Genomic DNA, 57,671 nt, shown 5'->3' with positions numbered 1-57,671 from the left:
AAGAAATTAGAATTGTTTTATTCGATTTAATATGTTTTTGATTTTCTGTAATTGATGAATAAGCAGTATATTTGCACACTTTAAAATAAGTTTACATGTCATTATCACAAATTCTTACACCTTCTATACAAAAAGCAATACAAGCATTATTTGATGTTACTGTTGAGAAAATCGAATTTCAAACCACCCGAAAGGAGTTTGAAGGCGACATCACAATGGTGATTTTTCCTTTATTGAAAGTAATTAAGAGTAATCCTGTTGAACTGGGGAATAAAATTGGAAATTATCTGGTAGAGAATGTTTCCGAAGTAGCACGCTTTAATGTGGTTTCGGGATTTTTGAATATTGTTATTGCAGACAGTTATTATTTGAATTTCTTTAATGAAATAAAAGACAACACCAAGTTCGGATATGTAACACCAAGTCCGGAAGATAAAGCAATCATGGTCGAATATTCTTCGCCAAATACTAATAAACCTTTACACTTAGGTCACGTACGTAACAACTTGTTAGGGTATTCTGTAGCTGAAATTATAAAAGCATCGGGAAAAAAAGTGTACAAAACACAAATTATCAACGATCGTGGAATTCATATTTGTAAATCGATGCTGGCCTGGCAGAAGTTTGGTAATGGTGAAACTCCGGAAAGTTCAAATCTAAAAGGAGATAAATTAGTAGGTAAATACTATGTTGAGTTTGATAAAGCTTACAAAGCAGAGATTTCTCAACTAATGGAAACCGGAAAAACAGAGGAAGAGGCAAAAAAACAGTCTCCAATCATTATTGAGGCACAAGAGATGCTTAAAAAATGGGAGTCAGGAGATGAAGAGGTAATTTCTCTTTGGAAAATGATGAACCAATGGGTTTATGATGGTTTTGCTACTACTTATACTAATCTGGGTGTTAATTTCGATAGATACTACTACGAGAGCAATACTTATCTGTTAGGAAAAGATGTCGTTCAGGTAGGTCTGGACAAAGGCGTTTTTGAAAAAGATCCTGATGGTTCAGTTTGGATTGATCTTACCGATGAAGGTTTGGATCGTAAAATTGTTTTGCGTTCGGACGGAACTGCTGTGTATATGACACAGGATATCGGGACAGCCATTCAGCGTGTTAAAGATATGCCGGATGTTGGCGGAATGGTATATACAGTAGGTAACGAACAGGATTATCACTTTAAAGTCCTGTTTCTGATTTTGAAAAAACTTGGTTTTGACTGGGCTTCAAGCTTGTATCATTTGTCATACGGAATGGTTGATTTGCCTTCAGGGAAAATGAAAAGCCGTGAAGGAACAGTGGTAGATGCCGATGATTTGATGCAGGATATGACCGATACAGCGAAACAAATATCTGAAGATTTAGGAAAACTGGACAGTTATTCAACCGAAGAAAAAGCCAAATTGTACCAAACCATTGGTCTTGGGGCATTGAAATATTATATCTTAAAAGTAGATCCAAAAAAACGTATTTTGTTTAATCCTGAAGAATCTGTTGATTTTGCTGGAAATACAGGGCCGTTTATTCAGTACACTTACGCCAGAATTCAATCGATAATCCGTAAAGCTGATTTTGATTTTTCGGCAAAGACAAATACAGAAGAATTACACGAGAAAGAAAAAGAGCTCGTAAAACAAATTGAACTTTTCCCGGAAGTAATTCAGAATGCGGCACACAATCATAGTCCGGCGCTGATTGCTAATTATACTTATGACTTGGTAAAAGAGTACAATTCTTTTTATCAGTCGGTACATATATTAGGAGAAGTAGATTTGACTAAAAAAGTATTCAGAGTGCAGCTTTCGCAAAAAGTAGCTGAGGTTATCAAAGCCGCTTTTAGTTTGCTGGGAATCGAAGTTCCGGAGCGCATGTAATTGCTGTACAAAAGATAAAATACAAAGAGTCGATAATTATAAATGTAATTATCGACTCTTTTTTTATGTCAATCCAAAATCACAAAGTCTATTGGTTTTCGAGGGTAGAAAAGGTGAGATTGCTAAAAAGTTGCAATCGGAGAGAATTGTATCTTATTAGAAAATATAAGGTAATTAATACGAAAAACAGGTAAAGGTTTTTGGGGCGAATTTTCGTGTGAAAAATACAATTTAACATTTGTAAATCTCGTTTTTATAGTTATGTTTACGGTAAGAAAATAATTTATAAAAAAAGTTTGTGAAATCACTAAATACAGGATGTTAGCTAAAAAAATCCTGTTAGAATAATAATCGAGGAAGCCGAAAATCGCAAGAGTAGGCAAATAAATTAACCAAAAAACAAATGATTAAAAATTCCTTTTTACTACTAGTGTTTCTAGTAGTGTGTTGTTCTGCAAACGCGCAGGATTTGATTTCTCCTTCTTATGGATTTTCTCACAGTAAAACTGCTTACATCACTTTGGCTGATGGTACCGAAATTAATGGTACTATTAAAGATATCGACAGAGACAAAGGTTTAATTGAGTTCATCAAATTACAAGATGGAGCTGGTAAAAAACACAAACTAAAACCGGAAGACATTAAATTCATGTACTTGCCACCAAGCGGATTGGATAACTTAGGGAAAAGACTAAATTTTCTTGAAGACTTTAAAAAATGGAATGACGATAAGTTAAACCAGGATTTCTTAAACCAAGGATATGCTTATTTTGAAACTGCTGATGTAAAAATCAAAAAGAAAAACAGCAAATTGTTAATGCAGTTGCTTAATCCTTCATTCAGTAAAGAATTTAAAGTATACTGTGATCCTTATGCAAAAGAAACGACTTCATTAGGAGTAGGAGGAGTTAAATTTATTGGGGGAGATGCAAAATCGTATTATGTTGCCAAAAAAGATTCTCCTGCATTTTTATTGAAGAAGAAAGATTATAAAAAAGAATTTGTGCCATTATGGGGAAGCTGTGAAAAAGTAATTGCTGCAAATCCGGAGCCTAAATGGACTGATTTAACGAAACATATTGTTTCTTATTCTGAGTGCGCAGAAGCTAACTAATATTTTATGTAAAAAAGTATAGTTTTTATACATGCAATGAAACAAAGGGCCGATAGTTATAAAACTATCGGCCCTTTTGTTTTTTTGTCGATTTTTATAATAGTATTGCCTAAAAATATAGTCAAAATACTGGATTTTAGTCATCTGGAAAAAAGTGAAAAAATAGTCCGGTATTTGCTTGTGTGTTATGAAATAATATATTAATTTTCCTACTTTAAAAAAAAGTATTGCAGGATTCTAATATCCTTATCTATAGACTCTAATATCACTTCGAGAGTTTTTTTTAAGCATTTCCGTGAGGATTATTCCAAAAATATCTATCATAAAGATTAAAGATACCAACCTTTTATTAGTTGATTTATGCTGTTTTGAATTAGTAAGCTAATGGCCTAGTTAAGTATAGAAGGTAGTAGACCGTTTGAATTCATTTTCAGACGGTTTTTTTTATGCATAAAAAAGCCGATAGTTTGTCGCTATCGGCTTTTAAAATATAAGTAGAAAAAGAAGTTCTTATTTTACAAATTTGTTGATGATTGCATCACTTTCTGCTTTTGTAGCAGTTGGTTTTAAATCAAATAAAAGAGAGTAAAGTGCTTTTCTGTCTACTTTAGCTTCTAAGTTTAAGTCCTGGTGTCTGTCAAAAAGAGTTTGCCATTTGTCACGAACGTTTTTCCAAAGAGCATTGTTTTCTTTCCACCATTTTTGAGCTGCGATACATTTAATATCCGGAACTTTAGTGTAAACGTCTAAACCTTTTTCCTGAGCTAACAGAACATCTTTTCCGCTGTCGTCACGTACCAATTTGTCATTGTCCTGCTCATGATTCCATCCTGTAGCTGTAATTTCGTGAATGTTTCTTCTTTTTAAAACATTATAGTCATTACGTTTCGTTTGCTCTCTTCTTGGAAGTGGTGCATCAGCAATGTTTGCCCAGTAGTTTTGTCCGTCTACGTGTACCCATGTAGAAGATCCTTCGTAACGTGGACTATCGTCTACCTGAAATACTTTTTGCGTCCATTGACCTTTTACCGCTTTTTTGTCCAGTTTTTTATATTTCCATGAAGTTCCTTTATTAAAGGTGTATAAGTCAGTGTTTTCATACAACCAGTCTTGTCTCCAGTGTTTGATGATCATATCGTCGCTGACTATTAATAAGTGTTGCATTACAATTTTGTTAGGAGTGTCTTCTAATAACTCTACCCATTCTAATGCAGATTCGTGTTTGGTTTCAGATGGTTTATAAGTTGCAGAATCTTTAGCGTATTGGAAAGTTTCTGCGAAATTAAACTTCACTTCGTAACAACCACACATAGATTTGATGGATTTGATGTCTTGTTGTTTTTTATCCTGACTGAAACCAAGGCTGCAAGCCAAAGCCATAACAGCTGAAAAATAGAGGCTTTTTGAAATCATAACGTAATATTTTGTTTTTAAATTTTCGCAAATATATGTATTTTATTTAGAACAAATAAAAATAATTAATACATTTGCGCCATTATTAAGATTGAATAAAAATAATGAAAATCAAATTTATCTTTTTTGCAGCTTTTCTTTTTTGTCAAATCTCCTTTGCACAAAAGAAAGATACCACGGCTGTAAATAAACTTTCTGAAGTGGTTGTTACCGGGCAGTTTGAGCCACAGTCTATAAAAAAATCAGTGTTTAATGTTCGTGTGATTTCTAATCAGGACATACAAAATTTAGCAGCAAATAACTTAGCAGACGTTTTAAATCAATACTTAAATATAACTGTTAGACCTAGTGGTACAACCGGACGCTCAACCGTTTCGTTATTTGGATTAGATGCGCAATACTTTAAAATTTTAGTTGATAATATACCATTAGTTAATGAAGCCGGTCTGGGGAACAATACAGATTTGTCTCAGATTAACCTAAGTGATGTGGATCATATTGAAATTGTAGAAGGTTCTATGGGAGTTAGCTACGGAGCCAATGCGGTAAGCGGAGTTCTTAATATTATAACTAAAAAATCATCTAAATATAAGTGGGATATTAATGCCGCAGTGCAAGAGGAGACCGTTGGAAAAGAATACGCTCTTTTTGATAAAGGACGTCATATTCAATCTTTACGTGTAGCGCATACTTTTAATGAGAACTGGTTTGTAAGTGTAGGAGCAAATAGAAATGATTTCCAAGGTTTTTTAAATGGTAAAAAGGGTAAGGATTACTTTCAAACTGATTTTATGCGAGGTTACAGTTGGCTACCAAAAGATCAGTTAAACGGAAACGCAATGTTATCGTATCGAAAAGACGATTTTCGATTCTTCTATAAATTTGAGTACTTAGATGAAGATGTAGATTTTTATAATAGTACTGTACAGTCTCTTTTTAATCCTGCTTTGGGATCCTATCGTGCTGCTGATGATAAAAGATATTTTACCAACAGGTACTTTCATAATTTAAATGCAACCGGATCGCTGTTCTCACAATTAACGTATAATGTTTCTGTTACACATCAGAAGCAACAGCGAGAAATAGAGAATTTCACGTATTATTTGTTTACTAAAACTGAAGGGGCGAACGAGAAGAAGAAAGATCAGTCGATGGAAGTTCTTTCTTCTACAGGGACATTAAATAATTTTTTCTCAGACAAAAGTATTGATTTGCAGGTGGGATATGAATTTGTAAACAATAAAGGATTCGCACTTGTTCAAAAAAAGAATAATGTGATTGAATCGGTTTATAAAACGATAGAGAACTATGATTTTTTTGTTTCTTCAGAAATTATGGCTACCGATCGGTTTTCTATAAAACCGGGATTGAGATTTTCGGCACAGTCTAAATTTAAAAATCAATATGCTTCTTCAGTTGCATTAAGATATTTGTTTGATAAAGGGGTTGAGTTGAGAGGATCGTATGGTAACGGTTTTAGAACTCCAAATTTTGAGGAATTGTATGTGAATCAAATTTTCGATGGGCACTTTTTTGCAGGAAATGAAAACTTGATTCCGGAAACAAGTACTTCTTATGAAACAAGTGTTAAAAAGTTTACTTCTTTTCCTTCAGGACTACAAATATCAAATACAATTGGGGGAAGCTACCTGGATGTTAACGATAGAATTGACATGGTATTTATAGGGAACAATCCAAATACCGGTACACCTGAAAATCAATACATCAATATTAGTAAATACAGAATGTGGAATTTTTCTACAACGAATCAGTTCAGATTAAATAGCTTGACGATTAATGTTGGAGCTGCATTGGTAGGAGTTTCGCAGCGATTAGACAATCAAAAAAATGTTTCAAACGATGATTTTCTCTATTCGTTTAATTTAAATGCAAGTGTGTCTTATAATATTCCAAAGTGGAAAACAATTATTTCGGGTTATTACAAATACAATGGAAAAACACAACAGTTTGAGGAAGGTGCGTCAGAATACGTGCTGTCTACTATCGCTGCCAGTAATTGGTTTGATGCATCAATCAGAAAGAATTTCTTCAAAGACAGATTTGAAGTAACGGTCGGAGCAAGAAACATTTTTAATGTAACCGATGTAAACCGAAGTAAAACAAGTGGAGGATCGGCACATGCAACATCTTCGAATTTAATGCTCGCATACGGACGTTCTTACTTTTTTAAATTAGCATATAATCTTAATTTTTAAATACTTAATACATAAATACAATGAAAAAACTTTTATTACTATCATTCGCTTTCTTATCACTTGCATCTTGCTCAAGTGACGACGATACTCCAGTTGAGATCCCAACTGTTGGGGCAACTTTACAGCCTACTGTTGGAGGTCCTAATCAGCCAAATCAGGTTTATCTTGACTTAAGTGCTGCAGAATTTAAAGCCGTAAACAGAGAATCATGGGATTTCGGATTCTCATCAGGTGATGATTTTAGAGTTGTTTTGAACGGATCGGTTAAAATGGCTGTTAAAAAATTAGCTACATCTGATATTACAGTATCTCAAACAATCGACACCAATGTTTCAGTTGGAGCTGGTGAGAACCCTTCATCAAACGGATATGTTGATAATCCAACCGGTGTTTTAGCTGGTGCAGGAGCAGGAGTAGGAACTGCTATTGCTGAAGTTTCTGCAACAGATGCAGACAATAAAGTATATTTAGTGAATCTTGGATTTAAAGTTTCAACAGCAGTGCCGGCAAAAGGTTCAGTTAGTGTTGATGGTGATTCAAGAGGATGGAAAAAAGTTAGAATCTTAAGAAACGGTAATGGATACAAAATTCAATACGCTGATTTAACTTCTGCTACATTTACAGAAAAAGTAATTGCAAAAGATGCTGATTTTAACTTTACATTTTTCAGTTTAGCGACAGGAAATACAGTTGCAGTTGAGCCGCAAAAAGCAAAATGGGACTTAAACTTTACAGTATTTACCAACTATTTTAATATGGGTAGCGGTGATGTGACTTACGGTTTTTCTGATTTTATCACAACGAATGCAAAATCAGGAACTCAGGTTTATCAGGTTTTAGTTACGGCTGATGTAACTTATGCAGCTTTTGCTAAAGCAAATGTAGTAGAATCAAATTTCACACTTTCAAAAACAGACCAGAGAGTTATTGGTTCTAACTGGAGAAGTGGTGGTGGACCAACTACTTTACCAAGCATAAGAGCAGATCGTTTTTATGTTGTGAAAGATGCAGCCGGAAATTATTATAAAGTTAAATTCCTGGCTATGACAAATGAAGCAGGAATTAGAGGTTATGTTACTTTAGAGTACGCAATTCTTAAATAATTTTAAAAAAATAAGAGCCACGAGGTATTAGTTTACTCGTGGTTTTTTTAAACCTATTAATTTGTTTTAACATGAAAAAAATTACTTTACTTTTTTTGTTTTTTATTACGCATTTAGTTTTCTGCCAAGGTAGTGTAAAGTATGATTCCAAAACAAAATCGATCGATGTCGCTTCTGGTGTTGAAGGTGAAGCAAGTATTCGGGTGAAATTCTATGGTAGTGCTGAGAGTGCTCCTATTGTTCTTGAAACGATGTCCTGTGGCAATACGGAAGGTCTTCAGATATTTAGCTATTCGAAAGGAAGTATAATGGATTACTATCAGAATGAAACAAACATTGTTTTTAAATTCAAAAGAACTGTAAGTTCTGATACTCGGGTTACTTATAAATTTTCAACTAATGGAAGTTGTTTTCAGGATGAAGCTGATATGATTAAAATTACAGTAAATTATAAGGCACAGGTTATAAATCCTCCAACTTCAAAGTTTGATAATCTGATTACCATTTTTCATAATTACAGAAACACCATAATTTCTGATTTGAATATTGATGAGGGAAGTATTGCGCCCGAAATTTCAGGCATTTTTATACCCTCGTCGCAATACGATTATGAATATGTATGGGAGAAAAAAAGTAGCAACGGAATTTGGGCACTTATGCCAGGAGAAGGATCTTATTCAATTTATCCAGGTTATCTTTCGGAGACAACTACATATAGGAGAGCTGTAAAGAAAAAAGGTAGTGCTGATAATATACCTATAAGTAACGAAGTAACCTTGACGGTTATTCCGGCACCACCTGCAAAAGAGATTACCAATAATGTTATTACCCTTTATAAGGATAATGTAATGTTGGGAGGGTATCGTATTTTGGGAAGTACACCAGTTGGAGGAATAGGTTATTTTAGATATGAATATTATGCTTACAACGAGTTTGAAGGGGAAGTCATAGGAGAAGTGCAAATGGTTGGTGCTGATATTGATTATTATCAACGTTCTATAGGTGGCTTGCCTCTTAAATTTTATAGAAAAGTTTATTCAAAAGATAAAGTTTCTTTTAGTAATACAGTCACAATTTTTCCAGTAGCAAGTTCTGCAAGAATGGCCACAATAAGTAATATTGAGACTGCTTCTTCTGATTTAACAGTTTACCCAAACCCAACAACTGAAGTTGTAAATTTTGCAACAAATTTCTCAACCAATAAAGAAATTGAAATAGTAGTTTATTCTGAAACAATACGAAACGAAAAATCAGTTTTTAGAGGAACGGTAACACCTAATCAGGTGGTAAGCTGGAACATTCCTTCAGGTTATGCAAAAGGAATTTATTTTTATAAAATTCTTTCAGGAAGTAAAGAGGTGAAAACGGGTAAAATTATAGTTCAATAAAGATGCAAAGAGTAAATTATGCTCAATACATTTTAAAATTTAGTTAATCATTAGCTTTGTTTTTTTATTTTTTTTTGATAAAGGGGTTGGATTCGTTCAGCCTCTTTTTTTTGTATTATTTTAATGTTAAAAAGAACCTAGAAATTAATTGTTTAATTCTATCTTTGCCCGTACTTTTTTATAAGGAATTAACAGGAATTTTGAAATGAAATTTTTAGTGAATCCTTTCTTCAAAATTATTATTACGAGTGAATACAAAATCTTATTTCTTTCAGTCTTTTGCCATTGTGGCGCTGGCATTTATAGCTTTCATCGGGTTTAAGCAAATCTTACCGGACAAGATCTTTTCGGATAGTAAAGTAGATTCTAAAAATGTACTAATCGATAGTCTGCTTTTAGAGTCAGTTGCAAATGATTCTCTGGGACAGGATGGAGACAGTCTGACCGAAGAGGAGAAAAATGAAATGAGAGAGAAGATTGTTTTCGATGCTTCGGAAGGAATCGAATTTCCGTCTGAAACTTTCGATAACTACAAAGGATACCAATACCTGATTTCTTTTTACGAAAAATTATACCAGCTGGAGAATAATCCGCAAGCCAAAGTGAGAATTGCCTATTATGGAGATTCCATGACCGATGGTGATTTAATTGTACAGGATGTTCGCGCCAATTACCAGGAACGTTTTGGCGGAAGCGGAGTTGGTTTTGTGTCGATCAATTCAGAATCTGCGGCATCACGTGGTTCGGTAAAATCTTCGGCTTCCAAAAACTGGAAAATGCAATCGTATCTGAACGTGAAACATCCAACAAGTCCATTTGGTGTAAACGGGCACGTGTTTTTTGCCAATGATAAATCAAATACTACCTGGGTTCAGTACGAAGCAGGTTTAAACAAACACGCAACAACTTTAGATAGTCCGACTTTATATTACGGCAGAGGATCTAAAAAAGGAAATGTGAATTTCATTATTGGAAAAGATACCTTGCGAAAAAGCCTTGTGCCGAATAATTTGATTAATACTTTAAAAGTAACTTCGGGAAGTATAAAAGGATTCAAAGCCAATTTTATTCATGCCGATTCCATTCCAATCTATGGATTTAATTTTGATAGCGGAAACGGGGTTCATGTAGACAACTTCTCGCAAAGAGGGAACTCAGGTTTGCCGATTTCTACCTTTAATGCGAATGTAATGCAAGGGTTTAATAACAGTTTAAAATACGATTTGGTTATTCTGCATTACGGAACCAACGTTTTAAATTACGGAACCAAAAATTATTCCTGGTACCAAAGAGGTATGACCAAAGCGGTGAATAAAATTAAAGAATCTTTTCCGGGAGTTTCGATCCTGATCATTTCGACAGCCGATAAATCAACCAAATACGATTTAGAAATGAAAACTGATTCAGCCGTTGTTCCTTTAATGAGAGCGCAAAAAAGATATGCTCTTGAAACCGAATCGGGATTTGTGAATTTATACACCTTAATGGGAGGCGACGGATCAATGGTGAAATGGGTAGACGAATCTCCGGCCAGAGCCAATAAAGATTATACACACTTTAACCAGCGTGGGGCAAAAGCTATTGGTAAATTAGTATACGATCAATTGAACAAAGGTTACGAGCAATATAAAGTATTAAGAGTAAACAGAGAGGCTGATGCCAACAAACGGAAAGCAGCCAGGAAGACTAATACAGATTCCGTAGCGGTAAAAACAGATAGCGTAAATGAATAGATTAATTATCTTCTTTTGTTGTCTTTTTTTCTCAACAAACGATAAAACACCAAAGACAGATTCAATTCCAATTACAAAAAATATGATGCATAAAGCCGATACAGCCACTGTTGATTCTTTTTCAGGAGACAGGATTTATAACGCAGAAGTCTTAGTGCCGTTTTTTTTGAAATTGAAGTCGAACGAAAGTCAAAATAGTCAAAAAATCAATATGGTACATGTGGGAGATTCTCATATTCAGAGTGATTTAATGACTAATGAAATTAGAAAAAAACTACAGCAAAAGTTTGGTAATGGCGGCCGCGGGTTGGTTTTTCCGTATCAGCTGGCCAAAACAAACGGTTCTTATAACGAGCGGTTTCGTTCCAACAGAGGCTGGGAAAGTTATCGCAACATTCATCCTGTCAAAAATGTTCCTGTTGGTTTAAGCGGAATTGCACTTTGGAGAGACAATGGCGGATTTGCGGTTGAATTGAATGTTAAAGATGCGGCGTATAATTTCAATACCATCAAAATTATTACGCCTCAGAATCAGAACATGTTTGATTTGGCGATATCTTCTCAAACCAAAACGATTCAGTCGACAGAGCGAAAAGTAATCACACACAAGATCAAAAAAGGAGAAGCGATTTCTACAATTGCTGACAAATACGATGTTTCGGTAGCCGATATTAGAAAAGACAATCATCTGAAATCAAATAATATTCGGGCGGGAAGAACATTGAAAATCCGAACAAACGAAACTAAGCCCAGAAACATTACAAGTTCAGAATTTGTTCCTTTAAATCTCGAATCGGATGCGTTTACCCATTATTTCAATTCCGAAAAAACATTGAGCCGTATTTTTCTACTTCCAAATAAAGAAGCTTCAAAGTACGAATTGAGCGGAATCGTTTTAGAAAGAGATACACCGGGTTTACTTTACAGCAGTATTGGAGTAAATGGAGCCAAGTTTTCAGATTATAATAAATATCCTTTATTTTTTGAACAGTTAAAAGCATTGCATAGCGATCTTATAGTTCTTTCTTTAGGAACAAACGAAAGCTACGATCATATGGAAGCTTCCGCTTATATAAAGGAGTTGCGTGATTTTATAAAAAATGTAAAAGAACACAATAGTAAGGTTTCTATCCTTGTGATGACTCCGCCTCCTTCGTTACTCAAAGCAAGAAGACCTAATGTTTATATCCGCGATTACGCAAAAAGTATTATGGAAATAGCCAAAACAGATGGATTTGCAGTTTGGGATTTATACGATGAACTGGGAGGGATGGAAGGAATCCGTGGTTTAAAGTCCTCGGGATTAATAGGTCCGGATTGGGTTCATTATTCTAAAAAAGGATATGAAAAACAAGGAAATTTGTTTGCGGAAGCATTTTTAAAAGCATACGATAATTTTAAATTAAAGAATTAAGTTGATTACAATAGATAGCATAAATAATTGGTTCATTCAGAATTTTGGCGCGATTACTCCGGAGCAGGTTCAAAGCTGGTTTATATACAATCCTGAAGAAAAATTACTGTTTAATACCGGTTTGTTCCTCGGATTATTTCTGGTTTTTTATTTTGTGTATGCTTTTTTACGCAAAACATTTTATTTGAGATTAACATACGTGATCCTCTTTTCACTTTTCTTTTATTACAAGTCAAGTGGAATTTACTTTTTACTCTTGTTACTTTCGTCTGTTGTTGATTATGGCCTGAGTCAGATTATTTACAGAGAAGCAAAAGACAGTGTAAAGAAAATTTATTTAGTGATCAGTGTAATTCTGAATCTGGGATTGTTGGGGTATTTCAAATACATGAATTTCATGATTGTGACCTTTAACGATATGTTTCATGGGAATTACGAACTGCACGATATTTTTCTGCCGGTTGGAATCTCATTTTACACCTTCCAGTCGATGAGTTATATTATCGAAATCTATCGTGAAGAAATTAAACCAACCAAGAATTACATCGAATATTTGTTCTTCGTTTCGTTTTTCCCGCAGTTGGTGGCAGGACCAATCGTTAGAGCAAAGGATTTTTTACCTCAGATCTATCAAAAATTAAACCTGACCAGAGAAGATGTAAACAACGCTTTGTTTTTGATTATTGGCGGATTGATTAAGAAAACGGTAATTTCAAATTACATCTCTATAAACTTCGTCGATCGTGTTTTTGACACCCCGATGAATTATACTTCGTTCGAAAATTTAATGGCGTCTTACGGATATGCCATTCAGATTTACTGCGACTTCTCAGGATATTCGGATATGGCAATCGGGATCGCTTTGCTGTTAGGATTCAAACTTCCGGCCAACTTTAGAACACCTTATAAGTCAACTTCCATAACCGATTTCTGGAGAAGATGGCATATTTCACTATCCACATGGCTGAAAGACTTTTTGTATATCTCGATCGGTGGAAATCGTGAAGGAACATTTGCAGGGTTTTTATTCCCGAGTTTATTCTTCTTCGGATTATTGCTTTGGGGAATTTCAAACATAAATGAGAGTTTCATTCCACTAGGGATCGCAATTGGGGCATTGGTGCTTTTCTGCCTGACTTTTTTACTTTCCAAAAAGAGAAACCAAACACTGGTGACCAATTTCAATTTGTTTACCACGATGCTTTTAGGAGGATTGTGGCACGGAGCCGGAGCGCAGTTTATTGTTTGGGGAGCCTTACACGGATTGGCATTAGCTGTTCATAAAATTTTCATGGAATTCTTCCCTCCTAAAAAAGAAGGCAAAGGTTCCGGATTTTTATGGAAATTCTTTTCAATCGTCATTACGTTCCACTTTGTTGTTTTCTGTTGGATATTTTTCCGTGCCAGAGATTTTGAAACAGCCTTGCAGGTTATCAATAATATTGGTCAGTTAACTTTTGAGCCGGAACATTGGCAGGCAATCATAATAGGGTACAAAAATGTATTTTTATTGATGCTTTTCGGATACGTTTGGCATGTCTTACCGGAAGCTATTACTTCCAAAATGAAATTAGTTTTTGATAAAACACCTTTGATCGGAAAAGCAATTATTCTCGGATTTACGTATTGGATTGTCTATGCAACAGCAGTGGCGGGATCACAGCCGTTTATTTACTTCCAGTTTTAGATTTTTGAGGTTCAAAGAGGCAAAGTTACAAAGGCGCAAAGGTTTTATTCTTTGCGCCTTTTTTTTATAATAAAACAAGGTCTTAAGTTTTGCACGCAGATTAGGCGGATTTTTTTGCTTGGCCAAAAGATAGATTCGCCAAATCTGCTAAATCTGCGTGAAACAAAATACTTTTAATCTGTGGCTTCAATTTTTTTCTTTGCGATTTTTTGAACAAAATAAACATAGCGTACTTTGCGTAATACTTTGTGCACTTTGCGGTAAAATCAAAATTAAATGTGGTTAAATAAAAATTGCCTGAAATGCCTAATTAGATTATCTTTGCACTTCAAATAAAGAAAAAAGTATGTTTGATAATTTAAGTGATAAGTTAGATAAAGCCTTCCATATATTAAAAGGACACGGTAAAATTACAGAAGTAAACGTTGCCGATACTTTAAAAGAAGTTCGTCGTGCTTTACTTGATGCCGATGTTAACTTTAAAATTGCTAAAGATTTTACCACTAAAGTAAAAGAAAAAGCAATTGGTCAGGACGTTTTAACAACGCTTCAACCGGGACAATTACTGGTGAAGTTAGTAAAAGACGAACTTACCGAATTGATGGGTGGTGATGTTGCCGGTGTTAATCTTTCCGGAAATCCTTCAGTTATTTTAATGTCAGGACTTCAGGGGTCAGGAAAAACAACCTTCTCTGGGAAGCTGGCTAATTTCTTAAAGACAAAGAAAAACAAAAAACCACTTTTAGTAGCGTGTGATATCTACCGTCCTGCGGCGATCAATCAGTTACATGTTGTGGGAGATCAAATAGGTGTTGAGGTTTACTCAGAGCCTGAAAATAAAAATCCTGTTGAAATTGCTCAAAACGCAATCAAACATGCAAAAGCAAATGGTTATAACGTAGTAATTGTCGATACGGCCGGTCGTTTAGCAGTAGATCAGGAAATGATGGACGAAATTGCTCGTGTTCATAAAGCAATTCAGCCTCAGGAAACGTTGTTCGTTGTAGATTCTATGACAGGACAGGATGCTGTAAATACAGCAAAAGCCTTCAATGACATCCTGAATTTTGATGGTGTTATTTTAACAAAATTAGATGGTGATACACGTGGTGGAGCTGCAATTTCGATTAAATCGGTTGTAAACAAACCAATCAAATTTGTGGGTACAGGTGAGAAGATGGAAGCAATTGATGTTTTCTATCCGGATCGTATGGCCGAACGTATCTTAGGTATGGGTGACGTTGTGTCGCTTGTAGAAAGAGCGCAGGAGCAGTTTGATGAAGAAGAAGCCAGAAAACTTCAAAAGAAAATTGCTAAAAACGAATTTGGTTTCGACGACTTCCTTACACAAATTCAGCAAGTAAAGAAAATGGGTAACATGAAAGACCTGGTTGGAATGATACCTGGTGCTTCAAAAGCCATGAAAGACGTAGAGATAGAAGATGATGCTTTTAAACATATTGAGGCGATCATCCACTCGATGACGCCGATAGAAAGAAGTAAGCCTTCCATAATCGACGTGAAAAGAAAAGCCAGAATCGCTAAAGGTTCCGGAACCAAAGTCGAGCAGGTAAATCAGTTAATGAAGCAGTTTGACCAAATGAGTAAGATGATGAAGATGATGCAGGGTCCGGGCGGAAAAAATCTGATGAAGATGATGGGCGGAATGAAAGGAATGCCAGGCGGAATGCCGAGATAAAAATAAAAGTTTAAGGTTTAAAGTTTCAAGCGATATGCTGGAATTTTAGACCTTAAATTTTTTAATTAAATTGATATAAGAGAAACTTAACTTCTCACTTTTAACTTAGAACATTTAACTTTAAACAAAACAATGCAACTACTAGACGGTAAAAAAACAGCTGAAGACATTAAAAACGAAATTGCAGCCGAAGTTCAATCGATAAAAGATGCCGGAGGAAAAGTACCTCATTTGGCAGCAGTAATCGTTGGGACTGATGGAGCAAGCTTAACTTACGTAGGGAGTAAAGTAAGATCTTGCCAGCAAATTGGCTTTGACTCGACTTTGGTGAGTTTACCTGAAACAATTACAGAAACAGAACTGCTGGCAAAAATTAAAGAACTGAACGAAGACGATAATCTGGACGGATTTATTGTGCAGTTGCCTTTGCCAAAACACATCAGCGAACAAAAGATTCTAATGGCTATTGATCCTGACAAAGATGTTGATGGATTTCATCCTGCGAATTTTGGAAAAATGGCTTTAGAGATGGACAGCTTTATTCCTGCAACACCATTTGGAATCATGCAGTTGTTAGAGCGTTACAATATTGAAACTGCAGGAAAACATACTGTTGTTATTGGCAGAAGTCATATCGTGGGCCGACCAATGAGTCTTTTAATGAGCCGTAAAGGAAATCCGGGAGATTCTACAGTAACTCTAACGCATAGCAGAACCCAAAATATCGAGGAGTATACCAGAAGTGCTGATATTATTATCACAGCATTGGGAGTGCCAAATTACTTAAAAGCAGACATGGTGAAAGATGGAGTAGTGGTAATTGATGTTGGAATTACAAGAGTTGAAGATGCTTCACACCCAAAAGGATATGTAATTACAGGAGACGTTGATTTTGACGGAGTAAGTAAAAAATCATCATTTATTACACCGGTTCCTGGTGGAGTAGGGCCAATGACCATTGCGATGCTGCTTAAGAATACACTTTTGGCACGTAAAATGCGAAGCGCCGGGAAGTAAAAATAAATAAGAGAAAGTTTAAATTCCAAGTTCCAAATTCCAAGATTCAAATTGGGATTTGGGATTTGGATTTTTTTTTGTTTCACGAAGATACAAAGAGTTTGCACAAAGCTTCACAGAGCAATACAAAGATCTTCTTGTATCTCTGCGTCATCTCCGTGCATCTCTGCGAAATTTTACTAAAAATTAGCTTGTCAATTCAAATTAATATTTAACTTTGTACTTCAAAGTACTTTAATTATGAATCAGAAGCACCAAGAAGATTTAGCTCATATTCGTTCCATGATGGAGCGTTCTTCAAGATTTATATCGTTAAGCGGACTCTCAGGGGTATTTGCGGGCCTTTCGGCTTTGATTGGAGGACTATATGTTTACCAATTGTTTAAAGCAAACGGTCTCGAGTATTTTGGTGGAGATTATGGACAACAATATTCTGCTAATTTAGTTTCAGAGTTAGTGTTGACAGGTTTAATTATTTTGGCGGTAGCTTTTACGTTTGGTTTACTTTTTACTGTTCGAAAAAGCAGAAAGTATGATTTACCGATTTGGACATCGGCAACTAAAAACATGCTTTTTAATTTAACCATTCCATTATTGGCCGGAGGTATATTTTGTCTGGCACTAATTTATCATGAAGTTTATGGTTTAATTGCGCCGGCTACCTTAATTTTTTATGGACTAGCTTTGATAAACGCTGAAAAGTATACCTATTCGGATATTAAATATTTAGGCTTTTGCGAGTTAGTTTTAGGGTTTATTTCTCTTTTTTTAATTGGATACGGTTTGATTTTTTGGATCATTGGATTTGGTATTTTGCATATCTTGTACGGATTAATAATGTTCAAAAAATATAAATAATCCATTCGATGGGAATTATTGATAAATTAAATAAAGATTTTGAAAGCCGTGTCAGATTGGGTATTATGTCCATTTTGATGGTCAACGAGTGGGTGGATTTTACTGAGATGAAAAATCTGTTGAATATTACAGACGGAAATCTGGCAAGTCATTCCTCGGCTCTTGAAAAAGCGGAGTATATTGAAGTAAAAAAAGAATTTGTAGGCAAGAAACCTAAAACATCTTACCAGGTAACTCCCAGAGGACGTGCGGCTTTTAAAGAACACCTTTCTTTTCTCGAAAAATTAATGAAATCGTAGTAACTATATTTTTTTGCTTAATAACTTTGAAATACAAAGTACTTTTAAAATTTAATAACAAAAAAAACGCCATTATAGAATGGCAACAATCTATTTAACTTCTAATAATAAATTCAACAACAATGAAAAAACACCAAGTTATCCCAGCCTGCAGTTTGATTTTTATCCTGCTTTTTTACCATGAATCAATGGGAGTGAACCTCGCCATTTTTGGACTATTGTTAGTCGGACTGATCTGTTATTTTTTTCAGGATAAGTTTACCGATCGATCTCATTTGATTTTGGTGGTTACCTCGGTTTTGTCGTGTATAGCTTTTGCCTGGTATGGAGATTTTCCTTCATTTTTGGCACTTTCCATGTCCATTTTGTTCTTGCATTTTAGAATACAGGACCCGGAACTAAAAATACTTCAGATTTTTCCGCTTGTGTTTTTAAACGCTTTCACCACGTTAGGACGTGTGTTTATGTTCAGCCAATGGCTTCCGGAAAGGAAAATTCATAACAATTTTGCCAAGAAACTAGTTGCATACGTTATTATCCCATTAATTTTCCTGGTGGTATTTTTTACAGCTTATTCCTTTGGAAGCGAACATTTCTCTTCTCTATTAACGGACTATACTTTAGATCTTGATATTTTTGAAGTACTTCTAATTGGGGTTTTAGGGTTTTACATTTCATTTAGTTTCTGGAATTATTGGGTTCCTGAGGTGTGTTATGAGAAAAATAAACTTCTAGACAATGAGTTTGATAATGTAACTGATATTAAAAATCAGAAGACATTTTCGTTTTTAGATCTGGATTTTGAAAGAAAAAGTGGGGAAATTACATTAGTCTTATTAAATTTCATGCTCTTGATTTTTATCATCACCTACAATTATGAACAATTTTTTGAAGCTGTCGAGGCTTCTAAACTCAGCTCAGCTACTCACGAAAGAGTGAATGCCGTAATCTTTTCAATTATTATGGCAGTTGGAGTGATTCTGTTTTATTTTAAAGGAGGATTTAATTTTGATAAAAAAGCAGCTCGTCTTAAAAAGTTGGCTAAGGTATGGATTGTTTTAAATGGTGTTTTAATCGTGAGTACGATTATTAAAAACTCGGAATATGTGTCGTTCTTCGGATTAACCTACAAAAGATTGGGGGTTTATGCTTTTCTAATTTTAGCGATAATTGGTTTGATTTTTACTTTCTTAAAAATTACCAGACAAAAAACAAATGCTTATCTGTTTAACCAAATGGTTTGGTGTTTTTATGCAGTGATACTCTTATGCAGCTTTGTAAATTGGGGAAATCTAATTACAAACTATAATGTGTCGGTAAATAAAGGAGTTGAGCCGAGATTTTTAAGCAGTTTGAATTTTAATGATGAAAGCCGTGATGCTTATTTTTCAACAATAAAAATTGATGGTGAAGGATATGGTAATTTGCAAGAAATTAATATAGAAGATCATAAGGCAGATACTTTTCTGTCGAAAGCACTTTATTACGAATTTGTAGGGAAAAAGTAATAAATATTTATAATAACCGTCCTATAGAATTTACATAGGACGGTTTTTTAATAATTAATTAGTAAATTAAAGTTTTTCGTTTTAAAAATAAAGGATACTTTTGCAGCACTAAAAAAAACTTCTCCAATGGACGATTATTATTCGTTAGTATTTAATTAAGCGGCTTTTGAATTTTCAAAATGCTGCGCTAAACACCTGCAATTTTGAAATGAAAGCCTTTTACAAAAACAACAACGGACTAATCGAGATACAAGAATGGACTCCAAACTGCTGGATCAGCATTGAATCTCCTTCAGAAACAGAAAAAAAATACTTACTGGAAGAACTTCAGATTCCTGAAGCCTTTTATAATGATATTGAGGATATTGACGAAAGACCCCGTATGGAGTCTGAAGACGGCTGGACTTTGTTTATCATGAGGGTTCCCATAAAAAGTAACGATGTTAAACTTCCTTTTCAAACCATTCCCTTAGGTCTGATTTTTAAAGATGATGTTTGCGTGACGATTAGTTTTTACGAAACTGAGATCATATCCGATTTTCTACAATACACAAGACGAAAAAATATAGTCATCAAAGATAATTTCGATTTAGTGATGAGATTGCTTCTATCGTCAAGTGTCTGGTATCTGAAATATTTAAAACAAATCAATCAAAAGATAAAACTGGCCGAAGACAACCTGGAGAAATCGATCAAGAACGAAGAACTACAGGCGCTTTTACAGATCGAAAAATGTCTGGTGTTTTTTATTACTTCCTTAAAAGGGAATGATGTTTTATTTCACAGAATCAAAAATCTAAAAGCTCAAAGAGAGCATTTTGATCCGGATTTGCTGGAAGATGTTGATATTGAGTTAAGTCAGGCACAGGATACGGCAAATATTTACAGCAATATCCTGACGGGTATGATGGATGCTTATGCTTCGGTAATTTCTAATAACATGAATAATATTATGAAGCAAATGACTTCTATTTCTATTATTTTGATGATTCCTACTTTAATTGCGAGTTTATATGGAATGAATGTACCGAATGGTCTGGAAGAAAGTAAATATGGTATCTGGATTCTTCTTTTAGTGTCAGTTATCCTATCATCATTCGGAGTGTTTTTGTTTAAAAGAAGAAGATGGTTTTGATAAAAAATACAATTTCTCACTCTAAAGAAAATCCCTTTCGTTTTGTCGAAAGGGATTTTTTTACGCGGATATTTTAATAGTCTCCTCTTTTCTTAAATCGGGGATCGTGTTTCGAAATAAATTCGGTTCTTCGCTTTGGAGCTTCCTCTTTTGGGAGACTGGCTTCCTCTGTTTTACTGGACGGTGCGATCAAATGATTTAATTCTTTAATTTCAGCATCCGTTAAATCACGATAACGCCCCACCGGAACATCGAGTGAAATATTGATGATTCGGATACGTTTTAAAGCAGTTACATCGTATCCTAAATATTCACACATTCTACGAATCTGACGGTTGAGACCTTGTGTCAGAATAATTTTGAAAGTGTATTTACTGATTTGTTCTACTTTACATTTTCGGGTAACCGTGTCCAAAATTGGAACACCATTTCCCATTCGCTGTATAAAACGATCTGTAATAGGTTTGTTAACCGTAACAGTATATTCTTTTTCGTGGTTGTTTCGTGCGCGTAGAATCTTGTTGACAATATCACCGTCATTAGTCATAAAAATCAATCCTTCACTTGCTTTGTCCAAACGCCCAATCGGGAAAATACGTTTAGGATAATTGATATAATCTACAATATTGTTTCGAACCTCGAGATTGGTTGTGCATTCAATCCCAACAGGTTTGTTGAATGCTAAATAAACCATTTTTTCTTTTTTCTCTACAATCAGCTTTCCGTCAATGCGTACTTCATCATCCGGTGAAACTTTTGTTCCCATTTCCGGTACAGCACCATTTATTGTTACGCGTCCTTCTTCAATAAGTTTATCGGCTTCACGACGAGAACAATATCCTGTTTCTCCTATAAATTTATTCAGACGTTTTAAATTCTCTTCCATAGTGCAAAAGTAGTCAAAATTTGGACTTCTTAGATTGTTGGATTATTAGATTATTAGAATGTTAGATTTTAACCTTAGAGCCTTAGAATCTCACTGTCTTAGTCGCTTAGGAAAAACTTTGAACCTTTGCTCCTCTGAACCTGTGCATCTTCATTTGTCATGAAAATCCGAACTGTCTTTAGGTGTTTCTTCGCGGTCAAACATTCCGTAATCCCGAACTACGGCGGCAATTCGTAAGTGATAATCTTTAAAAATTTCTTTGCGTCCCTTGGCTTGTGCGTGGCGATGCATTTCCAGATTTCTCCATTGCAGAATGCTTTCTTCGTCCTTCCAAAATGACAATGACAAAACTTTCTCGGGATCATTTAAACTCTGAAAACGTTCGATGGATATAAAACCTTCTATCTTGTCCAATTCAGGTCGTAAACTTGCGGCAATAGACAGATACTCTTCTTTTTTTCCTTCGTTTGGAATTACTTCAAAAATTACAGCGATCATTTTTTTGGATTTTTAGATTATTAGATGGTCAGATTTTTAGATTCTAGTTTTAGAGCCTTAGTACCTTAGAATCTTAGAACCTTTTTTAAGAAGCAAACAAAAAATCAATAATCTTTTGATACAATTCATCGTCATGCATTCCGTGACCTAAACCTTTAGTCTCAATAAACTGACTGTTTTTCCAGTTGCTGGCGATTTTTTTGCCTTCTTCAAAAGCAACAATTTTGTCTGAAGTGTCATGTACAATTAACCCCGAAACATTAAACTCCGAGGCAAATCGCTGTCCTGAAAAATCTTCCAGCTTAAAATTGAAACGATTCATAAATTTACTTTCCAAAAGTGAAAACATTTTGGTGTTCAGACTTAACATTGAGATATAATTGTCAATTAATGTTTTTAGGTCAGAGGGAGCTCCCAAAATGACCATTTTGTTGATGCTGGTGTTAGGAAACAAATACTGATGATAGACACATGCTGCGCCGCCTATGGAATGACCAATAATAATGGCAGGCTGGTATTTTTCGACCGCTTTATTGATAAATTCAGCATACAGAGGAACGTTAAATTCTTTACCGCTGCTTTGCCCGTGTGCCGGAGCATCAATTGCGATAATGGTACTGCCTGATTTTTGAAGGTGCGGCAAGGTTTTTTTCCAGCGGGAGGCATTGCTTTCCCAACCGTGAACAAGCAGTATTTTGGTTTCGTTACCTTTCCAGATATACGTTTGAAAATGATGTTCGTTATGATGGAAGACCTCTGTTTCTGTATTTCTTAATACTTTGGGCAGTGCTTCTTTCTTTAGTCTTCCAATTCTGGGCTGGCTAAAAAGTGCATAAGAAAGTTCCATCGCTTTTTGCGGACGAACATAGCTCAAAAAGTTAATATAAGATCCAACCGATTTTAAAGTGATAAAACGGATTCCTTTTTTAATTCCCAAAACAAATAATTTAATGATAAAAATAACATTCGGGAATCGATCTGAAAAAAAATCGCCACGAATTACACAAATTTAGCGCGAATTTTTATTCTTTACTGTATCAAAATAGAAATTAGCGAAATTTGTGTAATTCGTGGCGAAAAAAATATCGTTTAGATGCAAAAAAAGTCCCGATCAGATCGGGACAGTTATTTAGAATTTAGAGAACAATTGTTCCATTTTTTCTTTTTCTTCTTCAGCTAATGCGCTGTCAACTAAAATTCTTCCAGAGTGCTCATCAGTGATGATTTTCTTTCTTGAAGCAATTTCCACCTGGGTTTGTGGAGGAATTGTAAAGAATGATCCTGCTGAAGCTCCTCTTTCGATAGATACTACTGCTAAACCATTACGAACACTGCTTCTGATTCTGTTGTAAGCAGCTAATAAACGCTCTTCGATTTGTGAAGCATATTCAGCAGATTTCTCAGATAAGAAGATTTCTTCTTTTTGAGTTTCAGCCATAATCGCATCCAGTTCAGATTTTTTATGTTTTAAATGCGAACTTTTTGCGTCAAGTTTTTCTTTTAAATTAGAAATAACTTCTTTTTTATGTTCGATAGAAGCTTTCATTTCTTTGATTTGCTTTTCAGCCAATTGAATTTCTAATTCCTGAAATTCAACCTCTTTAGTCAAAGAATTAAATTCTCTGTTATTACGAACTGATTCTTGTTGTTTCGTGTATTTTTTAATCACTTCTTTGTGCTCATCAATGGCAATTTTCTTCCCTTTGATTTGCTCTTCAATCACTTCAAGTTCTCCTTTCAGTTTCTCTGAACGTGTGCTTAAACCAGCAACTTCATCTTCTAAATCTTCAACTTCTAAAGGAAGTTCTCCTCTTACGTTTCTGATTTCGTCAATTCGGGAGTCAATAAGCTGTAAATCATATATTGCTCTTAACTTGTCCTCAACACTTAATTCTTTCGTATTCGCCATATTCTATAAGTACTTAACTGGATTTGTATTTTCTTCTGATAAAATGATGGCAAAATTAAGGATTTTTTTTCGAAGATAATCAACAATATAGTTTTTTGTATATCGTTCGCTCTCAAAATGACCAATATCGGCTAAAAGAAGTCGGTTTTCTGCTTCGTAAAATTGGTGGTATTTTAAATCGGCAGTTAAAAAAGCATCTGCTCCCGCCTGAATAGCATTTTTTATGGCAAAACTTCCTGAGCCTCCTAAAACAGCGACTTTCTTTATTTTTTTTCCTAAAAAGGCAGAATGGCGAATTCCGTCTGCAATCATTTTGTCTTTAACGGAATGCAAAAAGTCTTTTTCATCCATTTCCGTTTCAAATTCGCCAATCATTCCCAAACCAATATTCTGATGAGAATTTTTCAGATCGTAAATTTCGTAAGCTACTTCTTCGTAAATATGACTGGCAAATAAAGCTTTTAGAACTTTAGACTGTAAATGTTTTTCAAATATAACTTCGATTTTGATTTCGGTTCCGGTATGTAGTTTTCCTCTTTCACCAATTACAGGATTACTGTTTTCATTTCCCTGAAAAGTAAAAAAGCCTTCGGTATTAAAACTGCAGTTGTCATAATTTCCAATCGTACCTGCGCCGGCCTGAAACATGGCATTGCGAACTTTTTCTGAATTATCAGGGGTAGTATAGGTAACCAACTTTTGAATGAAGCTTTGTTTTGGTATTAAAACTTTAGTATTGATTAAGCCTAAAGCATCGCAGAATATTTTATTAACTCCCTGAGAATGGTTGTCTAATGCAGTATGAACGGCATAAATAGCGATGTCGTTTTTGATCGCTTTTAAAATGGCACGCTCCACATAGTTTTTACCGGTTATTTTTTTTATCCCCGAGAATAAAATAGGATGAAAGCAAACTACCAGATTACAGTTTTTGGCAATCGCTTCTTCAATTACAGTTTCTAATGCATCGTGGCAAACCAAAACTCCGGTACTTTCTGTCTCGGTATCACCCACTAAGAGCCCGACATTGTCAAAATCTTCGGCATAAGCCAAAGGAGCCATTTCTTCAAGAACAGCTAATATTTCTTTGATTTTCATTTTTTAGTTTTATTTCAGGTTTTAAGTCCTGTCTTGTGGTGTAAACTTGAAACAAATTAACGAAAAATATTATACTTTCGTAGAATGAATGTACTTAGAAAAATACTTTTTCCGTTTGCGATTTTATACGGATGTGTCACTGCAGTGAGAAATTTTCTTTTCGATAAGGGAATTCTGAAATCAACTTCATTTGATGTGCCGGTTATTGCGGTTGGAAATCTTAGTGTTGGCGGAACAGGTAAAACGCCACAAATAGAATATCTTATCCGATTGTTATCTCAGAAATATAAAGTTGCTACTTTAAGCAGGGGGTACAAAAGAAAATCAGAAGGGTATGTATTAGCGAGTGACAATTCTAATGCCGAAATTTTAGGCGATGAACCGTTTCAGTTTTATCAAAAGTTTCCCAATATTCAGGTGGCTGTTGATGCGAACAGAAGAAACGGAATTACACAATTGCTTTCGCAAAAAGAAAAACCCGAAGTGATTTTGTTAGATGATGCCTACCAGCACCGAAAAGTGAGAGCCGGATTTTATATTCTGCTTAGTTCTTATGATGATTTGTATGCGGATGATTTTATGCTGCCTACCGGAAATCTGCGTGAGAGCCGAAGCGGAGCAAATCGTGCAAACATTGTAATTATAACAAAATGTCCAAAAGAACTGTCTGAGGGAAGGCAGGAAGAAATTAGGTCGAAATTGAAGTTAAAGAGCTCTCAGCAGCTGTATTTTACTTTTATTGACTATGATGATTTTATTTATAGTGAAAAAGAGCAGCTTGCGGTAAAAGATATTAAATCAGAATCAAAATTACTTTTAGCCGGTATCGCAAAACCCACACCATTTTTTGATTACTTGAAAAATGAAAAAGATGACTGTTTGACTTTTCCCGATCACCATCATTTTTCCGATGCAGATGTGTTCAATATTCTGGACAAAGCCGGTAATAGAAAAATCATTACTACAGAAAAAGACTATGTTCGATTAAAAGATTCTAAATTGATTTCACAATTGTACTATCTGCCGATAAAAAGTACATTCATCAATAGCAGTCAAAATTTTGACACTGCAATTCTGCAGTACCTACAAAAAAACTTAGAACCTTAGCGTCTTAGCATCTCTTAGAGCCTTAGAAAAATCGAGCTATAATACTGTAGAATTCGTCCGGAACAAATGGTTTTGTAATCACATCGTTCATTCCGTAAGACAACAGCATGTCTCTGTTTTCGTCTAGTGAAATAGCTGTAAGAGCAATAATCGGAGTGGTTTTGTCAAATTCTCTTATAAGTTTTGTAGCCGTTGTTCCGTTGATTCCCGGTAAATGGACATCCATGAGGATCATGTCAAAACGTTTTACTTTTAAAAGCTCAACTGCATCTTCACCATTGTCGATGATTTCGCAGCTGATGTTTTTATTTTCAAGCATTTTTCGAGTAATCATTTGATTGATTTTGTTGTCCTCAATCAACAGAATTGATTTGTTGTTTAATTGTACGTCGCTGTATGGCTTTATTTCTTCAATCGTTTTCAATTGTTCTTTATTGATCTTAAAATTTAGTTTGAATGTAAAAGTTGAACCCTTTCCAACTTCGCTTTTTAGTCTGATTTCTCCACCCAGAAGCTCAATTAGTTTTTTGACAATCGTAAGTCCAAGGCCGGTTCCGCCATATTTTCTGTTTACTTCTATAGATCCCTGTGAAAAACTTTCAAAAACAGTCTGAAGCTTATCTTCCGGGATGCCAATTCCGGTGTCTACAATCTCGAAGTAAATGGTTGTGTTGTCTTCTCCCAGTTCGTATAATTTTGCAATTACATTGACATGTCCGTTTTGAGTAAATTTTAAAGCGTTGTTGATTAAATTCAGGATGATTTGGGACAGTTTTGTAGGGTCACCAATTATATTATCCGGAATAGCTTCGTCTATTTCAAGGTTAAAGTAGTTTTTGTTGGCGGTAGCCAATTCTTTTAAAGAACTCTGAATGTTAAAAAGAAGTTCTTTCAGGTTAAAGCTTATGTTTTCTATTTCGACCTTTGTCGAATCAATTTTATTAATTTCCAGAATCTCGTTGATAAAAGTAGTCAGGTAATTTCCTGAGAATTTCAAAGACTCTAAATATTTTAATTGTTTTTTCTTAGGATTGTCTTCCAGTAACAAATGAGTAATTCCGTTAATGGCATTTAAGGGAGTCCGCAGTTCATGACTTACGGTTGACAAAAACTCAGATCGGGCTTTAGATGCCTTTTCAGCTTTATTTTTGGCGAGAATGAGTTCTTTGTTTTTCTCTCTTAATAGTAGATTATTCTGATTTCGGATAATGTTGTTTTTGTACAATGCTAAACTCAAAAGAGATAAAATGGAGATAAGGGCAATGGCCAGAATACTTACCAGTTTAGAATATCGGTAGGTTTTTAACTGAATTTTCTCTTCACTTTCCTTTTTAATACTGGCTTTTAAGGATTCGTTCTTCTTGAATTTTTCGAATTCATCGTGATCCGTTTGAGTATTTTTTAGCTTTAAGATGTAATTTTCCAGCTGATAATGTTCTTCCAGGTACGAGTAAGCAAGATCAAATTTTTTATTTTGTCTGTAATACTGACTGATTGCCAGAACAATTTTTGATTTTTGGACGAGATTATTTGTTTTGGCATTATAATTTAAAGCCTTTTCAAAATAACCTATAGCCGAATCATTTCGTTTCAGCTGTGTCTCGATTAAGCCTAGTTGATAATACGAATCGGTTTTGGTTTTTATGATTTCAGTATTGTCCGGCCGTTGTGTTATTTTGTAAAAAGTTTCAGCGGCTAAAGGCAGGTTTTTAGCGGTTTTTAAAGCTATTGCTTTTTGATAGCTTAGTATTTCGGCATGATCCTTAATCTTTAACTGATTTAAAAGCTCTTCCGCTTTTCTGTAGTAGATTGCTGCAGTTTTGTAATCGCTTTTTGTAGTATTGGTTAAACCAATATAGTGCAATGCCAAAACTTTTGTGCAGGTTGGCTTTGTGTTTTCAAATAAAGCAACACTTTTGTGGAAGTTTTTTAGAGCTTCTGCGTAATTTTTCTGATGATAATAAATTTTTCCCAGCTTAAAAGTCTGATTGGCCAGGTTTTCTAATTTATTGTTCGCCTCGCAAAATTCAATTGACTTTTCGGTGTAATAAATTGCCTTTTCGTATTTTTTATTGTTGAGATTGGTGTCCGTTAATCTGTTATAATAGGAAATGCTATCCGTACTCTTTTTAGATTGAGAGTACAAAAACGAATTTAATAGACAAACAACAATAAAAAGATAATGTTTCATGTATGGCAATGCTTTTACAATGAATCTTAGGTTTTTCTTATTAGTAAAATTAAATCGATCAATCTTGATGAGTATCCAATTTCGTTATCGTACCAACCCACAACCTTTACCATTTTGTCAATAACCGAAGTTAATTGAGCATCAAACAAACACGAATGTGTGTTGCCAATTACATCAACAGAAACAATTGGATCTTCTGTGTAATCCAGTATTCCTTTTAAATTTGTTTTTGAGGATTCTTCAAATGCTTTATTTATTTCTTCAATCGTAACAGCACGTTTTACATTAAACGTTATGTCTGTTAATGAACCATCGGGAACAGGAACACGAATTCCACATCCTCCAATTTTATGATGCAAGTTAGGGAAAATTTTTGTTAATGCCTTAGCTGCACCTGTAGTTGTTGGAACAATTGACTGGCTTGCGCCTCTCGCACGACGTAAGTCCTTATGTGGCTGGTCATGAAGACTTTGGTCAGTGGTGTAAGAGTGTATAGTTGTGATGTAAGCCTGCTCAATTCCACACAATTCATCGATGATTTTTATCATCGGAGCCGCATTGTTTGTCGTACAGCTTGCATTCGAAACAATGTTTTCGCTTCCGTCAAGAATACCTTCGTTAACTCCTAGAACTACTGTTTTGATGGTGTCAACTTCTGATGGAGCAGAAAGGATTACCTTTTTTGCTCCGGCTTCGATATGGGCGTTTAGTTCTTCGTATGTTTTAAACTTTCCTGTTGATTCAATTACAAAATCGATCTTATGGCTTTTCCAATCCAGATTAGAAATACTTTTTTCATGAAAAAAGAAAAAATGTTTCCCGTCAACAATGATTCCTTCCTCGTCATGACTGACTTTAAAAGGTAAGACTCCGTGAATACTGTCGTATTTTATCAAATGCGACATGGTTTTGTTGTCAGCAATGTCATTAATGGCAATTACTTCAATGTCAGGATGGTTTAAAAGTAAGCGAAATAAATTTCGGCCTATTCTTCCAAAACCATTTATAGCAATTCTTGTTTTCAAGCTTTTCGATTGTTTGTTAAATCGTTTATTCGTTTAGTTGTTTAATCGCATCTGCCAATAAACATTTAGTGGTCAAACGATTTTCTCGATTAAACAAATAGAACGGTTAAACAGTTAAACCTTTTTATAAAATGTGTTTTTGTGCTTTGTAAGAAGAACGAACCAGTGGTCCGCTTTCTACATGACGGAAACCTAATTCAAGACCAAATTTTTCATATCGGGCGAATTGTTCAGGCGTTATAAATTCTTTTACAGGCAAATGTTTTTTACTTGGTTGAAGGTATTGTCCAATAGTAACCACATCCACATTTGCATTTCGTAAATCGGTCATCGTTTGAAAAACTTCTTCTTCAGTTTCTCCAAGTCCAAGCATGATTCCGGATTTGGTTCTGTTGATTCCTTTTTCTTTCAGGTAACGTAAAACTTCCAGACTACGATCGTATTTTGCCTGAATACGTACTTCACGGGTCAAACGACGAACAGTCTCAACATTGTGTGAAACTACTTCAGGATTGGCCTCGACAATACGATCTATATTTCTTTCGATTCCCTGAAAATCCGGAATTAAAGTTTCAAGAGTCGTATTCGGATTCATTCTTCGGATTGCTTTTACCGTTTCAATCCAAATAATAGAACCGCCGTCTTTTAAATCGTCTCGGTCTACACTTGTAATTACAGCATGTTTAATGTTCATGATTTTTATAGAACGGGCTACTTTTTCAGGTTCATCCCAATCTACCGTTTCAGGACGTCCGGTTTTTACACCGCAGAAACCACAGGAACGGGTACATACATTCCCCAAAATCATAAAAGTAGCGGTACCTTCACCCCAGCATTCTCCCATATTTGGGCAGCTTCCCGAAGTACAAATAGTGTTTAAACTATACTTATCAACCAAACCACGAAGTTCAGTGTATTTTTGTCCAATAGGAAGTTTAACCTTTAACCATTTAGGTTTCCCTGTTGGTATATTTTCAATGACTGTTTCCATATATCAAAATTCAAAGTACAAAGATACGGAATGTAGTTTATTTGGAGATTCGTTTAAGATTTAATTTGGTATTGAAAAGGCCTGGAGTTTTTATAACGCACTTTTGGTAATAATCATGTGAGTGTGTTAAAATTTTATTTTTAAAGCATTGATGCTGATTAAAATGCTTCTTTTTTGTCTGTCAATTGGAGTAAGAGTGAGGATTTTGTTTGACTGCTCATTTTTACTCATTTAAAATTTATACCTTTATTTGTTAAAAAATTAGTCAAAATGCAATTCAAAAGGAATTGAGTTTGTACTACATTTGTTGTTAAATTGTAATCATTATAGAACATGAAAAAGAAATTTATAGTATTGGGAGTTTTGTTTGCCGCTTTTGGTTTTACTAAAATAAATGCGCAGATTAATTTTGGTGAAAAAGCATTGGGAGCTGTTCAAAAGGGAGTTAGTAGTTTTACTTTCAGTAATGCTGATGCTGCTGCTTTATCAAAAGCTGCTGTTGATAAAATGGATGCCGAAAATCAGGTTGCAGCTGCGAATGATCCGTATACTTTAAGACTGAACAGGGTTTTTGGAAAGCATACAGCCGGTGACGGATATACTTTGAATTATAAAGTTTATAAATTAAAAGAAGTTAACGCTTTTGCAACTGCTGATGGAAGCGTGCGTGTATATTCAGGATTGATGGATATTATGGACGACAATGAATTGCTGGCAGTAATTGGTCATGAAATTGGTCACGTAGCCAATCAGGATTCAAGAGATGCCATTAAAGCGGCTTACAGAAAAGAAGCTTTGTTAGAAGGGGCTGCTTCTCAATCCGCTACGATCGCAAGTGTTACCGATAGCCAGTTGGGTAAAATAGGTAGCGCTATTATTGATAATAAGTTTAGCCGTAAGCAAGAAGCAGAGGCAGATTTATTTTCTTATGAATTTTTAAAGAAGAATGGTTATAATGTAAATGCTGAAGAATCGGCATTTAGAATTTTGGCCAAAATGAGTGAAGGTAATGAAGCTTCTTTTATCGATCAGATGATGAGTTCACATCCGGATTCAAAACAAAGAGCTGAAGATGCTAAGAAAAGAGCGGAGAAAGATGGTTTGTATAAACCGTATGTACAGCAGAAAATTGTAAATACTGCTCCGGCTAAAAAAGGAACTCCTGCCAAGAAAGCTCCTGCTAAAAAGAAAAAATAATTTTATTTTAAATTTATATCAAACCCGACAGGTTTTTGAAACCTGTCGGGTTTGTTGTATAGAGTTTAGCCTAAAACGTGAAATGCCAGTACTTTTTGTACGTCGTACACATTTACTGATTTGTTAAATTGTTTTACAATGCTTGGCTGTAATTCGCTTGCAACCCAGATTTTTAATTCTGCATCCAAATCAAAAGTTCCTGCTGTTTCTACACTGAAACGTGTAATGCTTTTGTAAGCAATAGATTTGTATTCAGTTTTACTTCCTGTTAATCCTTGTACATCAACCAGAATTAATCTTTTGTTCGTAAAGATAAAAGTATCGCGGAGTAGTTTAAAACCCATTTCGATTTCTTCTCTGTCTGTTAAAAGCTGTCCGTATTTTTTTAATAACTCCTCCTGGCTAACAGAGCCGGCATTACCTAGAATAGCTGAAAATATTCCCATTTTTTAGTTTTTAATTTTAATAGATTTGATTTTTCTCCTAAGGAGCAGTAAAAGTAATTTATTTTGTTAATTTTTTTACTGTATCGGGATTTAATTAAGAATGGACTGGTGCTTAATGAAATAAAAAAGCAGAACCTAAGTTCTGCTTTTTTGTTTTTTATTGTTTTGTTATTCTGTTTTTATTGTGATTGGAAGGTTATAGGCAGTTCGAACAGGTTTTCCGTTTAAAATACCCGGGCTCCATTTTGTTTTTAATGATTTTAATACCCTGATGGCCTCTTTTCCGATTCCGTATCCCGGATCATTTTTTACCATGATGTCTGTAATGGAGCCGTCTTTTTCAATTACAAAAGATACATACACTCTTAGGGTTTTTTCAGCATCCAGTTCCGGTCTGTTGAAATTGTTTCCTACATAAGTATAAAACTTAGTCATTCCTCCCGGAAATTCAGGTAGTTTGTCTAAGATAGCTACATTAACAGGGTCTTTGCTTTCTCCTGTTGAAGCTACTGTAGTTTCAACACCACCGCCAGTTGCCGGTAATGCATTTACTGCAGTTCCTGTTCCGGTGTTTGCATTGTCAACAACAGGATGATTGTCTGTGTTTGGTGCAATAACATCGGGTGTGGCCTGAGTTGCGGCTGTTACAACAGGATTTACCAATTGTGAACTGGTAACGGGTGACGCAGCTGCGGTTTGCTGAGGCGCTACAGGCGGTGCCGGTGGTTCAGGTTTTACCTGAATCGGAGTTAGATCTACGGGTGTTATGGGGTCAGTAAGAACAGTTGGACCTGTTTCTACGGGGCCATGTGTTCCAAACTTATTAATCAACACCGACGCACTTCCCAGACCTGCCAATAATAGCAATCCCATAAATAAAGCTGTAACTGTGTTTTTTGAACTCTCCTGGCGTAATTGATAAGCGCCGTACTCTTTGTTCTTGTTTTCGAAAACAAGATCGGTCCAATTGGTTTCGTAGATGTTTGATTTAGTCATGATTTTTGGATTTTAAGGTTAGGTAACGTTAAATCATAGGCAGTACGGTTTTGGTTTTAGCTAACAACGGAGATGTTGTTGTTTTAGTATGTGGATAAATAGGTTTTTTAAGAAAAAATACGTGAATATTTTATTCTTTACCTAAAGATAATAAATTATCTGTTGCGTTCGATGATTTCTGCTAGTAATTTTTTAGCGCGAAGTAATTTTACTTTGACATTGCTCAAAGGTTCGTTGATTTTCAGCGCTATTTCCTGATAAGTCATTTCCTGAAAATAACGAAGCTGGATGACTTCCTGGTAGTGAGGTTTTAATTCTTTGATGCATTGCAGCAGGCGCGAAAGATTTTGTTCTTTAATTAGAGCATCTTCGGCAGAAGGAGTAGGGTCGGCAATATTGTAGGCCTGTTGGTCTTCGTTGTCTGTGATTTCTATAAAAAGACCGGTTTTCTTTTTACGTAACAAATCAATATAAACGTTTTTTGCTATAGCAATTAACCAGGTGTTGAATTGAAATTCAGAATTGTAACTGGCTATTTTGTCGAAAGCTTTAGAGAAGGTTTCGATCGTAATATCTTCGGCGATGGTTTCGTTTTCGGTACGCTTTAACATAAAGCTGTACACTTCATTCCAGAAATAATCTAATAAAAAAGTAAAGGCGATCTGATCGCCTTTTTTAGCTTTTTCTATTTTAGAATTTATTTCCAATATACCGGTTTTGAAAAGATATTAGTTATAAAGATATTAATTTGCGTGAATATAAGGATGATTTCAACAACAGGAAACCAAACTTTCAGATCATTTTCTTTTAATTTACCCGCAGAAAATCCTATAACAATCCATGCAACAGTGTAACGTGTTGCTAAAATAGCCAATACAGCGATCCACTGAAACTGAAATGCTAACAATACAATTGCTGATAAAAAGAAAAATAATTGTGAAGTGAAAAATAGCCCCAATTGCATTTTATCAAAAAATTTGTAATGTTCTGCTGTAGAAACATGTCTTCTTTTTTGAGTGAACCATTCTCTGTAAGTTTCCTTTGGTTTGGAGTAAGTGAAACTTTCAGGGTTGTAAGCAATGGTAGTGTTGTTTTTAGTTGCAGCCTGATTGATAAATAAATCATCATCGCCTGAACGAATCTGGATGTGCTCGATAAAGCCGTTTACATTAAAAAATTCATCCTTTTTATAGGCTAAGTTTCGTCCGACACCCATGTAAGGAAGCCCTAGTTTGGCCCATGAGAAATATTGAACAGCCGTTAAAACGGTTTCATAACGTATAATTTTGTTTAATAGGGAACGTTCCACTTTTTCGTAACCGCCATAACCTAAAACAATTGTTTTGTTCATGGTGAATCTTGAAGTCATGGCAGTGATCCATTCTGTTGAGGTTGGATAACAATCTGCATCGGTAAAAAGTAAGTAGTCTTTTTTTGAAGCCTTGATTCCTAAAGTTAATGCATATTTTTTATTTCCCCAGAAAGCTTCATTGTTTTGCACTTTTACCAGACGGATATTGCTGTACTGTTGTTCGAATTCTTCAAAAACCTCTAAAGTTTCGTCACTTGAGGCATCATCAATTAAAACAATTTCAAAGTCAGGGTAGTTTTGTTCCGCAAGAAGGGGGATGAACTTTTTTACATTTTCTTCTTCATTTTTTGCGCAGACAATAACAGATACCGGAATTTTCTTTGGAGTTATTTCCTGAGGTTTGCCGAAAGCGAACTTTCCAAAAATCCCTAAGTAATAGAAAATCTGAATGAAAACGATAGCAATAAAGAAGTAAAATAAAGTTATAAGCATCTGATTTTAATGTCTTTTAATTTCTGAATCTTGCGAGTGCAAATGTACTCATCAAATCCTAATTTTCAATGCCGAAAACGGATTTACTTTCGGCATTTTGCCATTTCTTTTGCAACAGCAATAGCCTGAGGGTTTTCGGTTTTTTCTAACTCTGAAATAATGTTTTTATAATTGTGATCGTCCCTGTTCTGGGATAGTTTCCTGGTAGCCTGAATTTCGTCGATTTCGATTTCGAAGCCAAAAATACCTCTGGCTTCCCTCATAGTTTTGGCAGATAAATTTTCAACCCGAACCGGATTCTCTGAATTCGCTTCGTACTTGTCGACTAATTTTTTAAGCTGTTCTATCGAAGTAGCTTCGTCGACAATTTTGATTCGGCCATAAACATGTACAGCTATATAATTCCATGTTGGAACATTTTCATGGTCGTACCAGGACGATGATATGTAACTGTGCGGACCTGTAAAAACAGCCAGTACCTGATCGTTTTCGGCAAAACCTTCTGCTTGCGGATTGAGTTTGGAAAGATGTCCCTGTAAAATTTCTTTTCCATCCAAATTCACTTCAAGTTCTATCGGAATATGCGTTGCACATAATTTTCCGTGTGTCTGATTGATCAGGATTCCGAAGCTGTTTTCTTTCAAAAAAGCCCGGATCGATTCCGGATCTTCATTTTTATATAAGTCGGGTGTGTACATTCTTTTTCTTTTTTAGGTTCAAAGGAACAAAGGTTCAGAGGTTTAAAATTTCCTAATTTTCCAGTTAGTCAAAAAAATCTAATAATCTAAAGATCTAACTTCTAAATTACATTAACTTCCGCTTCAATCTGAATTCCAAAAGTATCAAAAACAGTTTTCTGTACATCTTTGGAAACCGCTAGAATTTCTTGTCCTGTAGCATTGCCATAATTGACTAAAACCAGTGCCTGATTTTTGTGAATTCCGGCATCACCAAAACGTTTTCCTTTAAAACCGGCCTGTTCGATAAGCCAGCCAGCCGGGACTTTTACTTCAGTTTCCGAAACTTCGTAATATTTCATTTCCGGGAATTTTTGGTGTATTCTTTCGAAATCAGATTTTAATAAAATCGGATTTTTGAAGAAACTTCCACTGTTTCCCAATTCTTTCGGATCCGGTAATTTACTTTGTCTGATGGCAATTACAGCATTACTGACCTCTTTTAAAGTAGGAACAGTGATGCTTTTTTTAGCCAGTTCGGCGGTAATATCTCCGTACGAAATGTTGATTTTATGATTGCGTTTTGTTAGTTTATAGATGACTGAGGTAATGATATATTGGTCTTTTACCTCATTTTTGAAGATGCTTTCTCTGTAGCCAAATTTGCAGTCGGCATTGGTGAACGTTTTTATTTCCTGAGTGGCAATATTGATTGCTTCGCACGAAACAAAAGTATCTTTGATCTCCGTTCCGTAAGCACCGATATTCTGTACCGGTGTGGTTCCTACATTTCCGGGAATCAGGGACATGTTTTCTAAACCTCCAAAATTATTGTCGATCGTCCAAAGAACAAAGTCGTGCCAGGTTTCGCCAGCCTGACTTTCAACCCAGACAAAATCATCGTCTTCCTTAATGATTTTTTTTCCTTTTAAATCAATATGAATGACCAGAGCATCGATGTCTTTCGTTAAAAGCATGTTGCTTCCTCCGCCTAAAATAAATTTTTGTTCGTCTTTGTTTTCTTCTAAAATGGTTTTCAGTTCAGCAACCGTATGTACGGCAACAAATTGTCTGGCTTTGGCTTCGATGCCAAAAGTATTGTAGTTTTTTAGAGAAAAATTAGATTGAATTTCCATAAATAAAAGGCTTTTTTGAAGTATTAATTCTGACTCCAAAAGTAAGGATTATAATTTAGTTGCATTGGATTTCTAAAAAATAACCATTATTAATTAGGGACAAGGGCAGGATTTCATGTTTTTCTCCGCATCTTATTTTAGGGCTTGAATAAATCGCTGCATTTCTTTCATGGTGCCTATGGTAATTCGGGTCCATTTGCCGTTTTCTTCGTAAATTCTTGTTCCTGATATGTTGTGGTCTTTCAATTGTTGGAAAAAGTCCTTTTTGTAATTTTCTAAAGAGAAGTAAATAAAATTAGAATGTGAAGGGATGCAGGTTAAATTTAGTAGATTCAGTTGTGTTATGGTATATTTTTTAACCTCTTCGTTGGAGGCGCGTACCTGGCGAATGAAACTTTCATCGTTTAGGGAAGCAATCGCTGCGGCAATAGAGACAACGCTGAGCGATAAGTTTGGAGACGATTTCAAAATGCTTAATTCCTCAATCATTGCAGTATGTGCGAGAGCATAACCAATTCGGGCACCCGCCAGACCATACATTTTGGAGAAAGTTTTGGTAATAATCAGGTTTTTATTGGTGATCACTAGATCGCTTAACGATTGCTCGTTTGTAAAATCGATGTACGCTTCATCTACAAAAACGATTGTTTTTTGAGTTGCTTCTTTGATGAAAGAGACTAGCTCTTCTCTTTGGCATAACGTTCCAGTGGGGTTGTTCGGATTGCAGATGTAAACCATTTTGGTGTCGGAATCAATGGCTTTTAGCATCGCAGATAAATCGTGTTTTTTGTCTTTGGTTAAAGGAACTGTGATTTTTTTTATGCCTAGTTTTTCAGCAGGGGCTGTCCAATAATCAAAGGTAGTTTCGGCGATTACGAAATTGCCTTTTTGCAATGCGGTATATTGAAGTATTAAATCTAAAATTTCGGTTGAACCGGCACCAAGAAGAATGTTGGTTTCTGAAACAGTATTCTTTTTCGCAAGAAGTGAAATTAATTCCGGTGAAAGATTCCAGCCGTATCGATTACTGATACTGATGCTTTTGGCCATTGCTTCCCGGGCTTTTGGCGATGGACCATAAGGGTTCTCGTTAGAGCGCAGTAATATAGGTGAATGATCTGTAGCGGGTATTATAGGTTCGGCACTGCCGTTGGCAAATGTTTCAAAAGGATAAAGTCCAAGTCCAATAGTTCCTAGACCAATTTGTTTTAACCAAATTCTTCTGTTGCTCATCTTTTTATCAGATTAAATTAAACAATTCAATGAAATAAGTAGGTCGTTGCGACGGAAGAAAAGTTACGTTTTTTTGTTGAGGGATTTACAGTTTTTCTGAGAAAGCTTAATTTCTTTTTAAATCCAATAGCTCATGATATTTGTTAGAAATAACCTTCATGTTCAGATTGTAATTTGCATTCTCTTCCACAAATTTTCTATTTCGAATGACAGCCTGATTTCGTAATTCAGGATTTTCAAAAGACCAAATGAGTTCTTCAGCTAACATTTCGATATGGTCAATTGTAATTAACTGCCCGTTTTCGCGATGTCTGATCCAGCTTTGGTTTCCGGGAATGTCGGAAACTACGGGATAACAATTGCAGGCCATGGCTTCAAATAAGGATGCGGATACCCCTTCGGTAACAGGCATGCTGATATAAATGTTGGATTGCTGTAATAATTTAGGGAGTTCCGTATTTGGAATACGTCCGGTGAAAATTACTTTGTTTTCAATTTGCAGTGCTGTGGCCAGATCTTTCAAAGATTGCAGTCGGGTTCCGTCGCCCACGATGGTTAAGGAGAAGTCAATTCCTTTTTGGTGTAAAATACCGAAGGCTTTTAAGATGGAATCATGACGGTATTCTGGCTGTAACGAACGCGTGACAATCGCTTCGATTTTAGTTGAGTTGTTTATTAAAGGAGAGAAAATCGATAAATCAATTCCTTTCGGGAGTACTAAAACTTTGCTCATGTCCACACCAATGGCTTTCATCGAAATGGTCATAACAGGCCCCCAGGCATGTATTAAATCTGCTTTTTTGAAAGCGTGTTTCTGAATGAATTTTTTAAAAGGGAGTAGTATTGAACCTTCCGGCCATAAATCGGTTCGGCCTTGCTGTGCAATTGCAATAGGATGCATTCCTGAAATTGCTGCCAGAAAGCCATAGCTGGTGGTTCTTTCGGCAATAATCATGTCCGGTTTTTCCTGTCTGATTCTTTTTCGAATCGAAAAGGGGGAGAAAAGATACTCTAAAATACGCTTGAATCGGCTGAGTTTGGAATGGTTGGGGGTTTGAAGTTCCCAGGTGCAGATTTCAAAATCGCCAAATTCTTTCAGGCCTTTCATCCAGGTGATGGCATCTGCCCGATAGGACTCTCCCAGAAAAAGTATTTTTCTTTTCATTTGGCAAACTTAAATTTTTTACGCCACGAATTCACAAATTAATTTAAATAATTCGTGAATTCGTGGCGGTTTATCTTTTCTAAAATTCTTCGGTGTCTAAAGCACGATTAAAGAATTCGTTTAAAGGTTTTAAAGCGATGAGTTTTTGACTCATTTTCGAAACGAAGTCTTTTTGAGTCACCTCGTCTATGTTGTATTTTTGGGTGGCTGTAAAGCTTTTTAATTTTAACAGTTCAATGGCGGGATGGTCTTTTTCATAACCCCTTGGTGGGTTTTTAAGAGAGGTATTTTCGTTGACATCCAGACTGCCAAATTCTTTTTTGAAGTTTTTATCCGCCAGTATTGCTTCCAGATCGTCATGGAAGAAAGCGATTTCTTTGCGTATTTTTTTTAGATCTTCAGCTTCAGGAGAATAAAACCCTCCCGCAATAAAACTGGCTCCTTTTTCAATATGCACATAATATCCGGCTCGGTTGAGGCCTTTCACAGCTGAAGACATCCAGATTCCTAAATGTGCTTTGTAGGGAGATTTATCTTTAGAAAACCGAATATCACGATTGATTCTGAAAGTACAGTTTTTAACTTCCAATAGTTCCAGTGCAGGATCCAGAGGTTTCATAGCATCCAGTAAAGCACTGACTAATTGGTGATAATCTTTCTTGAAAATTTCATATCGTTTCTTGTTGTCCAGAAACCAATCCCGATTGTTGTTCTTTTTTAAATCGTCTAAAAATTGCAATGATTCTTTCGTTAGCATATCTTCTCTGTTATTGCAGTTGTTTTTTTAAGTCTTCTTCTTTGATGAAACCGATGTTTTTCCATTTTTCGGCCTTGTTTTCATATAAGATCATAGTAGGAAGCTGTTCGATTTTCATTTGAGTAGCCAAAGTTTCGTTTTTGTCCACATCAATACGAATGATAACTACTTTATCGGCCATTTCTTTTTGCATTTTCAAAAGATACGGTTCCATTTGCTTGCAGGGACCACACCATTCTGCGTAAAAATCTACTAATACTTTCTTGTCTGTTTTTAGCAGATTGTTAAACTCATCCATGGTCATTCCTGCGTTAGCTGTTGAAGGTTTAGAAAATCCTTCTGCATTCCATTTCATGATGCCGCCTTCTAATTCATAGACAGAGGTAAAACCCAATTCGTTAAGTTTTGCAGCTGCTTTTTTACTTCTTCCGCCACTTAAACAATAGACAAAAACAGGTTTCGATTTGTCATAAGCCGCAACTTTGGCAGTAAAATCGTCACCGTTCCAGTTTACATTTACCGCATGGTCTATGTGATTGGATTCGAATTCTTCCGGAGTTCGAACATCCAATATTTGAGCGTTTTCGGTTGTTTTAATTTTTTCGGCGAAATCCTTCGGAGCAATTTCTTCAATAATACCGGATTTTTTTTCGTTGCAGGAAATGAGTACTACAGAAAGTATAAGGAATAGAATTTTAGAGAACTTCATAAGGTTGTGTTTAAAAATAGAATTGCTAAAATAATGATTTTTAATGTGTCAATTGGAAAATTAGCCCATGCAAAATCATTATCTAATTTTCTCATTGACACATTATCTAATTGGTGTAATTGTCTAATTTAAATATTTTGTAACTCTGATGTGTCGATTTTACAATAGCCTCGGTACGTTCAGGATGTGTGTCTGAGATAAAAAGCTGTCCGAAAGTTTCGGTGTTAACCATTTCGATAATTTTGGACACGCGGGTTTCATCTAATTTGTCAAAAATATCATCAAACAATAGCAGAGGTTTTACGCCGCTTTGTTTTTTTAAAAACTCAAATTGAGCCAGTTTCAAAGCAATCAGAAAAGATTTTTGCTGCCCTTGAGATCCAAATTTTTTAATAGGATGTGCATCAATTTCAAAGGAGAGGTCATCTTTGTGGATGCCTACGCTTGTGTACTGCAATGCACGGTCTTTGTTGATGTTCTCCTTAAGCAGAGCCAATAAGTCTTTTTCGAACAAATGACTTTCGTAAACCAATTGCACAGTTTCTTCTGATCCCGTTATGGCCTGATGGTGTACATTAAATATAGGTATAAATTGCTCCAGGAAATCTTTTCGTTTTTCGAATATCGATTGCCCGAAAGTATTCAGCTGTTCATTGTATATGGATAAAGTATCATTGTCAAAAGTATGGTTCAGTGCGAAATATTTTAGCAGAGCATTGCGTTGCACAATTACTTTTTGATATTGAATAAGCTGGTGCAGATAAGTGGAGTCCAATTGCGAAATCACACTGTCCATAAATTTACGGCGGGTTTCGCTTCCTTCCACGATTAAATCACGGTCGGCAGGGGAAATAATAACCAGCGGAATGAACCCGATATGATCGGAAAATTTATCGTAAGCTTTGCCGTTTCTTTTTAAAACCTTTTTCTGTCCTTTTTTTAAACTGCAGACAATCTGTTCGGTTCTGTCGTTTTTTTCTAATTCGGCATCAATTACAAAAAACTCTTCTCCGTGTTTGATATTTTGAACGGCTAAAGGATTGAAATAACTTTTCCCGTAGGCCAGATGATAAATGGCATCCAGGACATTGGTCTTTCCAATTCCATTTTTGCCAACAAAACAATTGATCTTATGGTCGAAATCAAAATTGATTTCGGAGAAGTTTTTATAATTGAATAAAGAAATTTTGTTTAAATACATTTTTAAGACACTCTAAGATAAAATTTGATGCTTTTTAAGTAACTCTTTTAGTTCTTTTTCTTCCGCAGATTAATAAGGATAAAAAAAAGATTTTTATAGGCAGACTCTGTTAATCTGTGTAAATCTTTAAAACCAGTGGCAAAAAAAATGGTTTTGGCTTAGAAAAGTGTCGTTTAAAATCATCAAAAATTTGAGGGTGCAAATTATCGAAAATTATCGATATAAAAGGCTTTTGGTCGATTTGAAGCGGAATTATTTTCAGCTTAACAAGCAAGGACTTGGTGTTAATGAAAATATTTTTTTTAAAATAGTGATAAAATTGATTTTTTTTACGTCGGTTTCAATAAAAATTTTATTTTTGCCGTTCACTAAATTAATTTTAAATGGCAACTTACAATAAAAGAGGATATAAAGCACCAAAAGAGAAAGAAGTTAAAGAAGTAAATGAGGAAACACAGGTAGTTATTGACGAGAAAGACAGTACAACAGCAGGTGTTTTTTCAAAGTTAGATGAAACTGCTTCAAAAACTGAGGACTGGGTAGCTAAAAATCAAAAAATCATTATTGGTTTAGTTGCTGGTATTGCAATTGCTACTATTGGATATTTAGCGTATCAGAAATTTGTTGAAAATCCTAAGCAGGATGAGGCTGCAAGCGAAATGTTTGTTGCTCAGCAAAACTTCGAAAAAGCGACTAACGGTGTAGCAAGTGATTCTCTATACAAATTGGCTTTAAATGGTTCTGAAGGTAAATTCGGTTTCATTAAAATTGCAGACGAATATTCAGGAACTGATGCCGGAAATTTAGCGAACTATTACGCAGGTATTGCTTCTTTGAACATTGGTAAATACGATGATGCAATTAAATATTTAGGAGAATTTAAATCGAAAGAAGCTATTGTAGGTGCTTTGGCAATTGGTGCTATTGGAGATGCTTATTCTCAAAAGAACCAACAAAAAGAAGCTTTGGACTATTATGTAAAAGCTGCTGAATCTAATAAAAATGATTTCACTACTCCTCGTTTCTTATTAAAAGCAGGTAAAACAGCTTTGGCTTTAGGTCAAAAAGAAGACGCTTTGAAGTACTTAACAGATATCAAAGACAACTACGACACGACTCCGGAAGCAGCGGCTGTTGATGTATTGATCGGATTAGCACAATAAAAATATGAGACTTTAGATTTTAGATTGTAGATTTGTAGTTAAGAATCTAAAATCTAAAATCTACAATCTAAAATCTATAGGATGGCTACTCAAAATAAAAATTTATCAGAATACGATAAAAACACAATCCCAAATGCGAAAGATTTTCGATTTGGGATTGTTGTTTCTGAATGGAATGAAACGGTTACAGAAGGACTTTATAACGGCGCTTTTGATGCTCTGACAGATTGTGAAGTTCCGGCTCATCAAATTATCCGCTGGAATGTTCCGGGGAGTTTTGAACTTGTTTATGGTGCCAAGAAAATGCTGCAAACGCAAAACGTTGATGCCGTAATTGTAATTGGGTGTGTGATTCAGGGAGAAACAAAACACTTTGATTTTGTATGTGAAGGTGTTACTCAGGGCATAAAAGATTTGAATGTTCAAACCGATATCCCGGTTATTTTTTGTGTTTTAACAGACAATAACATGCAGCAGTCAATCGACAGAAGCGGGGGGATTCACGGAAACAAAGGAACTGAGGCTGCAATCGCAGCAATCAAAATGGCCTATATTCGCCAACAGGCTTCTATGTCACACCCTTTCAATCAGCCATTGTTGTCTTCAGGAGCGCTTCAGATCGAAGAAACACCAATTAAAATTGAGAACGAATAAAACACAATTGTTTTACTAATACTAAAACCTATACTGTGTAAAATAGTATAGGTTTTTTGTTTTTTTTATGATAGCTGTTGTTCAAAAAGCCAACAGAAATTCATTAAATTTGTACACCTTGGTTTTAAAAACCAGAATTGAAATAATAATATTACCCTGAGATTTTACGGATTATTTTCAACAAAAATCGATGGACAACCTTTAACCCAAATTTTTTAATGTCGAGTATCATTCAATTACTTCCTGATCACGTTGCGAATCAAATTGCTGCCGGAGAGGTGGTTCAAAGACCTGCTTCGGTTGTAAAAGAGCTGTTAGAAAATGCTGTTGATGCGAAAGCAACTGACATTAAATTGATTATTAAAGATGCCGGAAAATCATTAGTTCAGGTTATCGATAATGGAATGGGGATGAGTGTAACGGATGCACGTTTGTGTTTTGCACGTCACGCTACTTCAAAAATACGCCAGGCCGAAGATCTTTTTTCGCTTCACACCAAAGGATTCCGTGGAGAAGCATTGGCTTCTATCGCGGCGATTGCCCACATGGAAATGAAGACGAAACAGGATCAGGAAGAACTGGGGACGCATATTGTAATCGAAGGAAGTAAATTTGTGTCGCAGGAAGAAGCTGTTTTGCCTAAAGGAACTTCTTTTGCGGTTAAAAATTTATTTTTTAATATTCCTGCCCGCCGTAATTTCTTAAAATCGGATACGGTGGAGTTTCGTCATGTTATGGACGAGTTTCAGCGTGTGGCAATGGCGCATCCTAATATTCATTTTACTTTTTACCACAATGGAAGCGAATTGTATAATTTGCCTGCGGCAGGTTATCGTCAGCGAATTGTAGGGATCATGTCCGGTAAAACCAATGAAAAATTAGTTCCGGTTAGTGAAGATACAGAGATCATTAACGTTCAGGGATTTGTTTGCAAGCCAGAGTTTGCAAAGAAAAGCAGGGGAGAGCAGTTCTTTTTTGTAAACGATCGTTTCATTAAAAGCGGGTATCTGCATCATGCAGTAATGGCGGCTTATGACGGACTTTTGAAAGACGGTTCGCAGCCAAGTTACTTTTTATATTTGAAAGTTCCGCCTAATACGATTGATATCAATATTCATCCTACCAAAACAGAAATTAAGTTTGATGATGAGCAGGCTTTGTACGCTATTTTAAGAGCCTCTATAAAACACAGTTTAGGTCAGTTTAATGTCGCGCCGGTTTTAGATTTTGAACGTGATGCCAATTTAGATACACCATACCATTATAAAGATGTAGAAGCCGAAACACCAACGATTCAGGTTGACGGGACTTTTAACCCATTTACGGACGATAAAACCAATCAGCATTATTCAAAATCGGGATCAGGTTCCGGTTTCAGTTCGGTTTCAGGTTTTAGCTCAGGATCTGGCTCGAGTTCCAATTCAGGTTCAGGCTCAAGTTATAGCTCCGGAGCAAATTCTTATTCCGGTTATTCTAAAAGAGTCGAGCCAACGGCAAGCTGGGAAAGTTTGTATACCGGTTTAGAGACCGAGAGTATCGAAAGTTCACCGTTTACTTTCGAAAACGAAGAAGTGACCTCTTCATTATTTAACGATAATGAAATTGAACAAGCGAGTCAGGGAACGTATCAGATTCATAAAAAATATATTGTATCGCCAATCAAATCCGGAATGGTGATTGTCGATCAGCAAAGAGCGCATCAGCGTATTTTGTACGAGCAGTTTTTGTTGAATATGACGGTCAATCAGGCTTCCAGTCAGCAATTATTGTTTCCGTTGAATTTATTCTATTCTTCGGCCGAAATGAAACTGATCGAAGAATTGAAACCTTCTTTAGAAACAACCGGTTTCGTTTTTGATGACGCTCAGACCGATCATATCGTGATTTCGGGAATTCCGGTAAACATTACCGAAAGTGAAGTCTCCTTGGTGATCGAACAATTATTAAGTGATTTACAAGATGGAATTCCGGCCAATAGTTACAGCCAGAATGATACCATTGCCAAGTCAATGGCTAAAAGTTTAGCGGTTAAAACCGGATCGTATTTAACCGAAAAAGAACAGGACAATCTGGTTAACGGATTATTTGCCTGTAAAGATCCAAACATTTCACCTTTTCAAAAACCTACCTTCATCACGATGCGTGTAGAAGATATAGATAAAAAGTTTGCCTTATGATGAATAACATGACTCCTGTCGTAAAACAACTGCTTATAATTAATATCATATTTTTTATAGGTGCTCAGTTAGTGCCAGTTTCCGAGCAGTTTTTTGCACTATTTTTTCCGGAAAGTGATTTTTTTAAACTTTGGCAGCCTATCACGCATATGTTTATGCACGGCGGTATTTTGCATATTGCCTTTAATATGTTTGCGATGGTTTCTTTCGGATCGGCCTTAGAACATTTCTGGGGAGGAAAGAAGTTTATTTTCTTTTACATCTCCTGTGGATTAGGTGCTGCTTTATTACAAATAGGGGTAAATTATCTGCAATTTCAGGACGCTTTAGAGCCGGTAAGAAGCTTAGGCTTATCAGATGCCACATTGCATCAGATTCTAAATGTAAATTTTAGCGATGGAGCGAGTTTTAGATCCGATTTGTTTTTAGAACAAATTAAACCAATACTGGAAGGGGTGGGAAAGACCAATCTTACCGAAGAAGGGTTTAAAGGATTGTTTAATGCTTCTGTGATTACTCAGGTGCCAATGGTAGGAGCTTCGGGTGCTATTTATGGACTTTTAGTGGCTTTTGCTTTTATGTTTCCAAATGCTGAACTTGCTTTGATGTTTATACCAATCCCGATTAAGGCGAAATATTTTGTACCCGGAATTTTAGCGATTGATTTGTTTTTAGGTTTCAAAGGAGATTCTATATTTGGAGGAGGAGGTACAGGAGTCGCTCACTTCGCTCACATTGGAGGTGCGGTCATTGGGTACTTCATGATGTGGTACTGGAAAAAAAATCAGTTTAATAACAATCGTTGGAATTAATTTTTAACTTTAATATTGCAAATAAAAACTAAAGAAAGCTTCTATGAACATTCTGGATGATTTAAAATTACAATATCGATTAGGCGGAATTGCTATGCGTGTTATTTTTTGGAACATTGGTTGTTTCCTGATTTCATTAGTGCTTTTCTATAACTTTTCTACAGCGCAGTTTGCCTTTCCAAACTGGCTGGCATTGTCATCAGATCCTGCCGTTTTTATGTTCAAACCCTGGACGTTCCTGACGTATGCTTTCTTTCATTATGGCTTTCTGCATTTGTTGTTTAATATGATGGTGCTGAATTTTGCGAGCCAGTTGTTCCTGACTTTCTTTACCCAAAAACAATATCTCGGACTGTATATTTTAGGAGCCATTTTTTCGGGAGTTGTTTTTGCATTGAGTTTTTATTTTTTAAATATTTCAGCGCCTATTGTAGGAGCATCGGCTGCCATCATGGCCATCCTGATGGGTGTTACCACTTATCAGCCTTTGATGAATGTTCGTTTGCTGCTTATCGGTAATGTAAAACTTTGGCACATTACAGCTGTCATTCTGGTTCTTGATTTAATGCAGTTTCGTTTAGACAATACCGGAGGACATATCTCGCATTTGGCAGGAGCTTTCTTTGGATTCCTTTTTATCAAGCTGCTTCAAAACGGTACAGATCTTAGTAAAATTGTTTCGAGAACATTAGATTTCTTTGCCAATCTGTTTAAAAAATCCCCATCGACCCCATTTACAAAAGTTCATAAAAATTACAAAAAACCTACTGAAAAAGTGACGTCAAGAATTGTTACGAAAGACAAAACGCAACAACAAATTGATGAAATTTTAGACAAAATCAGCCAGTCCGGTTATGATTGTCTGACAAAAGAAGAAAAAGAGTTTTTATTTAAAGCTGGAAAATAATCGTTTAGGTCCGCAATATGAAAAACCTTTCATGGTTTAATAAAATAATGTTCTTTTTGAATATAGTGCTAACTGTATTGACGTTTAGTATTTATATTTTACCATTTCTGGCACCAAAGAGTTTTCCGCTGCTATCGGTTTTGACGCTCTTTATGCCGGCTTTCTTTGTTCTCAATGGTTTGTTCTTCGTCTATTGGGGCATTCAGTTTAAGAAACGTCTTATTCTGTCCGGTTTGGTGTTGTTAACCGGAATTACTTTTATCAGTAAATTTTATAAATTCTCAGCAAAAGAATATGTTAAGGACGAGAGAGATTTCTCTGTAATGAGTTATAATGTACGTCTTTTTAATGTTTTCAAGTGGCTCGATCGCGACGATATTCCTTCCAATATAAAAGCCTTTATCGACGAAAAAGATCCGGACATTCTTTGTATTCAGGAGTATTCCAACTCGGCTCATCTGGATTTGAAAGTGTATCCGCATCGCTATATTTTTATTGATGGGAATAAAATTAAAACCGGTCAGGCAATTTTCTCCAAATTCCCTATTATTGATCAGGGAAATATCGTCTTTCCAAATTCAGACAATAATGTAGTCTATGCCGATATTAAAAGAGGTAAAGAGGTTATTCGTGTGTACAACATGCACCTGCAGTCGATAAAAATTTCTCCGGATGTAAGTGACATTTCAGACAATATTGATCATGTCAATCAGGAGAAATCACAGTTAATCTATACCCGAATCAGTAAAGGTTTCAGACAGCAGCAAGAGCAGGCCGAGATCTTTAAAGAAAATATCAAACAATGTAAAAACCCGATTATTATTTGTGGAGATATGAATAATAGTCCGTTTTCATATGTTTACCGAAATATCAAAGGAAAACTTAAAGATGCCTTTGAAGAAGCCGGAGAAGGATTTGGAGCAACTTATAAGTTCCGTTATTATCCGGCACGTATTGATTATATTTTTACTGACAGTAAGATGAAAGTCAAACAGTTTGAAAGTTTTTCTGACTTCGAAAATTCAGATCATTATCCTATTATGACGAGGCTTTCTATTGAGTAGTTTTGTGAGATGTGAGATGTAAAATGTAAGCTGTGAAAAGTTTTTAGTTTGCATTTTTTTTATGCTATGTGTTAGGTTATTTTTTTACGCAGATTACGCAGATTTTTTAACCGCTGGGGGCGCAAGGATTTTTACTTGTTAGATTTTATATAAACGCAAGGTTCGCAAAGCTTTACCCTACAGCTTTGCGAACCTTGCGTTTATATATGTAAACTTAGACAAAAAACTTTGCGTCCTTTGCGGTTAAGTAAAAGTAAACTACTTACAGATTCAGTTTCCGGTATTGCAAAGGAGAAGTCTGTTTGAGTTCCTTAAACTTTCTGTTGAAATTGGAGATGTTGTTAAAGCCGCATAATTCGGCAATTTCAAGAACCGAAAGTTCACTATTGTTGGCCAGCAGTTTGGAAGCATGTTCGATTCTTACTTCTATTAAAAACTGAAAAAAGGACTTGTTGGTCCGGACTTTAAAATACCGGCAGAACGCATTTTTGGTCATATTGGCGATCGAGGCAATCTCATCCAGGTTGATGTTTTTTTGGTAGTTGGTCATTACGTGTTCGAATACCGTCTGCATTCGTTTGCCTTCATTATCTGTAATTTTTTTATCGTACAAATGATTGGATAGCTGTTCCCTTTCACTGTTGGAAAGCCACTTTATGATTTCTAAAAACAAAATGAAGCGTTCGTAATTGTCTGATTTATTTAGTTTTTTAAAAGATTTGACGATTTTTTTTGGGGGATTGTGGGTAATAAAGCCATTTTTGCTGTTTTCTAAAAAAGGCTGAATGTTTTTGAAAGTGGTTAGTGAGAAGAAATCTTTTCCAAACGAGTTTGTCGTAAAGAATAAAGTACGCATAATGGAAGACTCATTGTCGTATACTTCACTTCTGAAAACATGAGGTAAATTGCTTCCAATCATTAAGATATCGCCTTCGCGGTAATGCGAGATGGTATCTCCGGCAAAAATGGCACCCTGTCCTTTTTCGATAAAACTAATTTGTATTTCTTCGTGTTGATGGAGTTTGTCGTAAAAAACAATCTCTCTATCCTCCTGATATATAAGAGGATCTTCTCCCGATTTAGGGATTTTAAATGGAAAAACTTTCATGGTTGGTCAAGGTTAGTTCATTCAAATATATTTTATTTTGTCAAAAAAATAGCAATATATTAATTGGTTTTTTGTGTAATTGTTTTATATAGGGTAATATAGTATTGTTTTGGGGTAATTTTTAAGCCTCTTGCTTTGTTCAATATAAATAATTTTGGTTTTAATTAAAATCGATATTATGAGTATTCAATGGAAAGGCGTTATGCCGGCAGTAACAACCAAATTTACTGCAGATGATAAATTAGACTTCAGAATGTTTGAAGTTAACTTGCAAGCACAATTAGAGGCAGGTGTTGAAGGAATAATTCTGGGCGGAACATTAGGAGAAGCCAGCACCCTTTTAGAAGATGAAAGAAGAGAATTGGTAAAAAATACGGTTAGTCTGGTAAACAATCAGGTACCGGTAATTATGAATATTGCAGAGCAAACCACACGTGCTGCAATTTTAGCTGCCAATAAAGCCGAACAAGATGGAGCAAAAGGTTTAATGATGTTGCCTCCAATGCGTTACAAAGCTTCTGATTTTGAAACGGTAACGTACTTTTCTGAAGTTGCAAAAAACACATCACTTCCCATAATGATATACAATAATCCGGTAGATTATAAAATTGAAGTTACACTGGATATGTTTGAAGAACTGTTGAAATTTGACAACATTCAGGCAGTAAAAGAATCCACAAGAGATATTTCGAATGTAACCAGAATGATTAACCGTTTCGGTGACCGATTAAAGATTTTATCAGGAGTAGATACTCTGGCTTTAGAAAGTTTACTGATGGGGTCTGACGGATGGGTTTCAGGTCTGGTATGTGCTTTTCCAAAAGAAACTGTGGCGATATATAAATTAGCCAAAGCCGGCAGAATTGATGAGGCTTTGAAAATATACAGATGGTTCCTTCCTTTATTAGAATTAGACATTAATTCATTTTTAGTACAAAATATTAAGCTTGCAGAAGTAGCAACAGGTATCGGGACAGAATATGTTCGTGCGCCAAGATTACCGCTTCAGGGAGCTGAAAGAGAAAAAGTTTTAGATATTATTGCCAAATCCTTAGCATCAAGACCAACTTTGCCTGATTATAAAAACTTAGAACAGTATGTAGGCTAATACAATTGGTTTTACAAATTTCTTCTTTAAGAGTCTGTTTAGATTTTAAATAGACTCTTAGAATTGTAAAGTATTTATTCAAACAACAAAAAAGAAATATGATTACAGGAAAAAATTACGTGGGAAGCACACTCAAAGCTGCCGGAAATAAAACATTTAAAACATTTAATCCGCAGCAGAATGTCGAAAATCCCTGGGTTTTTACAGAAGCAACTCATGAAGAAATTGAAGAAGCAGTTGCTTTGGCTCATCAGGCATTTGGAACGTATAAAAAATGTTCCGGTTTAGAAAGAGCAGGTTTTTTAAATGCTATCGCTGACGAAATCGTAGCTTTAGGAAATGATTTGTTAGTTCAGTATTGCAGTGAATCCGGCTTTCCAATGGGCAGAGCAGAGGGGGAGCGCGGAAGAATGGTTGGTCAGCTACGCGCGTTTGCCCAAATGCTCATTGAAGGGAGCTGGGTTCAGGCTGCAATTGATACTGCAATAACAGACAGGGTTCCTGCGCCAAAAGAAGATTTGCGTAAAATTTTGGTACCCCTTGGTCCGGTGGTGGTTTTTGGGTCAAGTAATTTTCCGTTTGCCTTTTCAACAGCTGGAGGAGATACCGCTTCAGCATTAGCGGCGGGTTGTCCTGTGATTGTAAAAAGTCACTCGATGCATGTGGGAACAGGTGAAATGGTTGCTTCGGCTATTATAAAAGCAGCACAAAAAACAAATATGCCGGAAGGTGTTTTCTCCAATCTTATTGGTGGAGGAACAACTCTTGGTACGGCACTGGTGAAACATCCATTGGTGAAAGCAGTTGGTTTTACCGGAAGCATTCGCGCCGGAAGAGCCTTATTTGATCTGGCAGCACAGCGCCCGGAACCCATTCCGGTTTTTGCCGAGATGGGGAGTGTAAATCCTGTGGTTCTTTTGCCGAAAGCAGTAGAGGTAAACAGTCAAAAGTGGGCTGCGGCTTATGCGGGATCTATCACGCTTGGAGCAGGTCAGTTTTGTACCAATCCCGGATTACTGTTTGGAATTAAGGGGGCTGAATTGAATAAGTTTTCAGAAGAATTGACAGAGGCTATTGAAAAAATAGAACCGTTTTGTATGCTGCATCCTTCCATGAAGAATGGTTTTGAAGAAGGATCAGCAACAATGCTGGCACAGAAAGGAGTCGCTAAAATTGCAGAATATAAAGGTGAAGCGGCATCAAATTACGGAGTACAGAAAGTGTTGACCGTAGACGGGAAAACTTTTTTAGAGAATAAAGTCTTAAGTCATGAGGTTTTCGGACCTGTATCGGTACTGGTGCAATGTGATGATGAACAACAATTACTGACCATCATCAATCAATTGGACGGACAGTTAACAGGAACCATTATTGGGGAGTCTGAGGAATTGAAAAATCAGGACGAATTGATAGCAGCGATGCAGAGTAAAGTGGGACGATTGATTTTTAATGGAGTTCCTACGGGAGTTGAAGTTTGCCCTTCGATGATTCACGGAGGCCCTTATCCGGCTTCTTCCGATTCGAGATTTACTGCTGTTGGAATCCATGCCGTTTATCGTTGGGTTCGACCGTTTAGTTACCAAAACTGGCCAAATGAATTATTACCTGCAGAATTGCAGAACGAAAATCCATTACAGATTTTAAGAACCTTAAATAATATTCAAACAAAATCCCAGATATCATAAATGACAAGGAAAACTTTTTTTTGTGTAGATGCACACACTTGCGGGAATCCTGTGAGAGTGGTGGCAGGTGGCGGGCCTAATTTGACGGGGGCTAACATGAGCGAAAAACGCCAGCATTTTTTAAAAGAATTTGACTGGATCCGCAAAGGATTAATGTTTGAACCTCGCGGACATGATATGATGAGCGGCAGTATTTTATATCCGCCAAGTGATCCTGCCAATGATTTTGGAATTTTGTTTATCGAAACTTCCGGTTGTCTGCCCATGTGCGGTCACGGAACGATTGGTACCATTACCATTGCCATTGAAGAAGGTTTGATTACCCCAAAAATACCTGGGAAAATAAGAATGGAAGCTCCTGCCGGTCTTGTGAATATCGAGTACCAGCAAACCGGAAATAAAGTCGACTGGGTACGTCTGACCAATGTAAAATCGTATTTGGCAGCAGAAGGATTAACTATTGATTGTCCGGAACTGGGAGAAATTACTTTTGATGTAGCATACGGAGGAAACTATTATGCGATTGTAGATCCACAAAAAAATTTCTCAGGAATTCAGAATTTCTCCGCCGGTAAAATTATCCAGTTGAGTCAGGAAGTCCGCAAAAGAATTAATGCCAAATATCCGGACTATTTTATCCATCCGGAAAATGATACCATTCGTGATGTCAGTCATATGTTGTGGACAGGAGAGCCTTTAGATCCAACATCATCAGGACGAAATGCTGTTTTCTACGGAGACAAAGCTATCGATCGTTCTCCTTGCGGTACCGGAACATCGGCACGAATTGCGCAGCTGCATGCCAAAGGAAAACTGAAAGCAGGAGAAGATTTTATTCACGAAAGTTATATTGGCAGTAAGTTTATTGGAAAAGTGGTAGAGGAAACTTCAATTGGAGAAATTCCCGCGATTGTACCAAGTATTCAGGGCTGGGCAAAAGTATACGGTTACAATACCATCATTATCGATGAAGAGAATGATCCGTATGCTCATGGTTTTCAGGTAATTTAAAAAATATTAAAAATTTAGATTCATTGAAGGAGGATGAGATTCTTCTTCAATGAATTTTTTAATTCCGTAGAAATGAAAAGAGTAAGTATAATTGGAGGAGGTATAATAGGTTTGTGTACCGCTTATTATCTGGCTAAAGAAGGATATGAGGTAACCATTTTTGATCAGTCTCCTATGGATGATGGCTGTTCTTATGGAAATGCCGGTATGATTGTTCCTTCGCATATTATTCCGCTGGCACAGCCCGGTATGATTGCTCAGGGAATCAAATGGATGTTCGACAGTCAGAGTCCGTTTTATGTAAAACCGAGATTAGATGCCAATCTGATGAAATGGGGGCTGCAGTTTTACAAACATGCCAATGAGAAACACGTTGCAAATGCGATGCCTGCATTGCGTGATTTGTCATTGTTGAGTAAAGAATTATATCAGGATTTTGCGAAAGAAAACAATTCTTTTTTCTACGAAGAAAAAGGACTTCTAATGTTGTACAAAACCGATAAAGTGGCCCATGAAATGTTTCATGAAGGACGAGAAGCCGAAAAATTGGGTTTAAAAGTAGATTACCTTTCTGCGGCAGCTGTTGCAAAATTGGAGAACGGTACTAAAACCGATATTTTAGGTGGGATACACTACAAAGGCGATGCTCATTTGTACCCACAAAAATTCATGCAGTTTATCAAAGAAGAATTAAAGCGCTTAAAAGTAGAAATTCATTCCGGTACAACAGTACAGGATTTTACTTTCGATCATCATAAAATTACAAAAGTAGTAACCGACAAAGGTACATTTGCCACAGATGAAGTGGTACTGGCAGCCGGTTCGTGGAGCCCTTCACTGGCTAAAAAACTGGGAATTTCAGTTTCTATTTTACCGGGAAAAGGATACAGTTTCACATTGAAGGATCAGGATCATAAACCTTCCATTCCTTCGATTTTATGCGAAGGAAAAGTAGCTGTAACCCCTATGAACAATGATATTCGTTTTGGGGGAACTATGGAAATTACCCACACCGGAGATACCAAAATTAATAAGAACAGATTGCAGGGAATCATAAACAGTATCAATGAATTTTATCCCGAAATGCAGGTAGGAATGCCTGAAAACAAGGATACCTGGTTTGGTTTCAGACCTTGTACACCTTCCGGAATGCCAATCATTACCCGTGCCAAAAAAGTTGTAAATTTGACTTTCGCCACCGGACATGCGATGATGGGCTTAAGCCTTGCACCGGCAACCGGAAAGATAATCACAGAGATTATTTCAGGCAAAACAATTTCTGTTGACACTAAAATGTTTCAATTATAAACTATGAGATACGATTCAATTCCGGCTTCTTTATTTGAAAATAACCGTAAGAGGTTTGTCGAAAAAATGCAGACTAACAGTTTGGCAATTCTTGCTTCAAACGATGTGATGCCCAATAATACAGATGATGTCATGGGTTTTGCACAAAATAATGATTTGTTTTATCTGTCCGGAATTGAGCAGGACGAAACCATTTTGGTACTTTATCCCGATGCTTTTAAAGAAGAAAACAGAGCAATTTTATTTGTAAAAGAAGTCAGTGAACATACGTTAATCTGGGACGGAGATTTCCTGACCAAAGAAAAAGTTACGGCGCTTTCCGGAATTAAAAATGTAAAATGGCTGCACGAATTTGAAAAAGCCCTACAGCTATTTGCCTTTGAGGCCGATACCATTTATCTGGGGCACAACGAGCACATTAAAAGAATAACTTCGGAAATGAATACCCGTCAGGATCGAATGATTCAGTGGTGCAAACAAAAATATCCACTGCATCAATACGAGCGTGTGGCCAAAATAACAAGAGAACTGCGTCCGGTAAAATCAGCAGAAGAAATTGCTTTGATCCGAAAAGCGGTGGCAATAAGTATCGAAGGATTCAAAGCATTGATAAAAGCGGTAAAACCCAATGTAAAAGAATACGAACTGGAGGCTGAATTGGCGTACCATTATATCAGAAACGGAGGAAATCGCCATGCTTTCAAACCTATTATAGCTTCGGGTAAGAATGCCTGTGTCTTACATTACAATACCAATGATTCGGTTTGTCAGGACGGCGATATGCTTTTGGTCGATTTTGGGGTTTGTTATGGCAATTACAATTCTGACACTACGCGCTGTCTTCCGATAAACGGAAAATTTTCTGCTCGTCAGAAAGAAGTTTACCAATCGGTTTTACATTGTTTGAAAGAAGGATCTAAATTTTTAAAACCGGGAGTTTTATCTAAAGATTACGAATTACAGATGGCAAGCCTGGTGGAAACCGAGCTGGTAAAATTAGGTCTGATAACTTTAGAAGAAATTGAAGCACAAGATCCTGAAAATCCGGTGTACAAAAAATACTTCATGCACGGAACGGCTCATTTTGTGGGACTGGATGTTCATGATGTAGGATTGTATTCCAAACCTTTTGAAAAAGGAATGGTGTTGACCTGCGAGCCCGGAATTTATATTCGGGAAGAAGGAATCGGCTGTCGACTGGAAAATGATTATTTGTTAACCGAAGACGGAAACATCAATTTAACCGAAGATATGCCTATTGAAATTGAAGAAATAGAACAGCTATTAAATACCAAATAAACCATGATTAAAAAACACTTCCTATTGCTTCTTTTTGTTTGCTCGAGCATTTTGGCTCAAAAAGATATCGATATAAACGAATTAAAATGGCTGCCCAATTCACATTCGTTTTGGGTAAATTCCGAAAACAACATTCAGGTATATGATGTGGATAAACTCAATCAGAGTACCACTGTTTTAACCCAGCAGCAGTTATCAGCGGCAGGTTTTAACGGAGAAGTGGAAGAATTAGTCTGGAATCAGAATAAAACCAGAGTTCTGGTGTATACCAACTCAAAAAAAGTGTGGAGAGCCAATACCAGAGGCGACTATTGGTTTTTTGACTTAACCACCGGAAAAGGAAGAAAACTGGGTATCAACTTAGAAGAGTCTTCCCTAATGTTTGCTAAGTTTTCAGCAGATAACGAAAATGTAGCTTACGTTTCAAAACACAATATTTACCTTGAAAATCTGGCATCAGCTAAGATTACCGCTTTAACAACAGACGGAACCGATAAGGTAATTAACGGAACTTTTGACTGGGTTTACGAAGAAGAATTGGCAGCGCGTGACGGATTTCGCTGGAGTCCTGATGGTAAAAGTATTGCTTTTTGGCGTGTAGACGCTTCGAAGACAAAGTTTCACTTAATGATTAACAATACCGATGCTTTATACCCATTCGTAATTCCGGTAGAATATCCTAAAGCTGGAGAAAAACCCTCTGCTGTAAAAATTGGAGTTATTGATATTGCTTCTTTAAAAACCAATTGGCTTGATATTCCCGGAGAACCGGATAATAATTATTTGGTTCGTATGGAATGGGTAGCTAAAGATGAGGTAATGGCCATACAATTAAACCGAAATCAAAATCAGGTTTCGATTTACAATTGCAATACACAATCCGGGAAAGCAACTTTGGTGTATCAGGAAAAATCAGCAGAATGGATTGATGTTTTTGATATTTCGTCTGGCGTATACGATGGTTTTCCTTGTCAGTTTGTAGACAATGGCAAATCTTTTTTATGGAGCTCGGATGCCGATGGCTGGATGCATGTGTACAAAATAAGCCGTGACGGAAAAAAGAAAGAACTGATCACAACAGGAAATTTCGATGCCTATTTTAAAGCTTATAATGACAAGACCAAATCCATTTATTATATCGCAAGTCCAAAAGATGCTACGCAGCGTTATTTGTATGAGACGAATATTAATTCGCTTAAAACCAAAAGAATAACTCCTGAAGTATTTGAAGGAACCAATGAATATGAGTTTTCGACAGACGGATCGTATGCCAAACACACCAATTCTAATGTCAATCGTGATTTTAATGTGCGTTTAGTTTCACTTTCCGATCATAAAAAAATACTGCCAAAAGAGGCTGATGTTTTTACAAAACCAAAACGTGACTTTTCTTTAGAGAAATTCAAAGTAACCACGGTTGACGGAGTAGAGATCGATGGAATCATGGCAAAACCGCTTGATTTTGATCCAACAAAAAAATATCCCGTATTCTTTTACGTTTACGGTGAGCCAATGGCTTCGGTAGCGAATGACATGCCTTACTTTAATGGATTTATTGATCTGTTAATTCCGAAGGGATACATTGGAATTGCCATGGACAACAGAGGAACTCCGGTTTTGAAAGGAAGAAAATGGAGAAAATCAATCTACAAAAATATCGGAATCATCAATACCCGCGATCAGGCAATGGCCGCTAAAGAAGTACTGAAATGGAACTTTATTGATAACAACAGAGTAGCCATACACGGATGGAGCGGAGGCGGAGCTGTAACTTTGAACCTGATGTTTCAATATCCGGAAATATACAAAACCGGTGTAGCGATTGCCGCAGTGACCGATCAGCATTTTTACGATAATATTTATACCGAACGTTATATGGGATTGCCGGATG

49 protein-coding genes (1 of these 49 only partly in view) are annotated in these 57,671 nt (G+C 36.0%); 28 read left to right on the top strand and 21 right to left on the bottom strand.

The genetic code is table 11. From position 1 onward, the window contains the following. Window positions 1–95: 95 nt before the first annotated feature. Together argS and ACAM30_RS04480 are read left to right on the top strand one after the other, a co-directional pair. Window positions 96–1,874: an arginine--tRNA ligase gene (gene argS, locus ACAM30_RS04485; protein WP_369617419.1), complete on the top strand. Its 1,779-nt coding sequence runs from the start codon at window positions 96–98 to the stop codon at window positions 1,872–1,874. Between the two features lie 403 nt (window positions 1,875–2,277). After that, window positions 2,278–2,988: a hypothetical protein gene (locus tag ACAM30_RS04480; RefSeq protein WP_369617418.1), complete on the top strand. Its 711-nt coding sequence runs from the start codon at window positions 2,278–2,280 to the stop codon at window positions 2,986–2,988. 510 nt (window positions 2,989–3,498) lie between these two features. On the opposite strand, the gene ACAM30_RS04475 is transcribed toward ACAM30_RS04480, so the two are convergent. Next, on the bottom strand, window positions 3,499–4,401 hold the full coding sequence (locus tag ACAM30_RS04475; RefSeq protein ID WP_369617417.1) for a DUF6607 family protein: 903 nt from the start codon (window positions 4,399–4,401) through the stop codon (window positions 3,499–3,501). Window positions 4,402–4,505: 104 nt separating this feature from the next. On the opposite strand from ACAM30_RS04475, the gene ACAM30_RS04470 reads away from it, so the two are divergent. The 12 genes from ACAM30_RS04470 to ACAM30_RS04415 all read left to right on the top strand — a co-directional run bounded on the left by ACAM30_RS04470 (window position 4,506) and on the right by ACAM30_RS04415 (window position 20,458). Beyond that, a complete protein-coding gene (locus ACAM30_RS04470) occupies window positions 4,506–6,617 on the top strand; it encodes a TonB-dependent receptor plug domain-containing protein (RefSeq protein WP_369617416.1) in 2,112 nt (703 codons plus the stop codon). Window positions 6,618–6,637: 20 nt separating this feature from the next. Further along, the gene (locus ACAM30_RS04465) at window positions 6,638–7,720 is read left to right on the top strand and encodes an HmuY family protein (RefSeq protein ID WP_369617415.1); all 1,083 of its coding nucleotides are present in this window, start codon (window positions 6,638–6,640) and stop codon (window positions 7,718–7,720) included. Between the two features lie 71 nt (window positions 7,721–7,791). Next, window positions 7,792–9,108: a T9SS type A sorting domain-containing protein gene (locus tag ACAM30_RS04460; protein WP_369617414.1), complete on the top strand. Its 1,317-nt coding sequence runs from the start codon at window positions 7,792–7,794 to the stop codon at window positions 9,106–9,108. A gap of 248 nt (window positions 9,109–9,356) precedes the next feature. Then, window positions 9,357–10,841: an SGNH/GDSL hydrolase family protein gene (locus ACAM30_RS04455; protein WP_369617413.1), complete on the top strand. Its 1,485-nt coding sequence runs from the start codon at window positions 9,357–9,359 to the stop codon at window positions 10,839–10,841. A gap of 82 nt (window positions 10,842–10,923) precedes the next feature. Next, the gene (locus tag ACAM30_RS04450; RefSeq protein WP_369617412.1) at window positions 10,924–12,255 is read left to right on the top strand and encodes a GDSL-type esterase/lipase family protein; all 1,332 of its coding nucleotides are present in this window, start codon (window positions 10,924–10,926) and stop codon (window positions 12,253–12,255) included. 1 nt (window position 12,256) lies between these two features. Next, window positions 12,257–13,942: an MBOAT family protein gene (locus ACAM30_RS04445; RefSeq protein WP_369617411.1), complete on the top strand. Its 1,686-nt coding sequence runs from the start codon at window positions 12,257–12,259 to the stop codon at window positions 13,940–13,942. 346 nt (window positions 13,943–14,288) lie between these two features. After that, window positions 14,289–15,641, top strand: a complete 1,353-nt coding sequence (gene ffh, locus ACAM30_RS04440) for a signal recognition particle protein (protein ID WP_369617410.1) — start codon at window positions 14,289–14,291, stop codon at window positions 15,639–15,641. A 132-nt stretch (window positions 15,642–15,773) separates the two neighbouring features. Then, window positions 15,774–16,658, top strand: coding sequence for a bifunctional 5,10-methylenetetrahydrofolate dehydrogenase/5,10-methenyltetrahydrofolate cyclohydrolase (locus tag ACAM30_RS04435; protein ID WP_369617409.1), 885 nt, complete (start codon window positions 15,774–15,776; stop codon window positions 16,656–16,658). 240 nt (window positions 16,659–16,898) lie between these two features. Next, entirely contained in the window at window positions 16,899–17,516 is a 618-nt protein-coding gene (locus ACAM30_RS04430) for a hypothetical protein (protein WP_369617408.1), read from the top strand. A gap of 8 nt (window positions 17,517–17,524) precedes the next feature. Continuing rightward, window positions 17,525–17,815 carry a transcriptional regulator gene (locus tag ACAM30_RS04425; RefSeq protein WP_017494879.1) on the top strand — a complete coding sequence of 97 codons (291 nt, stop codon included), beginning with the start codon at window positions 17,525–17,527 and terminating at the stop codon, window positions 17,813–17,815. A 122-nt stretch (window positions 17,816–17,937) separates the two neighbouring features. Continuing rightward, a complete protein-coding gene (locus ACAM30_RS04420) occupies window positions 17,938–19,323 on the top strand; it encodes a DUF4173 domain-containing protein (RefSeq protein ID WP_369617407.1) in 1,386 nt (461 codons plus the stop codon). A 208-nt stretch (window positions 19,324–19,531) separates the two neighbouring features. Then, entirely contained in the window at window positions 19,532–20,458 is a 927-nt protein-coding gene (locus ACAM30_RS04415; RefSeq protein ID WP_369617406.1) for a magnesium transporter CorA family protein, read from the top strand. A gap of 73 nt (window positions 20,459–20,531) precedes the next feature. On the opposite strand, the gene rluF is transcribed toward ACAM30_RS04415, so the two are convergent. The 5 genes from rluF to ACAM30_RS04390 all read right to left on the bottom strand — a co-directional run bounded on the left by rluF (window position 20,532) and on the right by ACAM30_RS04390 (window position 24,849). Continuing rightward, window positions 20,532–21,344, bottom strand: a complete 813-nt coding sequence (gene rluF, locus ACAM30_RS04410) for a 23S rRNA pseudouridine(2604) synthase RluF (protein WP_369617405.1) — start codon at window positions 21,342–21,344, stop codon at window positions 20,532–20,534. 150 nt (window positions 21,345–21,494) lie between these two features. Next, window positions 21,495–21,842, bottom strand: a complete 348-nt coding sequence (locus ACAM30_RS04405) for an antibiotic biosynthesis monooxygenase (protein ID WP_369617404.1) — start codon at window positions 21,840–21,842, stop codon at window positions 21,495–21,497. Window positions 21,843–21,927: 85 nt separating this feature from the next. After that, window positions 21,928–22,779 (bottom strand): alpha/beta fold hydrolase, encoded by an 852-nt coding sequence (locus ACAM30_RS04400; protein WP_369617403.1) that lies wholly within the window; start codon window positions 22,777–22,779, stop codon window positions 21,928–21,930. Window positions 22,780–22,971: 192 nt separating this feature from the next. Then, complete coding sequence (locus ACAM30_RS04395; protein ID WP_369617402.1) at window positions 22,972–23,751, bottom strand: zinc ribbon domain-containing protein; 780 nt, start codon at window positions 23,749–23,751, stop codon at window positions 22,972–22,974. 3 nt (window positions 23,752–23,754) lie between these two features. Then, window positions 23,755–24,849: a Nif3-like dinuclear metal center hexameric protein gene (locus tag ACAM30_RS04390; RefSeq protein ID WP_369617401.1), complete on the bottom strand. Its 1,095-nt coding sequence runs from the start codon at window positions 24,847–24,849 to the stop codon at window positions 23,755–23,757. A gap of 84 nt (window positions 24,850–24,933) precedes the next feature. Here ACAM30_RS04390 and lpxK point away from each other — a divergent pair, with 84 nt between their 5' ends. Beyond that, window positions 24,934–25,956, top strand: coding sequence for a tetraacyldisaccharide 4'-kinase (lpxK, locus tag ACAM30_RS04385; RefSeq protein ID WP_369617400.1), 1,023 nt, complete (start codon window positions 24,934–24,936; stop codon window positions 25,954–25,956). A 22-nt stretch (window positions 25,957–25,978) separates the two neighbouring features. Here the strand turns inward: lpxK and ACAM30_RS04380 are convergent, their stop codons facing one another. From ACAM30_RS04380 to lipA, 3 genes are all read right to left on the bottom strand, one after another. Then, window positions 25,979–28,147 carry an ATP-binding protein gene (locus ACAM30_RS04380; protein WP_369617399.1) on the bottom strand — a complete coding sequence of 723 codons (2,169 nt, stop codon included), beginning with the start codon at window positions 28,145–28,147 and terminating at the stop codon, window positions 25,979–25,981. 26 nt (window positions 28,148–28,173) lie between these two features. Continuing rightward, the gene (gene gap, locus ACAM30_RS04375; protein ID WP_369617398.1) at window positions 28,174–29,172 is read right to left on the bottom strand and encodes a type I glyceraldehyde-3-phosphate dehydrogenase; all 999 of its coding nucleotides are present in this window, start codon (window positions 29,170–29,172) and stop codon (window positions 28,174–28,176) included. Window positions 29,173–29,296: 124 nt separating this feature from the next. Then, a complete protein-coding gene (lipA, locus tag ACAM30_RS04370) occupies window positions 29,297–30,163 on the bottom strand; it encodes a lipoyl synthase (RefSeq protein ID WP_369617397.1) in 867 nt (288 codons plus the stop codon). 333 nt (window positions 30,164–30,496) lie between these two features. On the opposite strand from lipA, the gene ACAM30_RS04365 reads away from it, so the two are divergent. Continuing rightward, complete coding sequence (locus tag ACAM30_RS04365) at window positions 30,497–31,360, top strand: M48 family metalloprotease (protein ID WP_369617396.1); 864 nt, start codon at window positions 30,497–30,499, stop codon at window positions 31,358–31,360. Window positions 31,361–31,425: 65 nt separating this feature from the next. Here the strand turns inward: ACAM30_RS04365 and ACAM30_RS04360 are convergent, their stop codons facing one another. The 11 genes from ACAM30_RS04360 to ACAM30_RS04310 all read right to left on the bottom strand — a co-directional run bounded on the left by ACAM30_RS04360 (window position 31,426) and on the right by ACAM30_RS04310 (window position 41,484). Further along, the gene (locus ACAM30_RS04360; RefSeq protein ID WP_070907786.1) at window positions 31,426–31,806 is read right to left on the bottom strand and encodes a PH domain-containing protein; all 381 of its coding nucleotides are present in this window, start codon (window positions 31,804–31,806) and stop codon (window positions 31,426–31,428) included. A gap of 168 nt (window positions 31,807–31,974) precedes the next feature. Continuing rightward, entirely contained in the window at window positions 31,975–32,802 is an 828-nt protein-coding gene (locus ACAM30_RS04355; protein ID WP_369617395.1) for an energy transducer TonB, read from the bottom strand. 155 nt (window positions 32,803–32,957) lie between these two features. Then, complete coding sequence (locus ACAM30_RS04350; protein WP_369617394.1) at window positions 32,958–33,509, bottom strand: RNA polymerase sigma factor; 552 nt, start codon at window positions 33,507–33,509, stop codon at window positions 32,958–32,960. After that, entirely contained in the window at window positions 33,500–34,606 is a 1,107-nt protein-coding gene (locus ACAM30_RS04345) for a glycosyltransferase (protein WP_369617393.1), read from the bottom strand. Before ACAM30_RS04345 ends, ACAM30_RS04350 begins: the two co-directional genes overlap by 10 nt. Window positions 34,607–34,689: 83 nt before the next feature. Beyond that, a complete protein-coding gene (locus ACAM30_RS04340; protein WP_369617392.1) occupies window positions 34,690–35,304 on the bottom strand; it encodes an FMN-binding negative transcriptional regulator in 615 nt (204 codons plus the stop codon). Between the two features lie 101 nt (window positions 35,305–35,405). Continuing rightward, entirely contained in the window at window positions 35,406–36,419 is a 1,014-nt protein-coding gene (gene murB, locus ACAM30_RS04335; RefSeq protein ID WP_369617391.1) for a UDP-N-acetylmuramate dehydrogenase, read from the bottom strand. Window positions 36,420–36,551: 132 nt separating this feature from the next. Next, window positions 36,552–37,652: a histidinol-phosphate transaminase gene (hisC, locus tag ACAM30_RS04330; RefSeq protein ID WP_369617390.1), complete on the bottom strand. Its 1,101-nt coding sequence runs from the start codon at window positions 37,650–37,652 to the stop codon at window positions 36,552–36,554. A 106-nt stretch (window positions 37,653–37,758) separates the two neighbouring features. Next, complete coding sequence (locus ACAM30_RS04325; RefSeq protein WP_369617389.1) at window positions 37,759–38,817, bottom strand: glycosyltransferase; 1,059 nt, start codon at window positions 38,815–38,817, stop codon at window positions 37,759–37,761. A gap of 79 nt (window positions 38,818–38,896) precedes the next feature. Further along, on the bottom strand, window positions 38,897–39,574 hold the full coding sequence (locus tag ACAM30_RS04320; protein WP_369617388.1) for a DUF2461 domain-containing protein: 678 nt from the start codon (window positions 39,572–39,574) through the stop codon (window positions 38,897–38,899). A gap of 10 nt (window positions 39,575–39,584) precedes the next feature. Further along, window positions 39,585–40,283, bottom strand: a complete 699-nt coding sequence (locus ACAM30_RS04315) for a thioredoxin domain-containing protein (protein ID WP_369617387.1) — start codon at window positions 40,281–40,283, stop codon at window positions 39,585–39,587. A gap of 106 nt (window positions 40,284–40,389) precedes the next feature. Then, window positions 40,390–41,484, bottom strand: coding sequence for a DNA replication/repair protein RecF (locus tag ACAM30_RS04310; RefSeq protein WP_369617386.1), 1,095 nt, complete (start codon window positions 41,482–41,484; stop codon window positions 40,390–40,392). 383 nt (window positions 41,485–41,867) lie between these two features. Here ACAM30_RS04310 and ACAM30_RS04305 point away from each other — a divergent pair, with 383 nt between their 5' ends. The 6 genes from ACAM30_RS04305 (at window position 41,868) to ACAM30_RS04280 (ending at window position 48,261) form a co-directional block, all read left to right on the top strand. Next, the gene (locus ACAM30_RS04305; RefSeq protein WP_369617385.1) at window positions 41,868–42,647 is read left to right on the top strand and encodes a tol-pal system YbgF family protein; all 780 of its coding nucleotides are present in this window, start codon (window positions 41,868–41,870) and stop codon (window positions 42,645–42,647) included. Between the two features lie 81 nt (window positions 42,648–42,728). Continuing rightward, the gene (gene ribH / locus ACAM30_RS04300; protein ID WP_369617384.1) at window positions 42,729–43,301 is read left to right on the top strand and encodes a 6,7-dimethyl-8-ribityllumazine synthase; all 573 of its coding nucleotides are present in this window, start codon (window positions 42,729–42,731) and stop codon (window positions 43,299–43,301) included. A 218-nt stretch (window positions 43,302–43,519) separates the two neighbouring features. Next, window positions 43,520–45,478 carry a DNA mismatch repair endonuclease MutL gene (mutL, locus tag ACAM30_RS04295; RefSeq protein WP_369617383.1) on the top strand — a complete coding sequence of 653 codons (1,959 nt, stop codon included), beginning with the start codon at window positions 43,520–43,522 and terminating at the stop codon, window positions 45,476–45,478. Beyond that, on the top strand, window positions 45,478–46,290 hold the full coding sequence (locus tag ACAM30_RS04290; RefSeq protein WP_369618638.1) for a rhomboid family intramembrane serine protease: 813 nt from the start codon (window positions 45,478–45,480) through the stop codon (window positions 46,288–46,290). Before mutL ends, ACAM30_RS04290 begins: the two co-directional genes overlap by 1 nt. A gap of 43 nt (window positions 46,291–46,333) precedes the next feature. After that, window positions 46,334–47,197 (top strand): rhomboid family intramembrane serine protease, encoded by an 864-nt coding sequence (locus ACAM30_RS04285; protein ID WP_369617382.1) that lies wholly within the window; start codon window positions 46,334–46,336, stop codon window positions 47,195–47,197. Window positions 47,198–47,244: 47 nt separating this feature from the next. Then, on the top strand, window positions 47,245–48,261 hold the full coding sequence (locus ACAM30_RS04280; protein ID WP_369618637.1) for an endonuclease/exonuclease/phosphatase family protein: 1,017 nt from the start codon (window positions 47,245–47,247) through the stop codon (window positions 48,259–48,261). A gap of 262 nt (window positions 48,262–48,523) precedes the next feature. On the opposite strand, the gene ACAM30_RS04275 is transcribed toward ACAM30_RS04280, so the two are convergent. Next, complete coding sequence (locus ACAM30_RS04275) at window positions 48,524–49,369, bottom strand: AraC family transcriptional regulator (protein WP_017494848.1); 846 nt, start codon at window positions 49,367–49,369, stop codon at window positions 48,524–48,526. A gap of 178 nt (window positions 49,370–49,547) precedes the next feature. On the opposite strand from ACAM30_RS04275, the gene ACAM30_RS04270 reads away from it, so the two are divergent. From ACAM30_RS04270 to ACAM30_RS04245, 6 genes are all read left to right on the top strand, one after another. After that, entirely contained in the window at window positions 49,548–50,477 is a 930-nt protein-coding gene (locus ACAM30_RS04270; protein ID WP_369617381.1) for a dihydrodipicolinate synthase family protein, read from the top strand. Between the two features lie 98 nt (window positions 50,478–50,575). Next, window positions 50,576–52,162 (top strand): aldehyde dehydrogenase (NADP(+)), encoded by a 1,587-nt coding sequence (locus ACAM30_RS04265; RefSeq protein WP_369617380.1) that lies wholly within the window; start codon window positions 50,576–50,578, stop codon window positions 52,160–52,162. Next, window positions 52,163–53,173 (top strand): 4-hydroxyproline epimerase, encoded by a 1,011-nt coding sequence (locus ACAM30_RS04260; protein WP_369617379.1) that lies wholly within the window; start codon window positions 52,163–52,165, stop codon window positions 53,171–53,173. A 72-nt stretch (window positions 53,174–53,245) separates the two neighbouring features. Beyond that, window positions 53,246–54,481, top strand: coding sequence for an NAD(P)/FAD-dependent oxidoreductase (locus ACAM30_RS04255; RefSeq protein WP_369617378.1), 1,236 nt, complete (start codon window positions 53,246–53,248; stop codon window positions 54,479–54,481). Window positions 54,482–54,484: 3 nt separating this feature from the next. Further along, complete coding sequence (locus tag ACAM30_RS04250) at window positions 54,485–55,780, top strand: aminopeptidase P family protein (RefSeq protein WP_369617377.1); 1,296 nt, start codon at window positions 54,485–54,487, stop codon at window positions 55,778–55,780. Between the two features lie 3 nt (window positions 55,781–55,783). Next, window positions 55,784–57,671: the 5' portion of a DPP IV N-terminal domain-containing protein gene (locus tag ACAM30_RS04245; RefSeq protein WP_369617376.1), read on the top strand. Its footprint extends 275 nt past the window's final position; the window shows 1,888 of its 2,163 coding nt (coding positions 1–1,888); its start codon is at window positions 55,784–55,786; its stop codon lies off the right edge, out of view.

Origin of the sequence: Flavobacterium sp. CFS9, assembly GCF_041154745.1 — a bacterium.
In the GTDB taxonomy this organism is placed as follows: domain Bacteria; phylum Bacteroidota; class Bacteroidia; order Flavobacteriales; family Flavobacteriaceae; genus Flavobacterium.
Note: the sequence above shows the minus strand (reverse complement) of the source record. Positions and strands in the feature narration are given on the sequence as shown.

Bases quoted from the DNA above. Each gene is read 5' to 3' on its own strand.
- argS (WP_369617419.1), top strand. From the start codon at position 96: ATGTCATTATCACAAATTCTTACACCTTCTATACAAAAAGCAATACAA.
- ACAM30_RS04480 (WP_369617418.1), top strand. From the start codon at position 2,278: ATGATTAAAAATTCCTTTTTACTACTAGTGTTTCTAGTAGTGTGTTGT.
- ACAM30_RS04475 (WP_369617417.1), bottom strand. From the start codon at position 4,401: ATGATTTCAAAAAGCCTCTATTTTTCAGCTGTTATGGCTTTGGCTTGC.
- ACAM30_RS04470 (WP_369617416.1), top strand. From the start codon at position 4,506: ATGAAAATCAAATTTATCTTTTTTGCAGCTTTTCTTTTTTGTCAAATC.
- ACAM30_RS04465 (WP_369617415.1), top strand. From the start codon at position 6,638: ATGAAAAAACTTTTATTACTATCATTCGCTTTCTTATCACTTGCATCT.
- ACAM30_RS04460 (WP_369617414.1), top strand. From the start codon at position 7,792: ATGAAAAAAATTACTTTACTTTTTTTGTTTTTTATTACGCATTTAGTT.
- ACAM30_RS04450 (WP_369617412.1), top strand. From the start codon at position 10,924: ATGATGCATAAAGCCGATACAGCCACTGTTGATTCTTTTTCAGGAGAC.
- ffh (WP_369617410.1), top strand. From the start codon at position 14,289: ATGTTTGATAATTTAAGTGATAAGTTAGATAAAGCCTTCCATATATTA.
- ACAM30_RS04435 (WP_369617409.1), top strand. From the start codon at position 15,774: ATGCAACTACTAGACGGTAAAAAAACAGCTGAAGACATTAAAAACGAA.
- ACAM30_RS04430 (WP_369617408.1), top strand. From the start codon at position 16,899: ATGAATCAGAAGCACCAAGAAGATTTAGCTCATATTCGTTCCATGATG.
- ACAM30_RS04425 (WP_017494879.1), top strand. From the start codon at position 17,525: ATGGGAATTATTGATAAATTAAATAAAGATTTTGAAAGCCGTGTCAGA.
- ACAM30_RS04420 (WP_369617407.1), top strand. From the start codon at position 17,938: ATGAAAAAACACCAAGTTATCCCAGCCTGCAGTTTGATTTTTATCCTG.
- ACAM30_RS04415 (WP_369617406.1), top strand. From the start codon at position 19,532: ATGAAAGCCTTTTACAAAAACAACAACGGACTAATCGAGATACAAGAA.
- rluF (WP_369617405.1), bottom strand. From the start codon at position 21,344: ATGGAAGAGAATTTAAAACGTCTGAATAAATTTATAGGAGAAACAGGA.
- ACAM30_RS04405 (WP_369617404.1), bottom strand. From the start codon at position 21,842: ATGATCGCTGTAATTTTTGAAGTAATTCCAAACGAAGGAAAAAAAGAA.
- ACAM30_RS04395 (WP_369617402.1), bottom strand. From the start codon at position 23,751: ATGGCGAATACGAAAGAATTAAGTGTTGAGGACAAGTTAAGAGCAATA.
- ACAM30_RS04390 (WP_369617401.1), bottom strand. From the start codon at position 24,849: ATGAAAATCAAAGAAATATTAGCTGTTCTTGAAGAAATGGCTCCTTTG.
- lpxK (WP_369617400.1), top strand. From the start codon at position 24,934: ATGAATGTACTTAGAAAAATACTTTTTCCGTTTGCGATTTTATACGGA.
- ACAM30_RS04380 (WP_369617399.1), bottom strand. From the start codon at position 28,147: ATGAAACATTATCTTTTTATTGTTGTTTGTCTATTAAATTCGTTTTTG.
- lipA (WP_369617397.1), bottom strand. From the start codon at position 30,163: ATGGAAACAGTCATTGAAAATATACCAACAGGGAAACCTAAATGGTTA.
- ACAM30_RS04365 (WP_369617396.1), top strand. From the start codon at position 30,497: ATGAAAAAGAAATTTATAGTATTGGGAGTTTTGTTTGCCGCTTTTGGT.
- ACAM30_RS04360 (WP_070907786.1), bottom strand. From the start codon at position 31,806: ATGGGAATATTTTCAGCTATTCTAGGTAATGCCGGCTCTGTTAGCCAG.
- ACAM30_RS04355 (WP_369617395.1), bottom strand. From the start codon at position 32,802: ATGACTAAATCAAACATCTACGAAACCAATTGGACCGATCTTGTTTTC.
- ACAM30_RS04345 (WP_369617393.1), bottom strand. From the start codon at position 34,606: ATGCTTATAACTTTATTTTACTTCTTTATTGCTATCGTTTTCATTCAG.
- ACAM30_RS04340 (WP_369617392.1), bottom strand. From the start codon at position 35,304: ATGTACACACCCGACTTATATAAAAATGAAGATCCGGAATCGATCCGG.
- murB (WP_369617391.1), bottom strand. From the start codon at position 36,419: ATGGAAATTCAATCTAATTTTTCTCTAAAAAACTACAATACTTTTGGC.
- hisC (WP_369617390.1), bottom strand. From the start codon at position 37,652: ATGAGCAACAGAAGAATTTGGTTAAAACAAATTGGTCTAGGAACTATT.
- ACAM30_RS04325 (WP_369617389.1), bottom strand. From the start codon at position 38,817: ATGAAAAGAAAAATACTTTTTCTGGGAGAGTCCTATCGGGCAGATGCC.
- ACAM30_RS04320 (WP_369617388.1), bottom strand. From the start codon at position 39,574: ATGCTAACGAAAGAATCATTGCAATTTTTAGACGATTTAAAAAAGAAC.
- ACAM30_RS04315 (WP_369617387.1), bottom strand. From the start codon at position 40,283: ATGAAGTTCTCTAAAATTCTATTCCTTATACTTTCTGTAGTACTCATT.
- ACAM30_RS04310 (WP_369617386.1), bottom strand. From the start codon at position 41,484: ATGTATTTAAACAAAATTTCTTTATTCAATTATAAAAACTTCTCCGAA.
- ACAM30_RS04305 (WP_369617385.1), top strand. From the start codon at position 41,868: ATGGCAACTTACAATAAAAGAGGATATAAAGCACCAAAAGAGAAAGAA.
- ribH (WP_369617384.1), top strand. From the start codon at position 42,729: ATGGCTACTCAAAATAAAAATTTATCAGAATACGATAAAAACACAATC.
- mutL (WP_369617383.1), top strand. From the start codon at position 43,520: ATGTCGAGTATCATTCAATTACTTCCTGATCACGTTGCGAATCAAATT.
- ACAM30_RS04290 (WP_369618638.1), top strand. From the start codon at position 45,478: ATGAATAACATGACTCCTGTCGTAAAACAACTGCTTATAATTAATATC.
- ACAM30_RS04285 (WP_369617382.1), top strand. From the start codon at position 46,334: ATGAACATTCTGGATGATTTAAAATTACAATATCGATTAGGCGGAATT.
- ACAM30_RS04280 (WP_369618637.1), top strand. From the start codon at position 47,245: ATGTTCTTTTTGAATATAGTGCTAACTGTATTGACGTTTAGTATTTAT.
- ACAM30_RS04275 (WP_017494848.1), bottom strand. From the start codon at position 49,369: ATGAAAGTTTTTCCATTTAAAATCCCTAAATCGGGAGAAGATCCTCTT.
- ACAM30_RS04270 (WP_369617381.1), top strand. From the start codon at position 49,548: ATGAGTATTCAATGGAAAGGCGTTATGCCGGCAGTAACAACCAAATTT.
- ACAM30_RS04265 (WP_369617380.1), top strand. From the start codon at position 50,576: ATGATTACAGGAAAAAATTACGTGGGAAGCACACTCAAAGCTGCCGGA.
- ACAM30_RS04260 (WP_369617379.1), top strand. From the start codon at position 52,163: ATGACAAGGAAAACTTTTTTTTGTGTAGATGCACACACTTGCGGGAAT.
- ACAM30_RS04255 (WP_369617378.1), top strand. From the start codon at position 53,246: ATGAAAAGAGTAAGTATAATTGGAGGAGGTATAATAGGTTTGTGTACC.
- ACAM30_RS04250 (WP_369617377.1), top strand. From the start codon at position 54,485: ATGAGATACGATTCAATTCCGGCTTCTTTATTTGAAAATAACCGTAAG.